This is a genomic window from Caballeronia sp. Lep1P3 (genome assembly GCF_022879595.1).
Lineage (GTDB): Bacteria > Pseudomonadota > Gammaproteobacteria > Burkholderiales > Burkholderiaceae > Caballeronia.
The window spans coordinates 2,385,977-2,443,647 of sequence record NZ_CP084265.1; the positions used below are offsets into that span (position 1 = coordinate 2,385,977).

The 57,671-nt window shown below is 58.9% G+C and carries 51 protein-coding genes (2 of these 51 running past the window's edge); 31 read left to right on the forward strand and 20 right to left on the reverse strand.

Features of this window, described 5'->3' with window-relative positions; genetic code table 11:
- Both LDZ27_RS11240 and LDZ27_RS11245 read left to right on the forward strand, forming a co-directional pair.
- Positions 1-484, forward strand: the final stretch of a protein-coding gene (locus LDZ27_RS11240; RefSeq protein ID WP_244814156.1) for a DUF2779 domain-containing protein. The gene continues 1,088 nt to the left of window position 1, outside the view; the window shows 484 of its 1,572 coding nt (coding positions 1,089-1,572); the start codon falls outside the window, past its left edge; its stop codon occupies positions 482-484.
- 56 nt (positions 485-540) lie between these two features.
- Positions 541-1,029 carry an NUDIX hydrolase gene (locus tag LDZ27_RS11245; protein WP_244814157.1) on the forward strand — a complete coding sequence of 163 codons (489 nt, stop codon included), beginning with the start codon at positions 541-543 and terminating at the stop codon, positions 1,027-1,029.
- A 2,223-nt stretch (positions 1,030-3,252) separates the two neighbouring features.
- Here the strand turns inward: LDZ27_RS11245 and LDZ27_RS11250 are convergent.
- A protein-coding gene (locus LDZ27_RS11250; protein WP_244816128.1) for an IS3 family transposase occupies positions 3,253-4,463 on the reverse strand; the annotation gives its coding sequence in 2 pieces (ribosomal slippage) (positions 3,253-4,157 and positions 4,157-4,463; 1,212 coding nt in all).
- Positions 4,464-4,702: 239 nt separating this feature from the next.
- On the opposite strand from LDZ27_RS11250, the gene LDZ27_RS11255 reads away from it, so the two are divergent.
- From LDZ27_RS11255 to LDZ27_RS11265, 3 genes are all read left to right on the forward strand, one after another.
- A complete protein-coding gene (locus LDZ27_RS11255) occupies positions 4,703-5,278 on the forward strand; it encodes a hypothetical protein (protein WP_244814158.1) in 576 nt (191 codons plus the stop codon).
- Complete coding sequence (locus tag LDZ27_RS11260; RefSeq protein ID WP_244814159.1) at positions 5,275-5,721, forward strand: hypothetical protein; 447 nt, start codon at positions 5,275-5,277, stop codon at positions 5,719-5,721. Before LDZ27_RS11255 ends, LDZ27_RS11260 begins: the two co-directional genes overlap by 4 nt.
- Positions 5,722-5,829: 108 nt before the next feature.
- Positions 5,830-6,273 (forward strand): hypothetical protein, encoded by a 444-nt coding sequence (locus LDZ27_RS11265; RefSeq protein ID WP_244814160.1) that lies wholly within the window; start codon positions 5,830-5,832, stop codon positions 6,271-6,273.
- 238 nt (positions 6,274-6,511) lie between these two features.
- Here the strand turns inward: LDZ27_RS11265 and LDZ27_RS11270 are convergent, their stop codons facing one another.
- Complete coding sequence (locus tag LDZ27_RS11270; protein ID WP_244814161.1) at positions 6,512-7,138, reverse strand: hypothetical protein; 627 nt, start codon at positions 7,136-7,138, stop codon at positions 6,512-6,514.
- A 660-nt stretch (positions 7,139-7,798) separates the two neighbouring features.
- On the opposite strand from LDZ27_RS11270, the gene rmuC reads away from it, so the two are divergent.
- The gene (gene rmuC / locus LDZ27_RS11275) at positions 7,799-10,000 is read left to right on the forward strand and encodes a DNA recombination protein RmuC (RefSeq protein WP_244814162.1); all 2,202 of its coding nucleotides are present in this window, start codon (positions 7,799-7,801) and stop codon (positions 9,998-10,000) included.
- Between the two features lie 205 nt (positions 10,001-10,205).
- The gene (locus tag LDZ27_RS28860) at positions 10,206-10,340 is read left to right on the forward strand and encodes a hypothetical protein (protein ID WP_255751439.1); all 135 of its coding nucleotides are present in this window, start codon (positions 10,206-10,208) and stop codon (positions 10,338-10,340) included.
- 426 nt (positions 10,341-10,766) lie between these two features.
- Here the strand turns inward: LDZ27_RS28860 and LDZ27_RS11280 are convergent, their stop codons facing one another.
- On the reverse strand, positions 10,767-14,228 hold the full coding sequence (locus tag LDZ27_RS11280; protein WP_244814163.1) for a TM0106 family RecB-like putative nuclease: 3,462 nt from the start codon (positions 14,226-14,228) through the stop codon (positions 10,767-10,769).
- Positions 14,229-14,470: 242 nt separating this feature from the next.
- Between LDZ27_RS11280 and LDZ27_RS11285 the strand changes: the two genes are divergently transcribed.
- The 4 genes from LDZ27_RS11285 to LDZ27_RS11300 all read left to right on the forward strand — a co-directional run bounded on the left by LDZ27_RS11285 (position 14,471) and on the right by LDZ27_RS11300 (position 18,089).
- The gene (locus LDZ27_RS11285; protein WP_244814164.1) at positions 14,471-15,136 is read left to right on the forward strand and encodes a hypothetical protein; all 666 of its coding nucleotides are present in this window, start codon (positions 14,471-14,473) and stop codon (positions 15,134-15,136) included.
- Positions 15,137-15,249: 113 nt separating this feature from the next.
- Positions 15,250-16,464 (forward strand): hypothetical protein, encoded by a 1,215-nt coding sequence (locus LDZ27_RS11290; protein WP_244814165.1) that lies wholly within the window; start codon positions 15,250-15,252, stop codon positions 16,462-16,464.
- A gap of 24 nt (positions 16,465-16,488) precedes the next feature.
- Positions 16,489-16,899, forward strand: a complete 411-nt coding sequence (locus LDZ27_RS11295) for a hypothetical protein (RefSeq protein ID WP_244814166.1) — start codon at positions 16,489-16,491, stop codon at positions 16,897-16,899.
- Positions 16,900-17,417: 518 nt separating this feature from the next.
- Positions 17,418-18,089, forward strand: coding sequence for a hypothetical protein (locus LDZ27_RS11300; RefSeq protein WP_244814167.1), 672 nt, complete (start codon positions 17,418-17,420; stop codon positions 18,087-18,089).
- Between the two features lie 2,184 nt (positions 18,090-20,273).
- On the opposite strand, the gene repC is transcribed toward LDZ27_RS11300, so the two are convergent.
- From repC to LDZ27_RS11320, 3 genes are read right to left on the reverse strand one after another with little or no spacing between them, the layout of a single operon-like run.
- Positions 20,274-21,236: a replication protein C, IncQ-type gene (gene repC, locus LDZ27_RS11310; RefSeq protein WP_244814168.1), complete on the reverse strand. Its 963-nt coding sequence runs from the start codon at positions 21,234-21,236 to the stop codon at positions 20,274-20,276.
- Complete coding sequence (locus tag LDZ27_RS11315) at positions 21,233-22,159, reverse strand: helicase RepA family protein (RefSeq protein WP_244814169.1); 927 nt, start codon at positions 22,157-22,159, stop codon at positions 21,233-21,235. The genes repC and LDZ27_RS11315 overlap by 4 nt, the downstream gene beginning before the upstream one ends.
- Positions 22,156-22,347, reverse strand: coding sequence for a hypothetical protein (locus tag LDZ27_RS11320; protein WP_244814170.1), 192 nt, complete (start codon positions 22,345-22,347; stop codon positions 22,156-22,158). Before LDZ27_RS11320 ends, LDZ27_RS11315 begins: the two co-directional genes overlap by 4 nt.
- Before the next feature lie 401 nt (positions 22,348-22,748).
- On the opposite strand from LDZ27_RS11320, the gene LDZ27_RS11325 reads away from it, so the two are divergent.
- Positions 22,749-23,102, forward strand: a complete 354-nt coding sequence (locus LDZ27_RS11325; protein WP_244814171.1) for a hypothetical protein — start codon at positions 22,749-22,751, stop codon at positions 23,100-23,102.
- Positions 23,103-23,213: 111 nt separating this feature from the next.
- Positions 23,214-23,507 carry a restriction endonuclease gene (locus LDZ27_RS11330; RefSeq protein WP_244816129.1) on the forward strand — a complete coding sequence of 98 codons (294 nt, stop codon included), beginning with the start codon at positions 23,214-23,216 and terminating at the stop codon, positions 23,505-23,507.
- Between the two features lie 531 nt (positions 23,508-24,038).
- On the opposite strand, the gene LDZ27_RS11335 is transcribed toward LDZ27_RS11330, so the two are convergent.
- From LDZ27_RS11335 to LDZ27_RS11345, 3 genes are all read right to left on the reverse strand, one after another.
- A complete protein-coding gene (locus LDZ27_RS11335) occupies positions 24,039-25,847 on the reverse strand; it encodes a hypothetical protein (RefSeq protein WP_244814172.1) in 1,809 nt (602 codons plus the stop codon).
- Between the two features lies 1 nt (position 25,848).
- Complete coding sequence (locus tag LDZ27_RS11340; protein WP_244814173.1) at positions 25,849-28,440, reverse strand: hypothetical protein; 2,592 nt, start codon at positions 28,438-28,440, stop codon at positions 25,849-25,851.
- A 293-nt stretch (positions 28,441-28,733) separates the two neighbouring features.
- A complete protein-coding gene (locus LDZ27_RS11345) occupies positions 28,734-29,384 on the reverse strand; it encodes a hypothetical protein (RefSeq protein WP_244814174.1) in 651 nt (216 codons plus the stop codon).
- 889 nt (positions 29,385-30,273) lie between these two features.
- Between LDZ27_RS11345 and LDZ27_RS11350 the strand changes: the two genes are divergently transcribed.
- From LDZ27_RS11350 to LDZ27_RS11390, 9 genes are all read left to right on the forward strand, one after another.
- Positions 30,274-31,551 carry a hypothetical protein gene (locus LDZ27_RS11350; RefSeq protein WP_244814175.1) on the forward strand — a complete coding sequence of 426 codons (1,278 nt, stop codon included), beginning with the start codon at positions 30,274-30,276 and terminating at the stop codon, positions 31,549-31,551.
- 58 nt (positions 31,552-31,609) lie between these two features.
- Positions 31,610-31,939 (forward strand): single-stranded DNA-binding protein, encoded by a 330-nt coding sequence (locus tag LDZ27_RS11355; protein ID WP_029972175.1) that lies wholly within the window; start codon positions 31,610-31,612, stop codon positions 31,937-31,939.
- Positions 31,940-32,243: 304 nt separating this feature from the next.
- On the forward strand, positions 32,244-33,308 hold the full coding sequence (locus tag LDZ27_RS11360) for a hypothetical protein (RefSeq protein WP_244814176.1): 1,065 nt from the start codon (positions 32,244-32,246) through the stop codon (positions 33,306-33,308).
- Positions 33,309-33,915: 607 nt separating this feature from the next.
- Positions 33,916-34,341 (forward strand): hypothetical protein, encoded by a 426-nt coding sequence (locus LDZ27_RS11365; RefSeq protein WP_244814177.1) that lies wholly within the window; start codon positions 33,916-33,918, stop codon positions 34,339-34,341.
- A complete protein-coding gene (locus LDZ27_RS11370) occupies positions 34,316-34,633 on the forward strand; it encodes an ImmA/IrrE family metallo-endopeptidase (RefSeq protein ID WP_244814178.1) in 318 nt (105 codons plus the stop codon). Before LDZ27_RS11365 ends, LDZ27_RS11370 begins: the two co-directional genes overlap by 26 nt.
- A 123-nt stretch (positions 34,634-34,756) precedes the next feature.
- Positions 34,757-35,737, forward strand: coding sequence for a toll/interleukin-1 receptor domain-containing protein (locus LDZ27_RS11375; protein WP_244814179.1), 981 nt, complete (start codon positions 34,757-34,759; stop codon positions 35,735-35,737).
- A gap of 276 nt (positions 35,738-36,013) precedes the next feature.
- Positions 36,014-36,862, forward strand: a complete 849-nt coding sequence (locus tag LDZ27_RS11380) for a hypothetical protein (protein WP_244814180.1) — start codon at positions 36,014-36,016, stop codon at positions 36,860-36,862.
- Between the two features lie 137 nt (positions 36,863-36,999).
- The gene (locus LDZ27_RS11385) at positions 37,000-37,368 is read left to right on the forward strand and encodes a helix-turn-helix domain-containing protein (protein WP_029972166.1); all 369 of its coding nucleotides are present in this window, start codon (positions 37,000-37,002) and stop codon (positions 37,366-37,368) included.
- Positions 37,369-37,913: 545 nt separating this feature from the next.
- A complete protein-coding gene (locus LDZ27_RS11390) occupies positions 37,914-39,758 on the forward strand; it encodes a P-loop NTPase fold protein (protein ID WP_244814181.1) in 1,845 nt (614 codons plus the stop codon).
- Positions 39,759-39,796: 38 nt separating this feature from the next.
- Here the strand turns inward: LDZ27_RS11390 and LDZ27_RS11395 are convergent, their stop codons facing one another.
- The gene (locus LDZ27_RS11395) at positions 39,797-39,949 is read right to left on the reverse strand and encodes a hypothetical protein (protein ID WP_244814182.1); all 153 of its coding nucleotides are present in this window, start codon (positions 39,947-39,949) and stop codon (positions 39,797-39,799) included.
- 177 nt (positions 39,950-40,126) lie between these two features.
- Here LDZ27_RS11395 and LDZ27_RS11400 point away from each other — a divergent pair, with 177 nt between their 5' ends.
- The 3 genes from LDZ27_RS11400 to qatD all read left to right on the forward strand — a co-directional run bounded on the left by LDZ27_RS11400 (position 40,127) and on the right by qatD (position 42,647).
- Entirely contained in the window at positions 40,127-40,642 is a 516-nt protein-coding gene (locus LDZ27_RS11400; RefSeq protein WP_233386162.1) for a hypothetical protein, read from the forward strand.
- 125 nt (positions 40,643-40,767) lie between these two features.
- Positions 40,768-41,901, forward strand: coding sequence for a Qat anti-phage system QueC-like protein QatC (gene qatC / locus LDZ27_RS11405; protein WP_244814183.1), 1,134 nt, complete (start codon positions 40,768-40,770; stop codon positions 41,899-41,901).
- On the forward strand, positions 41,901-42,647 hold the full coding sequence (gene qatD / locus LDZ27_RS11410; protein ID WP_244814184.1) for a Qat anti-phage system TatD family nuclease QatD: 747 nt from the start codon (positions 41,901-41,903) through the stop codon (positions 42,645-42,647). The genes qatC and qatD overlap by 1 nt, the downstream gene beginning before the upstream one ends.
- Positions 42,648-43,345: 698 nt before the next feature.
- Here qatD and LDZ27_RS11415 read toward each other — a convergent pair.
- The 4 genes from LDZ27_RS11415 to arsD all read right to left on the reverse strand — a co-directional run bounded on the left by LDZ27_RS11415 (position 43,346) and on the right by arsD (position 47,949).
- On the reverse strand, positions 43,346-44,041 hold the full coding sequence (locus tag LDZ27_RS11415) for an H-NS histone family protein (protein ID WP_244814185.1): 696 nt from the start codon (positions 44,039-44,041) through the stop codon (positions 43,346-43,348).
- Positions 44,042-44,437: 396 nt separating this feature from the next.
- Positions 44,438-45,700 (reverse strand): putative Na+/H+ antiporter, encoded by a 1,263-nt coding sequence (locus LDZ27_RS11420; RefSeq protein WP_244814186.1) that lies wholly within the window; start codon positions 45,698-45,700, stop codon positions 44,438-44,440.
- Positions 45,701-45,815: 115 nt separating this feature from the next.
- Complete coding sequence (gene arsA, locus LDZ27_RS11425; protein ID WP_244814187.1) at positions 45,816-47,570, reverse strand: arsenical pump-driving ATPase; 1,755 nt, start codon at positions 47,568-47,570, stop codon at positions 45,816-45,818.
- 13 nt (positions 47,571-47,583) lie between these two features.
- Positions 47,584-47,949, reverse strand: coding sequence for an arsenite efflux transporter metallochaperone ArsD (gene arsD / locus LDZ27_RS11430; RefSeq protein WP_244814188.1), 366 nt, complete (start codon positions 47,947-47,949; stop codon positions 47,584-47,586).
- A 268-nt stretch (positions 47,950-48,217) separates the two neighbouring features.
- Between arsD and LDZ27_RS11435 the strand changes: the two genes are divergently transcribed.
- Both LDZ27_RS11435 and LDZ27_RS11440 read left to right on the forward strand, forming a co-directional pair.
- Entirely contained in the window at positions 48,218-48,739 is a 522-nt protein-coding gene (locus LDZ27_RS11435) for a hypothetical protein (protein ID WP_244814189.1), read from the forward strand.
- Positions 48,740-48,805: 66 nt separating this feature from the next.
- The gene (locus LDZ27_RS11440) at positions 48,806-49,153 is read left to right on the forward strand and encodes a carboxymuconolactone decarboxylase family protein (protein WP_244814190.1); all 348 of its coding nucleotides are present in this window, start codon (positions 48,806-48,808) and stop codon (positions 49,151-49,153) included.
- 77 nt (positions 49,154-49,230) lie between these two features.
- On the opposite strand, the gene LDZ27_RS11445 is transcribed toward LDZ27_RS11440, so the two are convergent.
- The 4 genes from LDZ27_RS11445 to LDZ27_RS11460 all read right to left on the reverse strand — a co-directional run bounded on the left by LDZ27_RS11445 (position 49,231) and on the right by LDZ27_RS11460 (position 51,241).
- A complete protein-coding gene (locus LDZ27_RS11445; RefSeq protein WP_244814191.1) occupies positions 49,231-49,752 on the reverse strand; it encodes an aspartate carbamoyltransferase in 522 nt (173 codons plus the stop codon).
- A gap of 288 nt (positions 49,753-50,040) precedes the next feature.
- The gene (locus tag LDZ27_RS11450) at positions 50,041-50,472 is read right to left on the reverse strand and encodes a YeeE/YedE family protein (protein ID WP_244814192.1); all 432 of its coding nucleotides are present in this window, start codon (positions 50,470-50,472) and stop codon (positions 50,041-50,043) included.
- Position 50,473: 1 nt separating this feature from the next.
- Entirely contained in the window at positions 50,474-50,908 is a 435-nt protein-coding gene (locus LDZ27_RS11455) for a YeeE/YedE family protein (RefSeq protein WP_244814193.1), read from the reverse strand.
- A gap of 15 nt (positions 50,909-50,923) precedes the next feature.
- Positions 50,924-51,241 carry a metalloregulator ArsR/SmtB family transcription factor gene (locus LDZ27_RS11460; RefSeq protein WP_244814194.1) on the reverse strand — a complete coding sequence of 106 codons (318 nt, stop codon included), beginning with the start codon at positions 51,239-51,241 and terminating at the stop codon, positions 50,924-50,926.
- An 86-nt stretch (positions 51,242-51,327) separates the two neighbouring features.
- Between LDZ27_RS11460 and LDZ27_RS11465 the strand changes: the two genes are divergently transcribed.
- Positions 51,328-52,188 carry an MBL fold metallo-hydrolase gene (locus LDZ27_RS11465; protein WP_244814195.1) on the forward strand — a complete coding sequence of 287 codons (861 nt, stop codon included), beginning with the start codon at positions 51,328-51,330 and terminating at the stop codon, positions 52,186-52,188.
- Positions 52,189-52,320: 132 nt separating this feature from the next.
- On the opposite strand, the gene LDZ27_RS11470 is transcribed toward LDZ27_RS11465, so the two are convergent.
- Together LDZ27_RS11470 and LDZ27_RS11475 are read right to left on the reverse strand one after the other, a co-directional pair.
- A complete protein-coding gene (locus tag LDZ27_RS11470; protein WP_244814196.1) occupies positions 52,321-53,598 on the reverse strand; it encodes an ATP-binding protein in 1,278 nt (425 codons plus the stop codon).
- Between the two features lie 29 nt (positions 53,599-53,627).
- On the reverse strand, positions 53,628-54,302 hold the full coding sequence (locus LDZ27_RS11475; protein WP_244814197.1) for a response regulator: 675 nt from the start codon (positions 54,300-54,302) through the stop codon (positions 53,628-53,630).
- A gap of 89 nt (positions 54,303-54,391) precedes the next feature.
- On the opposite strand from LDZ27_RS11475, the gene LDZ27_RS11480 reads away from it, so the two are divergent.
- The 3 genes in view from LDZ27_RS11480 to LDZ27_RS11490 are tightly spaced (at most 21 nt apart) and all read left to right on the forward strand, a layout consistent with a single transcriptional unit that may run on beyond the window.
- Positions 54,392-55,756, forward strand: a complete 1,365-nt coding sequence (locus tag LDZ27_RS11480) for a TolC family protein (protein ID WP_244814198.1) — start codon at positions 54,392-54,394, stop codon at positions 55,754-55,756.
- Entirely contained in the window at positions 55,734-56,801 is a 1,068-nt protein-coding gene (locus tag LDZ27_RS11485) for an efflux RND transporter periplasmic adaptor subunit (protein ID WP_244814199.1), read from the forward strand. The genes LDZ27_RS11480 and LDZ27_RS11485 overlap by 23 nt, the downstream gene beginning before the upstream one ends.
- Before the next feature lie 21 nt (positions 56,802-56,822).
- On the forward strand, positions 56,823-57,671 hold the start of the coding sequence (locus tag LDZ27_RS11490) for an efflux RND transporter permease subunit (RefSeq protein WP_244814200.1). It continues 2,187 nt past the right edge of the window; the window shows 849 of its 3,036 coding nt (coding positions 1-849); it begins with the start codon at positions 56,823-56,825; its stop codon lies off the right edge, out of view.

Here is a 57,671-nt window from a genome sequence, read left to right on the forward strand (position 1 = left end):
CCCTATTCTCGTCTACAACGCGAGCTTTGAGTCAAGCCGCATCCGTGAGCTCGCCCAGTTGTTTCCTGAGCACAGCACACGGTTGACCGCGTTGCTCGACCGAATTGTGGACCTGCTGCCACTCGTGCGTAAATATTATTACCATCCCGCGATGAAGGGGTCGTTCTCGATAAAGGCCGTCGTGCCGACGATGTGTGCGGAACTCAACTACGGAGCACTCGATGAAGTTGCCGATGGCGGCGCCGCTCAGCGCGCGTGGTGGGACCTCGCCGACCCGGCATGCAATAACAAGCGAGCGGGAGAAATACGCACGGGCCTACTTCGTTACTGCAAATCCGATACGCTCGCAATGGTCGCTGTCTCGCGATATCTCGCCCGGGGCAACCCCGTCAAGCTGGATGAGTTGGGTCATATCGAGACCACTTCGTCCATCGTGTTAGTGCGCCACGACGCTTGCACGAACACGGTGCGCGAAGCCAGCTAACATTTGTCTATCTCGCACGAGTCAACCAGTCGAAACGACATCAAGGGAACCAGCGCGTGACCATCACTTACCATCCCAAGCCCAACGACGCCGGTCAACCAGCTCTGCTCAAAGCGCCGAGTACACCCACGCCGTTCGCTGCTTGGGAAGACCCCAACTCAGTCGCTTCCGTCGTCCCCGGCGGAAACATGCCGGCCCAGATAAATGGCATTCCGTTCACTGACTGGCCAAGCCCGCCCGAGTCGCCCGAAGCGTGGAACAGCGTGGCCGGACAAGCCGTGATTATCGAGCCACGATTCGATTGCCCCATGGGTGAGGCAGAAGCGGCCGGCGTGGTTGTGTGCGAACCGGACGGACGAATTTGGCTGGTCGCGCCTTCCAACGGCTATGGCGGTTATCACGCAACCTTCCCGAAAGGCCGCATCGAGAAGGGTGTCAGCAGGCAGGCGAACGCAATTCGCGAGGCATTCGAGGAAGCCGGGCTGCAGGTGGCCATTACCGCATTCCTCGCCGACTCCAAGCGGTCGCTGACTCACATGCGGTAACACCTGGCTCGCCGCGTGGGAGGTACTCCCGCTGCAATGGGGTGGGAGTCGCAGGCGGTCCATCTGGTTCCGCGCGGCAAACTGGGCCAACTGCTCAATCACATCAACGACCAGCCGCTGATTGAGGCGCTTGAAAAGACAGGTGACGGCCATCGAGGTCGGGGCCCATCAGGCTCGGCGACCGTCAGTGGTCAACTTGACCGCAACGACACCCGTCTAGCCTGACTTATCCCCACCTTTTGTTTGCAAGGCTGTGGACAACTTGGGTACACGTCGACCAAGTGTCTGACACCGAACAACTATCTTGCCCCGTCGAAGGTGCGAGCACACCCGCCAACATGTGGGCCCATGTAATCTGGTCGACACTTGAGCGCGGGCATAGCTCAACGCACCCACGCCGGGTTCGCCGAGCAGATACGCTAGCCTCGGACGTGATTAAACTTCCCATCGGCGCGCCGCCTGCGAGGTCAGGACAGCGTTCGGTTACGCAGCGGCTTTCAAATCCGCTAATTGCCGCCGTTTGATGCCCAAGTCGCTCCACAACTCCGGGTGGCACGTGAAAACCAGAATCTAATGCCGGCTTCCCTTAAGCGCGGCCCGGTTGGCGGTCTCCGTTTTTTCGATGGCCGCTCGCAGCCGGTCGATTTTCGCCTTGTTGAGCGCAATCTGGCTGTTCAAGTCCGTAGCCACGATGCCGCGTTCGCCAACTCAAGCATGCAGTTCGCTCTCTCCTAAACCCTCTGGGCCGGGGGCTAACGCGGGTCACAGCGACGCAATTCACCGTGTCGGCCGCGCCCGCCACAACTCGCTTATTGAGACATAAAATGTCCTGATGCAAGAATACAATACGATATCAGCAGTCAACATACCGTTCGGACGGTCGGAACCGCCATGCCCACACTGATTGCTGCTGCACGCAACTCAAATATGAGCGACTTATTCTCGTCGCCGCGCACTATCGCCTGACAACCGACGGATACCTCATCGGGTAGGCGTTCGAACAAAACATAAGAACCTGAGAGAACGAGAGGAAACCCAGTACAAAGGGAGTCGGCGCCGTCAGAAGTCCTTACACCGCCCAAAACGTTGACGGCGCAATCGCTCACCTCGAGCGAGCGTTATCGCTGGAAGAAGCTCATGCTTTGTTCGGTCGGACTTACTGGCACATGCGAGTTATACAGATAAGCGCGACACCTGGGTTACCGCACACGCACCGGGCGCGGCTACAGCGCCTGTTGGACCTGCTCGCGGACGTCTCGAAGGCTGTCGCGAATCTTGACCCGGCTAACGACATTCCCCGAGTTGCTAAGGCAACGGTTGTCTAAAAAAAAATACTCGCCGAAATCAGGACTTTCCAGGTTTGCTTGCAAGCCCTTTGCCAGTGCAAGCAAAGGCAGCACGAGCACTCGTTGGGATGCGACGCGTCCTTTCTTTTTCTTGACCGTGTGGGGATTCGAGGAAGTCTTAATGAGCGGTAGAGTTTTTGTCGTGAGCCACGCTTGGCTGGCGGGTCATCTCAAAATAATCGCGTTTGGGAATATGCCATCGCCTACAGATGCCGCACTCGACAACGCGGTGGACCCAGGTTGCCAGGTGCTTTTTCATATTATCGCGGGGCGGCCGGCGGAGGTTTCTCGTCGCACTTGGCATGAATTGCGCTACTGTCCGGGTACCATGGGCTGGCTGCAGTGCTCGGCAGATTTGGCCATCTTCACCTTGCAGCGAATCGCGGTGCAGGCACTGGAAGAAGAGAAGTGCACGGCCCGAGTCCGCACCGGGCGTATAACGAAAGGCATTCATTCAAAACCTCGTTCCGATTCGAGCGTTGTTAGTAACCTTCACGGTATGGAGGTATCAGCCAAGACTCTCCCTACGGTGCGCTCTCACGGCAACGGCCAAGCACTGGCAATACGCGGACTCGGCGAGAGAGAAACTTGCTCTGCATGCCGGAGCGCAGTGCCCCCCGGCGCAGCTCGGTGCGCTGCGTGCGACGCTGCCCTCGTCCGTTTCTAGCTTCGCCGAAAGATAGACGCTATCACTTCTAGGTAACCTTTTCCTCACACCGCCAGGTCTGAGCTTCCGGCTGTAAGTACCTAATTGATTTAGAATTCGACACTTGGGCAGTGGCCCGCCATGCAGGATGGCGAACACCCTCCTGAAGTCCCGCAGCGAGTTGTCAGTCACGTGGAAAGTGGATTTGCCCCTGTACCTCCGGACACCGCCTCACACTTGAGTTGATGAATCGGTCCTGCGCCTGAACTCGCGTGGCGAGCGGTACTTCAGCGCACTATGAGGATGACGCTCGTTGTAGTGCTCAAACGCGACGGCGAGATTGTGCGCGGCAGTTGCCGCGTCGGGCTTCGGCATGAAGGCGACATAGTCACGCTTCATCGTCTTCACGAAGCTTTCCGCCATTCCGTTACTTTGCGGGCTGCAGACCGGCGTGGTCAATGGTTTTAGCCCGATGTACGATGCGAAGCTTCGAGTCTTTTCCGCCGTATAGCCCGAACCATTGTCCGTCAACCACTCGATTTCAGCCGGCGCCTTCAAGGCTTTACCGAATCGGTTCTCGACAGCTGCAAGCATCACGTCACGTACCACATCGCCGCTGTGACCGCCGGTCGTCGCCGCCCAGCTCATCGCTTCACGGTCGCAGCAATCCAAGGCGAACGTCACGCGCAATGGCTCACCGTTGTCGCAGCGAAACTCGAACCCATCAGAGCACCACCGCTGGTTGCTCTTCGCCACCGCGACCTTGCCATCGTGTCGACGCTGCGGCCGTGGTGGCGAAGGTTTGCGTTGTAGCAGCAAGCCGTGAACGCGCATCACCCGATACACGCGTTTGGCGTTCACTGGAGCCATATCCCGGCCCTCCCTTTTACGGCGCAACATACCCCAGACCCGGCGATAGCCGTAGCTCGGCAGGTCAGTAACGGTCTGCCGAATCTCTTCAACCAGGCCGACATCTTCCGTCTTCCTGGCGCTGCGCCCATCCTGCCAGTCGGCTGGACGAGCAAGCCTTGCCGCCACATTTGAGCGCGCTACACCGAGAACGTCGCAGACCTGCTTCACTGCTCGTCCCCCGGCAATGAGGGCGAGCGCGCAATCCATTTTCGCGACTTCGCCACCTCCACCGCCTCACGAAGAATCTCGTTCTCCATGGTTTTCTTTCCCAGCAAGCGTTGCAGTTCCCTGATTTGCTTCAGTGCATCGCTCAACTCGGACGCGGGCACCACTTCTTCGCCGGCGCCAACGGCTGAAAGACTGCCGTCCTGATATAGCTTGCGCCAGTGAAATAACTGGTTCGGATTGACGCCGTGCTGGCGTGCAACCATCGAGACGGACTTACCCGGCTCGAAACTCTCTCGCACCATCGCCAGCTTTTCCTCCGCTGACCATCGCCGCCGGCGCTCCGGCCCCGTCAACACTTCCATCACTTCTTGCTTGGTGTTAGTCAAAAACACAGTCGTATGCCTACCCGCTATTTTAAGTGGGAGACTGTGTCCGGTGATTCAGGGGGCTACTCCAGAAAGGGCCAACCCATGCCTGACGATATTGAATCCGGCCAGACCCACTTCTGGTGGCCTGCATGTTCAAAGCGACCTTTCGTCCTGAAACACGAAATTAAAAAATCGAGCCACCGAATGTCTCAACCCCAGCGCAAACTAGCGTCTTGCCCGCGTTCCCGTCGTTCGCAGGCTTTGAGACGCGACGCGCGCTGCTGCTCGAATTTGCTAAAGCTTACTGGCAGACCCGAGGGTTTCCGCAGTTGCCGCGTAATCAGGCGTACCGGCTCGTCGATTCCTTTATCAAATGGCTCCGGACACGCGCAGGCGGTCGCCCCGCGCTGGCGCAGGCCATCCGCAAGCACGGCCACATCATCGTCAACGGCCCGACCCTGGACATGCTTGGCGAATTGCGCAAGACCGTGCCGACCTGGTCCACGCAGATGACGCGTGCTGAAACTACCGACGCCTACCGCTCGGTTCAGCGAGCTGCGCCAGCCGCGGGGTCTTACTTGCTGGCCGCCTGCCAGATGAGGCCGACGAGCTGGTTGCCGCCACCGACCGGCCTGAGCCCTCACATGCATGATGGCGAGCGGCAGGACAATGAGACCGAGGAGCGTTTCATTCTGGTCTCCTGTTTTCCAACATCGTCATTAGAACTCCGGCGAGGGACAGGTTCGGTCCTCACGAATGGGCACAATAGTGGCAATAACACATTGCACATCAAGGAGGTCCCAGCTTGAACGACACCCCCGCCCTGAGCGCAGAGTTCAGTCGTCTGGCCTTTCGATTGGAGAGCGTCTTTCACGTCGACGCGATGCTCGACGACGGGCGCCTGCCTGCGGATATCAGGAAGGCATTCACGGATGATTTCGACTCGGTGATGCTCGCACTGCGCCGCGATTTCCTCGAAGGACGGGCAGACCAACCCGCCAACGCGGAGCAGTTGCACCAGAAGATTGAATCCTTTATCGAGGACGAGAACGGCGAGCTCGGCTGGCTGGTCAAGGCCCGGCAGCGCGAGTTCGTCGTAGTCGGCAATGGTGAAGTTCACTTTTCATGGGCGCCGGTGCGCACCGCCTGGTTTCACGCACCGAGCTACGAGGCCGCACAACGCGCGGCGCTCGAGTGGGCAGAACAGTATTCGCGAGAAGTCTGGGGCGAGGCGGAGGACGACGAAGCCTGAGCCGCTTGGCCGGTCGCGGTCCCTAATCAGCAATGATGCCAGCGAAGAAGAGACAAAATTTGTCTCGTTTGTGGCCGACAATTCTGTTTATTGACAAGAGGAGACCAGATGACCGGCACGCCCATCCAATGCTTCATCCGTTGCAACGCCCTCTCGGTGCGCCTCGAGCGCATCATGCATCTCGATTCCATGCTCGTTGACTGGCACTTCTTCGACCCGACCCGTTCGGAAATCAAAGCCGAACTGTCCGATGCGCGAGATGCCCTGCTCGTTGGCGGCTTGCAACTGCCCGGCCTTGAAACGGCAAACACCATCGACGACTTCGAGGAAATCCTGCATAACAACGTATTCGACCGGGAGCAGGTGCTCGGCTTCCTCGTCAAGGCGCGCCAGCCGTACTTCCAGGTAGATGGCGAGCGGCTCGGTTATTCCTGGGAAGTGAGTCGCGACCAGTGGTTTTACGCACTCACCTTCGAAGACGCACTCGAGAAGGCCTGTACCTGGGGCCAAGCCTTCCACGACGAGGCTTGGGCTCGGGCACGCGGAGAGTAATAAGCCGCGTCTGTTTAGGCTGCGGCATTCGCGTCCCCGGCGATACCGAACCGCGTCGACGAAGAGCATGACAAGAAGAACGACTAAGCTCGCGGCTAGCGCTACGCCCAGCATCGCGCCGAGAATTTGAACGCAGCCTTTGAAGGACCGCTGTCAGCGCGCAGAACAAGCGTGGCCAGTGCGGCCATGAAGCCTCGCCGCCACTTAAACCGGGCAGCGCTCCGCTCGTCTGGACTGCTTACGCGGCCTTCGCGAGATGTTCCGCGCGGGCGATGACGTCGAAAATCACCGCCTTCGTTCCATGCTTGGCACAAAATGCCTTAATGGCAGCCTGCGCTTTCTCATACTGTGTAGCGGCTCTCCCATGGTCGGCTTCGGATGACTTATAGTCGAAGTCCTTCTTGAGAAGTTCCTCGGCCAACTTGATTACCGGCTCGTTGAGCGTCGCATCGCCTTTTTCGTAGATAGCCTCGGCGAGTTGTTGGCCCAACTCGGGATGCGCGCGGAGCGCCTTAATGGCCAAATTTACGAAGCGCCGAGCGGAATGCACCGAAAGCGCCGGCGCCGAAGGTTCACGTGCCGCGTTCCAATCAGTCATTAGAAGCTTTTCTGCAACAACTCGAAGCTTCCAAACTTTACCCGCACGAATTTCGGCGATGCTGGGATTGCCCGCCTGAATGCTACTGATAAGCTTGCTATGCCACGATTTCAGAACTTCGCTAGGCGACTTCGGGTCTGGCGCGAGGTAACCGGTGCTCACACGCACATCATCGTAAAACACTCCGGTTAGCGTCTGCTCGGTAGTCGGGTCGAAGAACCACCTGGTAGCCGGCTCGATTTGAGCTTCGAATTCGTCGATATTCACTCTCGCCCCTTAATTGTGATAGGTGCTTATTTTAACCTGAGCTCACCGGATTGCGAACGAAAAGAAGAACGGAGAGGCAATCATGGAAAATAGCCATAAACCCGGGCCGGGCAACAGGAAAAAAGGGGCGGCTGAACAGCGGCGCTCAGCGAGCGCCATACACGTGCAAGAACGTCGACGGCGCAATCGCACACCTCGAACGCGTGCTTTCGGTTAAGTGTGACACCGGGGCTCATGCATTCTCAGCGCGTACATCTGCAGCGACTGCTTGACCTTCTCGATAACGCAGATACTACGTCACTCTTTCGAAGACGCCAGCCTGAAAACGGTCCGGCCCGACCGCTCTGCATCTGATTCGGAAGAAGTTCGACTTTCAGCACCTAGAGAAGAGGTAAGCCAGCGAACATCAACGACAAGGTCCAATTGTCGCCTATCCAGCTTACGGAGGTGTCTTCGACATCTCCGATGCGCATTGCATCAACGAATCCCGGCAGATACCGATACCCATTGTTTCCCTGTTTGGCGGCCACGAGGCGGTCCGAAAAAGAAACTCAATTTCCAACGCTGCTTGGAATTCGTTTCTCAGCTACTCTAGCAATATCCGGTTTCAGCAGCATTGCTCGCTGGGGTTTCTCATGTTTCATTTCTAAGGGTATAAAAATGGACCTACTGGTAGGCTCTGCAATTCTGGTAGTTGGATTGATTTTCGGTGGGTTCATATCCTGGATTTGGGCTCGTGGACGTATAGCACTACAAGTCCAGGCGGCTGTTTCCCAGACCCTGGCTGCTTCACAGGTTCAAACCGCGCAGTTGGAAGAGCGCCTGCGAGCGACCACTGACGAGTTGAAATCACTGCGTGACTCTCGTGAGCTTGCAGAACGCGAGTACAGCAGTCTCCGAGCGGAATTCGACAAGAAGAGAGACGAGCAGGCGCGACTCGAAGAGCGCTCGTCGCACGTTCCAGGTCTTCAGGCTGAGATTCAAAGACTCAATGAGCTAGTCCACGGCAAAGAAGAAGAGCTTCGGACCGTCGCAACGAGTGAAGCTCAAAAACAGCAACTGGTGGCATCCTTGACCAGCCGAGTGGCACAAGTTGAAACAGAGACTCGTGAGTTGACTGGACGGCTGGCGTCGCGCACGTCCGCCCTGCAGGAGGCCAACGAGCGGAGAGCGGCATTGGAAGAACAGGCCGCTCGCCTCCCTGCGCTCGAGAGCAGCATTTCCAAGCTTGAAGACCAGGTCCGAAGAGGAGAGGAAGAAGTGCGTCGCGTGTCCACCAGCGAAGCACAAAAGCAACAACTCGCTGAGTCCCTAACGTCGCAGGTAGACCAATTGGGAAGCGAATGCCGTTCCCTCTCGGAGAAACTCAAGGTAACAGTGGCCACACTCCAGGACGCAAACGAGCGCAAGGCTGCTTTGGAAGAGCAAGCTTCCCGTATTCCGGAACTGGAGCACAAACTAGCGTCCGCACAGGAGCATATCGCGAGCGTCAGCGGGCAACTGACGGAGCTTCGTGAATCAAGTGGTCGCCAAAACGGAAAGCTTGCGGCCGAACTCGCTGCTGAGCAAGAGGCTGCCACGTTGGTTCGAAACCAGCTCGCAACTGAGAAGAGCGCACGAATTACGGCTGAGGGGACAATAAGCCAACTGACCAGTGAATTGACACAGCTCCGGACTCAAGCGGACGCAGACCGCGAGAATGCCGAGGAGAAGCTCCACCTTTTAATGCAAGCAAAGCAGGCACTCGGCGACCAGTTTAAATCTCTCGCAACGGAAATCCTGGAAGAGAAGTCGAAGCGATTCGCCGAACAGAATCAAGTTAATTTGGGCCAGTTGCTCGAACCACTCAAGACGCGCCTGACGGAATTCCAAGGCAAGGTTGAGGAGGTCTATGTTCAGGAAGGCAAGGACCGTTCGGCGCTCTCCGAGCAGGTAAAGCAACTCGTAGCAATGAACCAGGTTCTAAGCGAAGACGCGAAAAATCTAACTTCCGCGTTGAAGGGTTCGTCCAAGACGCAAGGTAACTGGGGCGAGTTGATTCTTGAACGCGTTCTCGAGGCATCCGGTCTTCGGAAGGGCGAAGAATACGTCGTCCAAGACAGTCAGACCCGCGAAGATGGCTCTCGTGTGCAGCCGGATGTCGTCATTAACCTGCCCGAAGAAAGAAAGCTCGTCGTCGACTCGAAGGTGTCACTTCTCGCTTACGAAAGGTATGCGTCTTCCGAGTCGGAACAAGAAAGAGCCCTCGCCCTTCGCCAACACGTGGACTCAGTTCGCAACCACATCAAATCTCTTTCTGACAAGAAGTATCACGACCTGTATGGAAAGTCGCTCGACTTCGTTCTCGCCTTCGTACCGATTGAGCCGGCTTTCATGTTGGCAGTAACGAACGACAATGACCTGTTCATGGAGGCGTGGCGTCGCAACGTACTTCTCGTAAGCCCGTCCACGCTGCTCTTCGTCGTTCGTACCGTCGCCCATCTGTGGCGACAGGAAGCACAAAACCGGAATTCCCAGGAAATCGCTCGCCGCGGTGCCGAGCTTTATGACAAGCTCTCTGGCTTTGTCGCCGACTTGGAGTCGGTTGGCAATCGAATCGGCCAAGCTCAACAAGCCTTCGAAGCTGCACGCAGCAAGCTTTCCGGCGGGAGAGGCAATGTCATCCGTCAAGCCGAGATGTTGCGCGACCTGGGAGTAAAACCGTCAAAGTCGTTGCCCCAACCGCTTGTGGAATCGGCCCTTGCAGACGACCGACCTATCCTGGTTCATGGCGTACTGTCAGAAGCAGCCAATGCTATTGAAGTCAGTATGACCTCGACGACAATAAATCCTATCGCCGAATCAGAGGAGCGTGCCGGTTAGCGATTCCGCGCGCACATCTGTGCCCTTGGACCAATAAGCGGGCTTCCAACGGCATAGGCTGCACCGACCGTGGGCCCGCTTGCGGCAGTGGAACCGACATGGGAGAAGCGACCCTGCCAAACTCTTCAAAGCCGCGCCGCCTATCTCACTATGAGGCGTGAGCGACCAGAACTTTCGTGGACGCCCCTGCGCACTTGCAGGCAACATGGCCTTCGTCGATGCGGCCTTTTGCATTGTCGATTTCTTCGCCGCCATCCTCTTGGCCGCAACCGGCAAGCTCTTGCTCACGACAGCGTTCGGTTTAGCACCCGCCGTCTTGACCGCACTCTTTTCGAAGTAACCTTCTTTGCTCGGACCGCCGACTTTTTCGCCGCAACCTTCTTCGCTGCAAGCTTCTTCGCTGCTACGGCCTTCTTCACAGCCGCTTTCTATGGAGTCGGAACCGTCTCGAAGCGCGCTTTAGTCAGATGCGCGGCCTCTTCTAGTGTGAACTGGCCGAACTGGGTGCCAATCTGCCAGTCGGTAGTTTGCAGTATTCTCATTGTTTATGCCTTCTGCATTTTTGTCGGAGTCTGTCGTCTGATTCTGCCCGGCTCACGTGACGGCTTCAGAAGATACCGACCTGAGGCCCTCGACTATTCCTGAACAGGGGACGTTTTGTGCCCCTCTCCGCTCCCGATGCCTCTTAACAACAAGAACGCCGGAAGGCGGCCATGAAAACAGCCACCCGAAATGGGTGGCTTTAGCTCTCTGTGCCGGCCGTCCTTCAAACCACCACCCGGGCGCTGGCGGGCAACTCCCTGCTCGCGATGCGGCAGGAGTAATGCACGAGGGCACACAACGTGTTGACGAGTGCCATCTGCTCCGGCTTCGAGCACGGCACGGTCAGCAGGTCGGGACACGCGACCAAAATAGCGAGCGCCTTCGCCCGCGAGATTCCGACATTCAGGCGATTCTTGCTGAACAGGAACTCGATATCGCGCGGTAGGTAGTCCGCGTTGGACGTCGCCATCGACATGATGACGACGTGCGCTTCCTGTCCCTGGAACTTGTCGACGGTGCCGACGCGAGCGCCGGCCGGCAGTGCGCGTTTGAGCTCATTGACCTGCACGTTGTACGGCGCCACGACCAGGATATCGTCAAGCGTCATCGGAACCATCTGGCCGCCGTCGTCGCGCGTGCCTTGAAGAAGCTCGTTCACTAGACTCACGACCTTCTGCACTTCTTCCTTGCTCGATTGTGCGTTTCCGTCATGCGGAACGGGAATGAAGCGAATGCCTGTCATCGGCGCGACGCTCCGCCCTTCCAACGGTGCATTCACGACACGAGCGGAGGTGCTAGGCGCTGGCTCTAGGCGACTGTCGTACACGGCGTCCGAGATGAATTCGCAGACGTCGGGGTGCATGCGGTAGGTTGCCTTAAGGAAGATGCCCTTGTGCGCCGGGATGGTCGCGATGCCGTCGAGCAGGTAATCAAGTGAAGACTCTCCGGAACGGCCCGGATGCATGCCCTTGCTCGGCTGCGCGAGCTGCATCTGGTCGCCGAGCAGCACGATGTTCTTCGTGCACATACCGACGGCCGCGAGGTTCGCGAGCGCCATCTGCCCTGCTTCGTCGACAAACAGGTAGTCGAGCTGGTCGCGCATCTCCTCCTTGACGAAAAGCCAAGAGGTACCCGCGACCAAGTCCGCCTCGCCGTAAAAAACGTCTTCGTCGTCGCGCACGTCAAGAATGATGGAGCCGCACAGTTCCGATTCACCACCCGTGGACTTCTTCATGCCGGAGAACTCGAACTTTTCGGCGTGCGCGCGCTTTTCCACCGCCTGCAGCAGATTGTTGATGGCGTGATGGCTGTTGGACGTAACGCCAACACGTTTGCCCTGCTTCAGCAGTTCGAGGATGACGTGCGAGCCGGTGAACGTCTTTCCCGCGCCCGGCGGCCCTTGGATAAACAGGCACGTCTCGTCCATGCCCTTGACGACATCAATCACCTGGGAAAGCAGGTCGGCATTCTCGTCAATGAGCGCGGACCCGGGCGCGATTCCCTTGATTCGCGGCGTCTCACGACGCAGCAGCGCATGCACCGCGTTGAAGCGCGTCACGCCATCGCGGAACTCAGTCGCGAAGTTAACAAGCGCCGCGCGATGGTACTTGGTGTCAACGGGTCCGGTCGGTCCGATGGACAAGGTGTCGTCCGGCTCCGCCGTCGCGGTAAACGAAACGCTCAGGTTGTCCATGTCGACCTGCAGGTTGGACAACCCTTTGCCCGTGAGCACATCCATGCAGCGAGAATCACTGCGCAGCTTGGTTTCCTGCGGCGGCGCGCTATAAAAGTAGCGCTTGGAGCGTTTCACCGCTTCCGGCTTGCGCGTGATATCCCGCGTCAAGCCACCGAGGCATTCTGCATCCTCGGTGAGCTCAACGTCCGACATTTCTTTGCGAGCGAATACCGCCCACCACTCCGGCTTAGCTTCTCGCTGGTGAAAAAAGACCATCTGCGCAATGAGCGCGCGGTACTGATGCTCGGGCGTCCAGTCAGATTCATCAGGAGGCAGCGTACTCAGAAGCGACTCGACGAGCAACTGAGCCTGGAGAATTTCTTCTTTGACGGCAGATGCCGCCGCGGCTGCAACTCCGTTCGGGTCGCGGCGATTCGACCATTGAAGCGGCGTCGGCCGAAGCGAAAGTAACCACTGGAGCAGCTTGTACGTCGACACAACGTCGTCTTGGTTGTAGTCCGAGATGTCCTGCAACAGCTTGTCTGCGTCAGCTCTCTTCTCCGGGTCCTCGCGCAGCGCCTTCCAACGCTCGTAAAACACGATGCTCGCGCCGGCGTTGGTGACGTCGCCCGCACGGGCGCCGCGGTAGAACCGCTCGACGTACTTGATAGAGTAGCTCGACTCCGAAACGCGCAACGCCTCGCGCACGACTGCGTACAGGTCGATGAGCTTGCCCTGACGGAGAAGGTTGTCCACGGACGATTCGCGCGTGCCGTGCACCGACATCAGCTTTTTGAGTGCGGTCGGCTCATACGGCGCGTAATGATAAATGTGCGCGTCCGGGTACTTCTTCAGGCGCTCGTCGACGTAGTCCATGAACGCTTCGAACGCGAGCTTCTCTTCGGCTCGGTTGTGCGCCCAGAAAGAAACGAACTTGCCCTCTGGCTGGTCGACTTCCCAGACCCCGAACAGATACTCGAGGCCGCCGCTCTCCAACGGATTGCCTTCCATGTCGAAAAACATATCGCCAGGGCTCGGTTCCGGCAGACGTTCGAATCCGCGAAGTCGGGTGTCTTCCTTGGCTTTCGGGATAAGAATGACTTTCCGCTCTCCGGTTTCGCGGAAGTGGCGCTGGAGTTCTGCTTGCGAGCGCAAACGCGCGAGCGCCTCGTCCGCGATTTTGGGGACAGACGTGCCGGACGGCATCGTTGCAAGCGCTTCGAGCGTCGGCACGCCTGCACTGACAAGCTTGCGCACTTGCACGCGCGTGATGCCCGCGACCTGCGACAGGTGGTCGTCGTCGACACGGCGTTTATCGCAGAGCTCGCTCCAGTGACACTGGGAGCACTTGTCGCACGGGTCAGGATACGTCTCGACCTCGGCAGCGGTCACGCTCGCAGCCTCGTCAATCGTCACGCGCGCGAGGAAGCGCGACAGCGCCATGTCGAAATAGTGGCGATACTCGGCGCAGCGGTAGGTCGTCGTCTTGTTCGAGCCGAGGACGACTGCCATGTGCTCCGGGTAGACGCCTTGCGCCTTGGCGAGCAGGTGCGAGTAAAAGGAAAGCTGCGTGATGAACTTGCCGCGCGACGAAAGCGCGAGCTTAGTGTCGACGGCTTCGTAGCTGAAGGCCCCAAGGTCGGACGGCGTCGCAACCTTTACCAGAAAATCTGCGTAGCCGAGAAGATTCGAGTCGAGGAAGGCGGCCTGGTAGATGACGTCGTAGCCGGCGCGCATCGCCTTAAGCGTCGCGTCCACGCGAGCCTGGATGTCTTTGCCTGCGACCGCGTTGATGTCGATGATGGACTTGCCGGATGCGGTCAGGTCAGCGAGATAAGCTTTCTCGTGTATGAGTCCCCGTTCTTGCACGAGCGCGAGCTGGTCGTCCTTCGGACTGCGCTCAAGCGGCGTATCCATATCGATAAGCGCCAGCGTTGTGCTGTGCTCGCATTCCAGGAAGGACACGAGGTCCGACGCCGAATAGATTCTCACACCGTCAACATGCAGCATCTCTTCTCCTTGTTCTCCGCAGCCTGCTCATGATACGGCCATAAGAGACAGAATATGTCTCCTATTGGCGGTATCGTGGCGCCGTTGGATTGCGGTCAGCCATATTTGACGACCAGATGGTGGGGAACCTGGGGCAAAAAGCGCCCGGCCCTTCAGAAATCCGATAAGTGTGCCGTTATTAACGCGCAGCGCCCGGCTTGCCGAGGCATTCACATCAATTGATATTGAGCGAGGCAGACCCCTTGAGTACGCCCAACACCAATCCGACGGAGCATTCCCTTGTCCTTCGCGGCTATCAAAGCTCCATTGACACGTGCCGCCAGCAATTTCGAATCGTCAACAACGAGAATACGAAGTGGGGTGCCACACCCGGCGCGTTCAGGGGAAACCAGAGCGGACCAGAAGGTTACCCGCGCACGGGCTACGAGATTTACAACGCCTGGGCAGAGGCGGAGCTGAAAAAACTCATCGTCCTTAAACGGGACGGCAAGCTCAGCGGGATGGTGACTTCGCCACAATCCTTCGATGAGTGGCATAAGAACATGCTGGCTTCCCTGCATGAAGCATGGGCGGCTCAGGCGCATCGCGAGTTTCCACTAAAGCGTCGGCAATCGCACAAGCTCGTCAACCTGTTCATCAAATGGCTCCGCATCAAGCCAATCCCGCAGGAATTCCGGAATGCTATCGAGCAGTGGGGGCACACCACGCTTAGCAAACCAACGATGAATCGCATTGGCGGACTGCTGCAGGACGATACGCTCGCCTTCCCACCGGAGGAGCAGTTCGACGACTGGTACCGGATGACCCAACAGCGCCTGCGCGAATTTACACAGGAGAACGGTGGCTCGCCCATGCTGGTCGATATTTACTGTCGTTGGGAGTCTCTCGGTGACCCAGACGAAGACTGAAGTTATTGAGTGATTGAGCGCTGAGCCGAAGTCGCTGCGCAACGCAGTCTGCCGCAACTTATCGCAAGCTCACTGCACGGTATCAGTAACGTCTTCACCACCAGAACAGAGCTATGACTGCATTTCTTTTCGATGAGAAGGCGAGCGGCGTCCTCGCACCGTTCGAGCGCGTTTCGCTGTCGGCGACCACAGGACATAGCGAGCGTTGGCTACAGGAGCGACTCTATGAGTTGCCGCAACTGCTGCCGATGACGGAAATGTTCGGCTACGGCGAGAGTTTCGTGCCGCTTTGTCGCGAACTGCGTCTGCGCTACAGCGCGTCGAACGTCTTTCTGGACCTGCTCGGGGTTTCGGCGAGCGGCAGGCTCGTTCTGGTCGAGTGCAAGCTATGGCGCAACCCGGAAGCGCGACGGGAGGTTGTTGCTCAGCTGTTCGAGTATGCGACCATCCTCGCCGGCCTGACTTATTCCGACCTCGAGGCACAGCTCAAGAAGTCGCGAGGGCTGACTGGCGAGAATCCGATTTTTGCCGCGGCCAAAGCCGTGCATCCGGACCTAGAGGAAGCGCCATTCGTCGACGCGGTGAACCAATCTCTTACGGGTGGCGACTTCCTCCTCGCCATCGCCGGCGACGGCATCCGGAGTGACCTTCACGCTCTGCGGCGCCTGCTAGCCAGCCAGGGCGGATTGCTGTCGCGGCTTGCCTTTGTCGAAATCCGCACGTTCCGGGATGACGCCGGCCGCACGTTGCTCATTCCGGCAGTGTCGGTTCAGACGGAATTGGTGAGACGAGAAGTCCTCGTGCGGGGCGATGGAAGCGCCGTCGAACGCCTGCCGCAATTGGGACCCGTCCGCGCGGACGAAGCTGGAGGTCGTGCGGACTCGACCAGCTCGAGCCGCAACGAGAATCGCGCGTTCTGGGACAGGTTCATCGCGCAAGCCACGTTCGACCATCCTGACCAGCCGCCACCACGGCATGGCGGCAACAATTGGGTTCAGCTTGCCTTGCCCGGACCGGTAGTCGGCCTGACTGCTTATCGCGCCCTGCCGACGACAGCCGGGTTCTCAGTCACCTTCAAAGGAGCCCGAGGGCGAGAGGCACTCCAGACGCTGCTGGACGACCAAGCGGCGCTCGAGCAGGAAATCGGCGAGCCGGTGCGGTTCGACATTGCCGCTGATGCTGACCCGAAGGCAGGAACGATGGTCGTCGACTTCAAGCCGCCGGAAGAATCCGTGCAGCACGACGAGGCACAGATGGCTTGGCTGTTGCGGACTGCAAATGCACTTGTGAACACCCTCCGCCCGAGGTTTGCAAGCTTCGAAAGCTGAAAGTTAAACCATGGGAGACCGAGAATGCCGATGCTTATCAAGCACATCGACGCGATTGCCCGCGAGAAGCAACGCGATGTCCTTTACCTGTCGTTTCCACCGGCTGAAAAGCGGGAGAGCCGAACACACTATGAACAGCTCGATAGCCGAAAACGGATTATCGAGTGGCTCGACGCTCATCACGTGATATGGCTCATGTGCGGCGACGTCGCAAACGAGAATGTTATGCGTTCGTACGCCGGCCAGATTTACGTTGACGTGCCGTATGACACGGAAGACCCGACGTATCACTCTCTCCAAGAGTTACTCGAACACTCCGACGGCTCGATGCGGTTCAAGGATGTGATGTTCTGGGTCGTGTCGCTTCAACTGGCAATGAAGAACGCACATCACGATGAACCAGGCTTCTGGGAAAAGTGGGCCGAAGACTTCTGAGCCGTCGGTCCCACCCTAGCGGCTCTCTGTTCGCCGCGCCAAACGTACTCTGAAAAGAGTTCTTCGCCCGGACGCTGAATGCCCCGCCGCCATCCAAATCAGGGTAGTTGCGAACGAAAAAAGAGCACCGAGGCAATTATGGAGGGCAGCCGAACGTCGGAACGTCGGGCATACGCGGACGGATTGCCATGCATCTCTGATTCGAGTTACCGACTTGTCCGGCAGCAGAATGTCCCTCTGATTATAGGCTCGCGCGGCCGAGGAGCCAACCGCGGCTCCTCGATTCTAGTCAGCGTTCTGCCCTGCATCCTTGTCTTGCCACAGTTGCGCGTCGCCGGCATACGCTCGTTGGGACGCGAAACGTCCCAATCGTGACGGACGATTCAGATGTAGCTGCAACGAAGCAGTTAAAGAATTTCATTAGCTTCGCCGATACTTTCGTTGAAAAGTCCACGGCGTCGGGACGACAGAAACATCCAGCGCCCAGACTGCGAACCTTATCTGCTACCGTGGAAATCATGTACGAATCCGTGCTGCAATACGTCAGGAATCGAATCGAAAAGTTGCCGGAGCAATATACCTGGTCATTCACTGAAGGGGCGCTGCCTTTCGATATCCGGTTGCCTGCGGGCTCATGGTTTGAAAAGAACCTGGCGCTGAAAAAAGCACTTCATTTGGCGTGGCAACTCGGCTCGCGCGACGCGCGCATAGCGTTATGCGACTGGTATATCTCTGTTTGGGGCGGTATCCGGCGGAACAGCGCTGAGAACATCCGCCTTTACGCTACCGGGAGCGAGGAAAATATTTTTGCGCGCGGAGTCCAGGGAATTGCGTCCTGGTCAAAGGCGCTCACCATTCGCGACCCGGGCAGGTTCGCGATTTTTGACTCTCGCACGTCGGTATCGCTGACAGCCATCCAAGTCCTGGCGAACACGCCCGACCCCGTCATATTCCCGCCATTGCCCAGCCAGAACACGCAGGTGAAGGGCGCGAGTGCGCTGGTCAGGACACTTTGCAAGACACGCGCGTTTCAACGCGTGGCGCCCTCAAGCTGCTATGCGGATTACAACAGGCTTTTGATAGACGTTGCAAAAAACGTCGGCCGGGGCATCACAAATCAGATGGTGGAGATGGTCCTGTTCGCTGATGCCGAGTTGCTGGGCGAAAAGTTGATTCGCCACTATCAATGAAATTCCCTTTACGGGCGGCCACGTTCACCAGCATAGATGCAATGGTTGCTTGCCGCAGAAAGTCGACTCTTGCCGTTCAGCGGAAGCAGGAGAGGGGCTTGCGCCCTTCGAGCGGAATCGTGGCGACGCCGCCTCGCTCCCTAGTTGCCTGCGCGCCATTGCAGAGGCCATCGCAGACCTTCGTGCCAGCGCGCGCTTATCGCAGGCAAGTATCGAATCAGGACGGCGCGACGGCACGACGTCTCGCTGTGTTGTGCGTCAATCTCCGATTTGCTTATGGGGCGAACCAGCCGATTCGATAGAGACGCCAAATGTCCCGATGCACAACGACAATACGTCATCGAAAGTCGGCGAATGCTTGGGCGACGACATCCATGCGGACGGGTTAGGACGCGCCACCGTTGCTACCTTAATGCCTGTTTTACAGGGCACACAAGAACCTGAGAGAACAGATGAACAGCAATATCAAAGAGAGGAGCGGCGTCCAGAGCCCGCATACGGCTCAGAACGTTGACGCCGCTATCGCGCATCTCGAACGCATACTGTCGTTAGAAGGCTCCCACTCATTGTTCGGCCAGACCTACTGGCGAGCCCGAGTCATGCAAGTATGCGCAACCCGCGGGCTGATGCACGGGCAGCGGACGCGGTTGCAACGACTGCTTGGCCTTCTTGCGGACGCCGCAAGCACGTCACCGCCCCAAAGCTCGAGCTACAAAAGTCCGGGACAGGATGGTTATATGGCTAGTCTGGACGGTTTGCGTCATTCCGAACAAGTAGGACAGGCGACAACGGTACGCGTGGCGACGCACCTATCACGGGCGAATGTCGCATAGGACGACCGAACGCCGCTTTGCCGCATTTCGCCGTTCGCAATTTGCCTATCGTCGGAATCATCGGATTCGATAGAGACGCCAGATGTCTCAATGCGCGGAGACAATAAGCCATCAGCACTCGGTGAGCTTTTCCGCAACGACATACAGGCGGACCTGGCCATGGACGCGCAGGCAGCGCCATTTCGCTCCCTGATTCCTGCCACGAGCCAAAAGTGCGCAAGCTGGCTTGCCGTCGTCGGAAAAAGTTGACGACCGCGCGACGCACCGACGGTCGCATGTAGCGTTTCGGAAAAAAGCACCAAAGAACCTGAGAGAAACCAGATGACAACCAACCCATAAGGAACAAGGGCGGTCCAAAGTCCGTCCACAGCTCAGAACGTTGACGCCGCAATCGCTCACCTCGAGCATGTCTTATCATCAGAGGGCGCCCATTCACTGTCGGTCAGACCTACTGGCGAGTCAGGGTCATGCAGGTGCGCGCGACACCGAGTTTGATGCATACGCAACGAGCGCGCCTACAACGACTGCTGGACCTTATTGCGGACGCTGCAGGTACGTCACCGCATCAACGTCCCGGCACTAACAACGCATTTGCAGAAAGTATGCCTATGTGATGTTCGTGGTCTTCGTCCGTTCACCAGTCGGACGGCAGTAACTGTAGAGCGGATGCCGACGCCAGTCATTGGACACGCGCACCATACGAGCGCCTGTGAGCCCTCGCGAACTCGCTGCAGGTACGCAACCATTGGTCGAGGCCAGCCAAGCGGACAGTGGTCACGGGAGGCCCCGCGAAAACGGCCGCCGCTGTTTTGTTGGAGCATCTCCATGACTGATTCGCGACCTGGACGGCGTTACCTTCGGGCATCGTACAACTCCCGGGGCATTCGGCTGCATCTTGAAAAATACCGCCGTCACTGCAATGGACAGCGTGACCTGGTCAACATGAAGCGCCGGTCCGACATATCGGGTCGACTACGGCATCGGCCTGAGGCCGTTTCCGAGGAGTTCTTCCCATTACGAGAAAGTTCTTCGACGCCGAAGGCGTCCGGTGCCTAGGGCGGTGCAACGCACCGCATAGAAAGACTGGCGTCGACTGAGGGTCGCGCCAATCTTCCCCTTCGCATAAGACCTTATTCTTTCTTAAGAAAGAATAGAGTGACCTTGTCAAAAACCCGGCAACTCCTTGTGATACGAGGCTCCGCCGATACCACTCCGTTCACGACATGCCCGGCTCGTTCACCAAATGCCGCGTCATTACGTGAACGCGCGACGGGTTTAAAAGGAAGCTCAAAAGGACTGCTGGTGTCGTTCGTCGTTCAGGGCTACCGGCCCAGACAAGCACGGACATTCCTCACACGCACAAGGCAGATATGTCGACGCCGATATTCGGGCTATGGTCGCCGGAGCTCTCTAGGCGTACGGCGGCCTTCCTCCCCTTGTCTGATGCGGCTTTAGCTCGTTTGACGCGTTTCGTCGGCTGCCAGTCTGTTGACCATCGCACGATTCGTACGGTGCCAGGCACCGCGCACACCGGCTTGATGGTCCAACCCTTGACGCCCCCGAGTTGCTGCAATGCGTCGCGAATTTCCTGCCGGCGCCTGCGTACGGTGGCATCGGCCACGGCATCTCCTGACCAAACGTACGCGGCGAGCGTATCCAGCTTGAATTGCATGGTACCCCCAGGCCGCATACGAACCGAGAGGCTACAATGCAATGCCCGTGCGCAGTCCGTCGTGAGTGAGAGACGCTGCCCTAGGGAGACGGGCGAAAACTGGCCGCCAAACAGTACTTCGGCGAGCCGCCAGTTCAACACGACATCAACGCCTGCGTTGTCACTGCGGCGCCAGGCTAGCAATCGCGACGAAATCTGCCTGTCTTTCTCGGCAGACATCCAGACCGTCACCTCGCATAGGCGTTCAAGCTCGCGCCGAATCTGACGGGATGCACTACCGCCGCTCGCTCCCCGTCCAAGCTTGCGGCACAACTCCGCAAAGCTCACATGGAGACTCACAACAGGAGGCCTCCGTGCTTCCTCGTTAGCGTAAAGCATGTCCTCCATCGCCGCAATGCAAGCGTCTTGCCCCTCCGCGCCAATCTGTTCTTGAGCTAGTTCGAGCAATACCAGCAGTAAGGTCTGTTCGGGAATGCCAAGCCTATCTGGACCGCGCCAACGCCACGTGAGACCGGCAAACTCATACGTGACATCGAGCTTCGGCCGTGGGCCGTTCGGCAGGGAGCAGAACACGCCAGCGGTTGCAAGCGCCGTGTCATATCGAACCAGGCGAACTTCAACGAAGGTCCCAGGTCCAGTCATCGCGCCACCCGGGATTCTTTGGGCCGCCGCACCGCGGGAGCCTTCGGCCGCGCACCGACCCACGGCATGAGCGCCCCTGTCTCGCGGACCTTGCGCAGAACGACTGGCTCTAGCGGTTCCATATAGTTCGACTTCGAGAAATCGAATCGAACAAAGTACCGGCGCTCATCCTGCGCAATCCCCAGCTTTTCGGCAAACGACTCCGAGAGTCCCGACAGATTTGCCTGCCACCGCACGCCATCGGTCAGCGCGGAAGAGCCACGAGACGCTGTCGCCTGGTCGCCGGTACCGCTTAACGTCGAGCTGCGGTTGGTATGATGAGCAAGCAGCACTGCGGCGCCGGTCTTTTTGGCAATGCGCTGGAATGCGTCGACAACCGCCGTCATATGACCGCTGTCATTCTCATCGCCATCATGGAAACGTCGCAATGGGTCGGCGATAATCAGCCGGGCATCCCGGCACTGGTCGAGTATCTGCTTGTATCCCGCGCCATCGATTGCGTCAGCGCCAATACACAACAGCCGTCCCTCTCCGCCCAACGGGTACATGAAGAGATTGTCAGTGAGGCGATTGACGATGGCCAGCCGGCTTTCACGGTCATTCGTCTGCAAACCGGCAAACAACTGCTGTGCTGCCCCGTGAAGACGGTGGTGCATCACGGGTCTCGTCTCCTCCGCGAGAAAGGTCACGACTTTGGCTGGCGTCGATGCCGGGCAATTTGTCATCGCGCCGCCCAGCACCGGCTGGCCCGCGGCAATCGCCAACGCAATTTGTGTCAGAAGCATGCTTTTGCCCGTCCCCCCGGGCGCCGCGACGACACCGACCGAACCGGCCAGCAATCCCGGCAAGACATGGTCGAGTGTAGGCGGAGGTGTGGTGAGAGTCAGGCGGATATCGAGCCGCAATTCTTCAAGCTTCATCATCGCGCACCTCCCGCGACATGTTCGGCAAGCCACGCTTCAACGTCGCACTCGCGCCAGCGCAGCAGCCGCGTGCCCGGTATGTGCAACCGCGGCGGCACCGCGATTGGGTTACGGCGGAGGTCCTTCTTGATGGTTTCGGGGCTGCGCCTGAGAAGCGCGGCCAGCTCATCGAGGTCGAGGAGTTTCATGGTTGGTCCCAAAGAAACGGTTTTCTGGGACACGGGAGGGCGTTCAGCGCCGACACGTGCCGTTACGTGCCGTGAGGCGACGTAACGGGGCGTGTAGAGTGGCGGGTTTATATTTCGCACGAACAGAAACTGTGCGGCGTCGCTCAATCTGACGTCGAGCGCCGCGCCCGAAACCACTCGCGTCGTTTCGATGCGCGCGTCTGATTGCGCAAGCAGTTCTTCTGTCTCTGTTGCGGTTGCAACGCGCCGCCGTGGGCAGCATTCGCGCCCGTGCGCACAGCGGCCTTCCTTTGTTGTCGGCGACGCCTCTTCTGCGATGGAGGCAACACGTCCGCGTCAGCCTAAAGGTTTATGGGCGAATGCCGCTAAGACATACTCGACGAACATTCAATGGAGCGCACGTGGCAACAAAATTGACCTCGAAATCGCCGGCCGAGAGGGACGCCATGGCAGAGCTGGAGAAACTGATGAAGAGGCTGCAGAAGGACAACGCGGACTCCGTGAAGGCGGCTGCGTACCTCAGTCACATCAGTACGCCTCTGCACGCACTGATGGCCGCAAGCGCGGACTTCTTCGTGGCGGCAGAGGCTCTAAGGGCGGCCGAAGCAAGCGGCGACAAGACGACAACAAAAAGCGCGAATCGTGAGGTGAATAGGCACAAGCGCAAGCTGGACAAGAGCCGGGATGAGCTGTTACAGATGGTCGAGATGTCAAAGTTTGCTTTCAAGCGCAAACCCAAAACAGCAGCAGCCTGAGGACGCGCGTCGTAAGGTGGCCTGCCGCCCCGAGCCTCGCGGGCCGATGCTGGCAGAGCGGTCGGTCAGAGCGGCGATGAAGGCATCGACGGCATCATCAAGAAAGACCGGCTGGGGTTGGATATCATTCACCTGCGGGCGAAGCGCTGGCAGAATCCGGTTGGACGCCCGCAGGTCCAAGCGTTCGTGGGCAGCCTTGTCGGCAAGGGTGCGGGCAAAGGCGTCATGCTCACCACCTCACGCTTCACCGACGACGCCAGACAGTTCGTCAAGCACCTTCAGCAAAAGGTCGTGCTCATCGACGGCGAAGAACTCACCGGCCTGATTGACTTCAACGTAGGCGTCTCGGCCACGACACAGTACGTCATGAAGAAGATAGACCTCGATTACTTTGGCGAGGAGTAACGGACCGGAACAAACGATTGGAAAAGAGAGCCCGCCAACAGGCGGGCTCTCTTTCGTTACTACTTTCAATCCGCCTGCACGGCGGCTAACGGAATGCAGCGACTGCACGGAGACGTCCGGTTGACCAATGAAAGGGGCGACGGTCGACACCAGACTGCGTATTTTCTAAGCCGCCTACTCGGCGGTTACCACCCGTGCGCTGCGTTCACAAGAAAATAGAGAGACGATTTATATTCGTGCCGATACCTTCTTCGCCTACCCAAACATCTCCCTCTGCAAGACCGTGGACGGACTGTCCTGTCCTCAATCGCAGGCCTCATCGATGCAGCGCTGGCGGCAGTTTGCGTCGGTGTCGCGCACATTGACGGAAGGCGCCACACTGTTGTGACTAGCCTTGAACGCAGCTTGCGCCTGCTGACGCGCTGCCATCGGTGTGAGATTCGCACCCGGTAAGGCGGCCGCCCTGACGGTCCAGCTGGTTCGCTTGCGTGCCATGGGGTATCTTGGAAAGGCAGAGTCCTTCCTAGCCTATCACGCTACCGCCGGGAGCTCCGGAGGGCTGGTCGGCGGCGGGAAAGCCGACTCGTCGACACTGGATGCGAGGAACTCGGCCGCGCGCCGGCGGCCCTCCGGTGTCACCTTGAACGCGAGCACATCACGCTTCTTTTCGTCCTTTTCGAGCAGGCCTGCCTGCGTCAGAAGCAGCATCGCGCAGCGCAGTCGGTCCGTCAGAATGGGCGGCTTGAACGTCGTCTGGCGTTCGAAGTTGAGTTCAAGGCCCTCCTCGCCTGGAACGAGAATGTATCGCTCCCGGGGATTGGTCGGCTCCGCTTCAGCCCGCTCGCGGGCCACCTTGAAGTGCAGATTGACGACGAAATCCCGGGCTATCATGGACAGGAACTCCTGCGCGGGTCGAGCGCCGTATCTGGTCGCCAGCTGGGCGAGCCGCTGCGGTGCAAGGCGGTCTCGGCCGTCGGCCAGCCGATAGGTTTTGTTGCCCTCCCAATTGCGCGCCTCGACCGCGCAATAGGTCAGCGCGACGAGCGCCTGATAAGCGGCTTTGCCTGCTTTGTCCATCTTCTGCTTCGAGGTAGCCCGCAGCTTGTCGAAGAGTGCTGGGAGGCTCATGAGGTCCGGAGCCGCGCCCTCGACGGCCCCGGCTTCGTACAACGTGTCGGCGCTGCCCTGCAGACCGTTCCATCGCTCAAGCCAGGCGTCCAGTGGTTCCTGCACACGTGCCCCGTCAGACGCCAGGGCAGCAACGGCATCAGCCACCTGCTGGATTCGATGCGCTCCCGAACCCATAAGGCCCCGGGTCGTGAATTCGGTCAGACGCAGGAGCGTCTCGAGAGCAAGCTTGAGATACTGCCGGACCTGGAGGCTTGCCCATACGCCGCGTGCCAGCTCAATCTCGTCGATATCGACCTTGGTGCCATCAGGAGCGAGCCCGCTGCCCATGGCATGTCGCAACATGGCCTCGGGAACGAAACCCTTGGGGGCGCCAGCATCATTCTCCGCAGCGATGATGGCTCGCAACGCAAGTGCGATGCCCTGGTGACGCCCCGTCCATTCCGCCGTGAGTTCTTTTGGCTTGGCATCGGGCGACGGGAAATACTGCCCGAGAAATGCTTCCTGCTCCTTCGGATGCGGCATATCAAGATGCAGCAGAGGATACAGTTCGGGCACGCGAGACGGCGCAATATCAAGCGCTTCCGGGTCCTCGAGCCACCTTACCAGTTGCCGCGTGCTTTCCGGGTCGTCACTCTTGGAAATCTCGTGTTCCAGATGCTCAGCAAAGGCGTCGGCGAGGCTGTGACCGGCATCGGTCAGTCTGTAGAAGCCCTTGATGTCGGTGGCGTACGCAAGGAATCCCAGGCCGGTGACGATGCTCGGCCTGTACTGGGGTGCAGTCATCAGGTAGGCGCCGCGCGCCGTGTTGACTTCCCCTGTTGCCTTCTTTTTTTCCGCCTGCGCCTTGCTAAGGATATCCTTGAGCCGCAACGTGACCGGCTCGTCACCTTCGGGCCATTCCCGGTCAGTGCCCGGCAGGCCGCTTCGTTTCGAACGGTTGCACCACACCAGAAGCAGGTCAATCTTCTCCAGAGCGCCCACGGCGAGCTCCCGTCGTTTCTCGGTCTGCTCCTCGGGCATTGCAAGGGCACGCTCGCGTGCCAACCGGACCATCCAGCACAGGGCCGAGTACACCCGGATGGAATCTGCAACGTTATTGATGCCAAAAAACATCGTCCGGTAGAGGGCCATGTTGGCGCTCTGCAGGCCGAGCGGGTCGATGATGGTCGCCGTCTTGGCGCGGGTCGTAAAGACAGGGCTGGCGTGCATGTCACTTGCTCCAGTCGATGTACAGGTCACGCGACACGTTGAATCCTTGAAGCTTCGCGTGACGGATTCCCGCAAAGACCGGCTTCCCGCATGCCGAGTGAATCGTCACCTGGTGCGTCTCGAGCGCTCTCACTTCTCCAATTGCCCCTATCGAGACCCTGCAGTTAGGGCAGCCGGGTTTCCTCGTCAGCGGAAGCTTCTGTGAAATGAGGCCGAAGGACGGTTCGTCATCCTCTGGCGGACTGGCCCTCAGGGTCCGCAGGCGCTCAAGAATGCGCTGATAGCGCGGATTGGGCGGCGAGACTGCCGGGGCAACCCCGAAAACGGAACCGACCATCTGCTCCAGCTCTTCCTGCACCGTGAGGCTCGCGACGATTTGTGCAGCATGCGCGCGCAGTCGCTCACGTGCCTGCGCCGGAACAAACTCGAACGGGTCGTCCTTACGGGTCGTATTCGCGATAGCCGTATGCCAGTCCTCGAGGGTCAACTCTCGATTCGCGAATGACTGCATCATCTCCTTGAGCGCGCCGGTCGCGAGCCTCGGGGAGATGTCCAAGGCACAACATGCGAACGTGCAGAAAACCGAGAGCAATCGCTCCCGGTTGCCATCGTCGTAAGCATAACGGGTGTACTGCTCCAGCCACTCTCGAAGCCCATACGGGTCCGTCGCGACATAGACCGACCCTTCGGCGCTCTGGTCAGGTTCAGATGCTCCACCGGCCGCCATGATATCGACGTAGTCTTCCAAAACTTCGGCGGCGGCTTGCGCCACCACCGCCGATACGATGGGCGCGGTAGCATCTTTTTCGAGTGTCTTGGGGAGCTTTTCAAGCATGGCATCCCATGCCTTCTGCTCTTCCGGTTCTCCCGGTCTGTCCTTGCCGCTTTCCTTTTTCTGCGAATCGACAATGACAAGCTTGCTACGAGGGCCGCCTGCGAGCGCCGAATTCGACAGGATGCGTGCCGTCAGCTTTCTGAACGCGGCTGCCATGGCCTGTTCCGCGGTGATGGGAGGCACGCCAAGCTCCGGCTGGTCCTGGGCACTCCACTCGTTTGCGGCGCGCGGCTCGATGCGCTTCTGTCCGGAGGGCGGCACCTTGGCTGCTTCGCCCTTCTTCGGCCCAGATTTTGTCTCGTCGCCGAGCGTCGTCTTAGGCTCCGGCTTGCGGTGCAGAACGGCCGTCATCCAGTTCAGGATGGGCAGCAGGTCCCGGTCGTCGGGCCGGCCTCCCTGGCGTATGCGCCTGACGGCACGGGACAGCGCCTTTTCCTGCGGATTGGCGTCGAGCTCAACCTCTACGTTCAGCCACCCGGTCACGGTGAAGTCGCCTGCCTGAAGACGCAGACGCCGCGCTCCCTCTTCATCGGCGAGCGTCTGGGCAGGCGTGACAAACGAACCATCTTCTTCAATGAGCACAGCTTCGATAGGCCCACATTCCAGCTCGTCCTCACGCCACACTTCGAAGGTGGCCAGCCGCTCATCCGGACAAGGTGAAACCGTGCCCGTGATGGTGCCGTCGGACTGCCACTGGGCGTCGAGCGCAGCCGCGGCGTGGCCAAGTTCAGGCGACTTGAAGACGCACGCCTCGAACTTCGTGTTCGCGAGGTCGTCGCCTTCCAGCGCCTTCCAGTCGAATGGCGGCTTCTCAAGCTTGCGCACGAGCGAAAGTTCGACGTTCTCAAGACCAAAAAGACTCTGGAGCGTGGCATTGACCGAACCCGTCATCACCATGCATCCGGAGGGCGAACGCACCTCGAACACTTTTGCATGGGGAAATCGGCTCAGCGCCTTGGGGTCCAATAGCGCCGGCACCACGAAGCGCGTCCCCGCGGGGAGGCTATGATGGGGGGCGACCCGAATCACGTACTCGTTGCTCACGAGCTGCGCACCCAGCGAAATTTCCGGCACACCGCACAATCCGGCCAGTTGGCATACGGCCTCGCCCTTCGGGTCAAGGTACGGTCCGTATGCCGTCAATGTGGTCGCGGTAGGAAGGTGTTCAAGAACCAGTTCCGCAAACTGGTTGCCCGCGGGCCCGTTAAGGGTGTGGATGAGCCAGGCGGTTAGGCTCTGGCGGGCGGCAGCAGGTGCGGCGGCTGCGACCTCGCGCCCACGGCGCGCGTAGTACATTAGGCTCGCGGACGCCTTGGCGGACAGTCCCGGAGTCTGCGCAAACAGTTCAGCGAACGCCGCGAAGGCTTCGAACACCAGCGGGTGCTCAAGCGCATTCACGGAGTCGAGCACTTCGAGGTTGGAATTCTGTCCGCGCGTCGTCAGGTTCCCGCTACCGACCACAATGACGTCATCGCCGGAGCCGCGCTCAAGGTAGGCAATCTTCGGGTGGAAGAATCCGCCCGATGCCTGTCGGACTGGGATGACGCGATAGTAAGTCCCGGCATAGAGACTCGACGTCTCGTCCGTGGACTTGCATGCTTCACGAGAGTCGACGAGGAGGTCGACCTTATGGCAGCCAGAGACCCTAAGCAAGGGCAGGCAGAAGGACTCAAACCAGTTGGCGCTGAAGGTAAACGTCGTGAACATCGCGCGGCGCGGCCGCGCCTCGTCGATGATGGCCTGTAGTCTCGTCTGCATGCTCTTCCCCGATGGCCGCTTCGATGCGGCCTTTTTATCGCGCCGCCGTGATTTTAGACTTCGGCAATCAAGGTGTCATCTCTTCCCGCTGCCTCTGAGTCATTAGGCTCTAGTCGATTTACCCCTTAAATTTCGGTACCGCCACCGACAAATTCAATTGGCAAGGAAGGGTTTGGATACCGACAACACGTTGCAGGCCTTCTAACAATGCGAAAACTGGCAGTCTCCGGGAAGAACGTCAAAGATGCAGCAAGTGTGCATCGCGTCGGGATGACCTGCGTTGCACCGCAAAGTCAACCGCGCGCATCGGGCATATATCCACGTACTCTCGCCCACCCTTTTCCCTGAAGCGCCTTGAGCAGGCTGTCGTTACCTGAATCGACAACGTCGCGGACACGCTGCCAACGCTTATAAACAGGCGTGTCGCGGACATTGTCGACAGGCGCGCTTCCGTAGTGTCCGGCTTTCACCGCAGTAATCGCTGACGCCACCGCAGCGACAACCACGTCGAGCGGGTCACGCCGAACCTTCCCTGCTATGGCCAACTTCTCGAGCGCAGCGTCGAGTTCATGAATCGTTGAAGCATAGATGTCGCAGCCGGTCTCGGAGACCTGTCTGCCTGCGTCTGTGAGCAATCGCAGCGCCTCTTCAAGGCGCCAACGCGGGTCACGTTCGCGCTCTTCTCGCGCGCGGCGCTCCTCCTCCGCCAACCGACGCGATTCCTCCGCAGCCTTCCGGGCCGGAAACACGACCTTGTTTTCAACATACGTAGTTTCCTCTGGCGAAAGCTTGGCAGCCAAGTCCCGAGGAATTTCGAGGGCGTTGGCGGGCAGACTGCCCACAAACTCCTGCGTGCTGTAACCGTATTCATTGCCGTCAGCGCCCTTGCGGACATATTGCGAGCGGTACAGGGAGAAGCGGTTGTCGCGTTTCTTTGCGTGCATTTTCGTGTCTCCACGAGAGTAAGGGATGCACGGTATAGAGACCCGCGACAAAGCGATTGGTAACACGGAGTGCGCCTAAAACGTATCCTGCGCGCATAGCAGTCGTGCACGATGGATAACACCGCGTTTGGAAACGCGCGACACCGGGATACGCGACGAGGGAACCCTTAGCATCGGTCAGTGCGTCAACTATAAGACGCCCGGCCCGACGGCACCGGACATGCGCTCTTCGGTGGACGAGCGGACGGACGGCGCGGCGTGCAGCCGCGGGCATCGATGGCGGAGATGGCGCGTATGCGGGACACAGCGGCATTGTGTGCACGGTTATGGGAGAAGAGCTGCTCGCGACCGGGACCGGCAAGGCGGTGCGAACCCCGCCGCCGGCCCAGCGCGTGCCGACATTGTGGGCACGTGCAAGCGCGACAGCGCGCAGCAATGTATTGGCGCGGGGTCCCCGCGCTGCGTCGATGAGTCTGTTGATTGCGCAGCGCGGGGCAGCCGGGAACGCACGGCATGCTGAGAGAAGAGTTGGTGTCGCCGACCATGAAGGACGTCGGGCATCGCAAAAACGGTATGGGCGGCGGCGGGGTTCGCACCGGCGCAGCCGGTCGGAGAGAACAGTCGCTTTGACGGACGTCGCGACGGATACATCGGTGCTGCGCGCCCCAAGCGCGCAAGGCTGGTCGAGGGGAAGAGACAGTTGACCCCTGCCCTCGCCCGGCCGGGCGACGAATCTTTGATTCGACCAACATGAGCCGGCGCACATGGTGGGCAGCTTTATGGAGGGAGGTAGCGAAGCGTCTCTATAGGAAGGACCACCACCATGTGCGCGACGAAACGAGCGATGGGCCGGTGGCCTCGAGAACGCAAACTTCCCGGAGCAACATCAATGCGCCAATCCACCGCGACACCAAACATCACGACCGACGATACTGCCGTCGGCATCTCTGCGGCATCGCCGACAGCAACCACGGATTCTATCGCCGGCAGTACAGCGATACCGCCGCCGGTATCGCACGCGACTCATTCCAGCGACACCGGGGCATCGGTGCCCGCATCCATCGCCGCACATCTTGGCAACACCGAGACACGCGCGGAGGTATCCACGCACGACACCGCGAGCATACGCGTGCCACGCAAAATCGACCGCGGCCTCGTCGCTGTCATTCCGCCGAACCAACTCCGCCTCGCCATTCGCCTTCGCGCGCTATCGTTGGCGAATCGCTTCCGCGTGATTCGGACGATTGACGTCGCAATCGCGTGCTTTCCAGAGCGTCCGTTTAAGGCTGCGTTGACGGCTGCACAGCGCGCCATGCGCGCAATGACAAAAGCGAAGCTGCTGCTTCGTTACCGCACAGACCGCTTCCAACATGTGTACGGCTTGACCGAGGCCGGCGCACAATGGCTCTATGACCACGGCATCGACGCCGCCGCGTCGGTGCGGCGACTCGCCGACATGTCAAATCCGGAGCACTCGCTTTGGATGCATTTCATCACCGTCGCCTGCGAGGTACGAGGCTTGACTGCGCATACGGAATCGGAAGCGCTTCAGCATCTGAATCGCGACCGTGCGTCGGGCGCCTCCGTAAAACAGGGCTTCGTGTCGGTCCTTGCTCGCAACAGGAAGCGCATCCTGCGACCCGATGTGCTTTGCTACGAGCCCGACGGCGTCACATGGTACGAGATTGACCGCAGCAAACGTGGAGCGGACCGGGAGGCGTCGCTCGCCGCGTTGACGCATTGCGTCGGCGGCACGATTGCCACGGGCGAAGTCTTACGCCGCGTTGTCGTACATGCAAAAACTGAACGCATTCTCAAGCGGGGTTTGGCCATCCTGCGCGCGCAAGAAAGCGCGTCGAAAAGGCCGCACGCGCTGACTGACCGCACGTTTCGTGAAATCAATGAAGGCATGTTTGAGGTATGGGCTGAAATAGAGCAGCGTCTGCCGGATGGGCGCATCGGTATCGTCGAGCGCTGCGTCGGTCAAGTCATCATTCAGCTTTTGCCTACATGGCTCCCGAAAGTCAGACTGGATGCCAAAAACAAACAGCCTTTGAGCGGCTGGCTCGGAGAAAACTACCTGCCGTATCGGCGGCCAGAGGCTCTCGGACCGTGGCCACGCCCTGCTTCCCCGCTGCGCAATGCAACTACCGAGGCGACTTTGTAGCGCTCTCTATACGGGGCGATGGGACATCCATCGACAATCGATTGCGAAGGACATAGACATGCAAGCATTTGGAAATGTGGCGACGGCGCCGGCTCGGAAGGAAACCAAGTCGACAGGGAAAGGATATTTCGAGTTCCGGATGTGCGAAAGTCAACGCGGCACCGACACGGACCCGACGTGGTTCACGGTGCGCGTAATGAAGGACGTAGACCCGGGCTTGGCGAAAGGTGACTTCGTCAAGGTAACCGGCAAGCTAAAGGCAGACTTTTACGTCTCACGAGAAGGTAAGCCCACAGGAACGTTGTTGGTCATCGCGTTCGAGGCAGCGAAGATTGCCAAACCCACGGCCGCGCCGGTGGCTACGGCCGAAGCAGCGCAAGAAGCGTAGGCCACGGATTTGATTGCAGCCACCCTCGCGAGGGTGGCTTTTATCTTCGATAGTCGTCCGGTCAAGCAGCGCGCCAGCTTAGCTGTGCACAGGCTCCCCGGCCAGGGGCCGGGTCCATCGCTATCGCCGGGTTTGCGACTTGCCCCCTCTAAAGCGCCCTCAACTCAATCTAAAACGGCGGCTGCGCCAAATATAAACGTAGGGTCGCTATACGCCGGACACATGACGCAAGCCGGACGAACACAGGTGCGATGTCGCACGGCGACCGCGGGACATGTGATTACATTGAATCAAGGACATTACCGTGTATACCCAAGCCGCCGAGAAGCACTTCAATTTCGACCATTTAACGCATGTGACCCTCGCTACAGGTCACACCGGCGCCGCACACTCGGACTCCGTCTCGACTGAAGTGCGCGCGTACTTCGCTCCATTGATTGCCACGGCCCTCGCGAGCGGCGAGCCGGTCGCTGTTCCTCTAGTCGCGCCAAACGCCTTCATGACGATTTGCAAGGAAGATGGTGCGTACCGTACATGCCTCCTCGCCCGCGACGGTGGCGCACTTGTGCCGGTCGTCACATTCGGCATATCACTCGCGCCTCCCCAAGGCGCTCTTCTCTGGCAGAGACTGAACTCGGAGTTGCTTCTTGCGTCCGCGAATAGTGCGCGTCCGCCCAAATCACCGTGGATTGCAGTCCGTCTCGAACTTGCCGCCCTCCGTCACATCGGTGTCGTCGCCGCGGCAGGTGAGTTTGAACGCAGCATTGCGTGGACGCTAGCTACTCACATTGTCCAGACCCAGGCGCAATCCCCTCCCGCGAACGACCTTCACGCGACGGCGACCAGCGGACAGCCGATGGCCGAGCGCCCATCCGTTCCGGCGTCCGATGGCTGTGTCTTCGACTGTCAGAATGGCGGCGGTCCAACGCTCACTGTCTACTTTTCCTCGCCGTCGGACGAGGAAATCTGCGATATCCGGCGAGGAGAAGCCCGGTTCTCCATCGCGAAGCATCGTGACACAATTTTCATCCTCGCGAAGTTTGGCAAACTCGACTGGATGGACGCACCGTTTCACGCCGGCCTGTATCCGGCGGAATCGCGAGGTATGCCGGCGGAATGGCACCCGGGCGCTCGTCTCGGCCTCGCTGTGCGAATCGTCGACCGGAATACCGGTCTGCAACGCGGAGCACGCCTGCTGTCGCTCAGCCCGCACTTCTGGGACACCCTGGCGGCGCAGGTCAACCGGCAAGACGGGTTGCCGATTTCGAGGAGCGAATATGACGTGGCAATCAGCGTGGCGTACGGCGCCTATCCGACTCCCCGAGCGATGCTGAAACACGCTCTGGCGACATCAAAAGCGGGTGACTGATTGACCTGGCGGAGCCGCGGGGAGCCGCATGGCGCGGCTCCTGTGTTTTTTACCCGCTTCTCTGGCATGTTTTAGTTGCTGCCCCTTGTAGGCCGCCCCGTCCGGATACCGCTCCGGCCACTCCTTTGCCAGCAAATCCACAGCTTCCCGCATCCGCACCCGCAGCGCCGTTTCCTCGTCGCTCGCGCCCACGCTTCCCTCCCTCATTGTTTCCAAAACGGTCTGCGCGCAGGCAACCCGGTCTATAGCCCGGCGCAAGCGCACGAAGCCGGCGTCAGGTATCCCCGCGTCTCGAGCCGCAACTCCGACGTCGTTAGTGACGTCGATTATCCAATTACGCCGCAGAGAAATGGAATCAACAAAGGACACGCGCGGGCAAGAGTCAAATTTTTGACAAGGGGACCATCTCATAAAGTTTGGCAGACTCTGACCGTTAACCCGAGACGATAAGGCCAAGCAGTTATTTCCGTAAAAGCAGCCTATATCGCGGACGACCATCTGCCAGCGACACATGCAAAAAGCATAGGTCGCATTGTTCGTCGCCGACAGAATCTCGCCTTCATGCACGGCTGAGCGCAAACAGCCGCGATTGCAACATCGACCGATTATGAACGTACGTCCATCCAAGCAAATCAAAGCCACGGCGCCTGAAGCCGAACCTGTCGAGCCGATGGCCGAGCGCGGACCGCGAGCGGATACACCGCGCCGGGTTCGCGAGCAATACGAAATCCCTGAGGGCGTGATGTATTGCAAGCTGGAAGCAGTTGATGCCCGGTCCGACTACCGAGAAAACACGCAATGTGCGCGCCTGTTCGGAATCTCAAGAGGGCAGTTTGAGCGAAGCCTGAATCCAAACTTCGCCGATGCGAGCTTCGACGTCTATCTCCTTGACATCGAATGGTCCCTTTGGGAGCAGCTTGTCGTACGAGAGCTACGGTACGAAAAGCTTCGCTTCGCTGACGCCAGCCCCGAATGGCTCGAAGTCACGTACCGCGCAAACAGAGGTCTTGACAGCGGTGACGCCTACGCCTAATCACTTTGCCGCGTGCTTCCTCGCTCCAGAAAAGTTGGTTAGACGGGCGTTCCAAGAACGATTTGGCTGCGAAATTCTTCATCTCGACGACCGCGTTGCGTTCGCTATCGCAGGTAACGGCGCTCAGGACCTTCTACGGTCGAAAACCGGCTCGCTCGAGTTCCCGCGTGCAGTGGCAAACGCGCGGAAGTTTGGTCTTGGCAACCACTTCAAGTCGCTCGCTGAGGAGTTCGGCATGTCGCCGACCGCCATGGCGATTCGCATCCACGAACTCGACTTGGTTAACTACTGATGGCGTGCGGCCTAACAACACGTAGGCCGTTCGGCTTCACGCGTTCGCTCAAGCCAAATCGCCATGCTATGGTCACAATGGCATAGCCGCCTACAACACCTAATTTTCTTGTTGGACTACTGCATGGCATCGGTTTTCTTCTCCTACACGCACATCGACGAGTCGCTGCGCGACCAGCTCGAAATACACCTGTCGCTGATGAAGCGCGAGGGCCTGATTTCGGCATGGCACGACAGGCGCATCGTCGCGGGCGACAACCTCGACGACAGTATCGATGAGCAGCTCGAGAAGGCCGACATCATCTTGCTGCTGGTCAGCGCGAACTTCATCGCGTCCGAATACTGCTTTGCGACCGAGATGACGCGTGCCTTGGAACGGCATAAGGCCGGCGATGCGCGCGTCATCCCTGTCATCCTGCGAGCATGTGACTGGCACAGTGCCCCGTTCGGCAAACTGAATGCAGTCCCGACGGACGGTCGGCCAGTCACCTCTTGGGCCAACCAGGACGAGGCTTTTGCCGACATTGCGAAGTCGATTCGTAAAGCCGTGGCCGCGACAGCCTCGTCGGCCGCACCCAAGGTGGGCGCGGCATCGACAGCGAGAAGCTCACCCCCCCGGCCCGTAGCCGTCGAACCTTCCGTGGCCGCGCAGCTGCCGCGGTCGAGCAACCTTCGCGTCAAGCATGAGTTTTCGGACCTCGACAAGGACACGTTCGTTTCAGAGACGTTCGACTTCATCGCCCGCTTCTTCGAGGGTTCGCTCCAGGAGCTGGAGAAGCGGCACGGCCAGTTTCAAGGACGCTTTTCGCGCATCCATGCGCGCCGGTTCACCGCGAGCATCTATAAGGATGGAAAGAGCGTGTCGCAGTGTACCGTCACGCGCGGCGGGGCCTTCGGTGGACACAGCAATCGCGAGATAACCTACTCGAATCAGATTTCCTCGCACGCGAACAGCTACAACGAAGCGCTCGCGCTCACCGAAGATAGCCAGACGCTTTATCTGAAGCCGATGATGAGCATGGCACGAGGCGCTTCCGAGAAGCTGTCTGACACTGGGGCGGCTGAGTATCTGTGGTCGGCGCTTATCGAGCCGATACAACGGTGATTCACCGCGGCCGACCGCACAAATAGCGCGTCGGCCGCTGCTTCGAGACTGACGGCGGCGCAGATTCACCCACCTCCCGACGAAGTTCAGCAGCTCACGGAACAGCTCTTTGGCGCTACTTCTAGTGCTTCGCGAGATGCACCGGGTGACGTGCCGGGAGTGTGATGACAACAACGCTCTTGCACGCCGGGAAATATCCCTTTACGTCCGCGGTCGGCGTATAGCGCGCAGCTACAATACGTCTACAACTTGCGTGAATCGCCCTTGCTATCGCTCATGACCACTCTGACCACGAATTCGCATCTCGCCTTGATGTATGAACAGGCAAGCGCTTTCCTGCAACTTGACCAAGCGGCTCGCGCGCAGTCAGACTGGTTCAAAAGCCTTCGTGACGACAAAGACGTCCGCAGCTTCTTCAAAAAGAAGAAGGTGCTCGAGAAAGGCACAAGTTTGCAGGTCACGGTTATCTCACAGATTGCCCGTGCAATTGTCGACTGTATCGAAGAAGGCGAGCCTGACCTCGCACCAACTGGGGCTGAAGTGCGCGACATCATGAAGAGCGCTACAGACTTGGCAACCAAGCTGACAGCGGCGCCCGCTTCTTGGCTTACTCCGGATGCCCGAACACGCGGCTTCCAAGAGCCGCTGCGTAAGCTCCAGACCATGCCGTCGATTGTGCCGGTCCGGACTGCGGGCCGCTTGCCGATGACACAGCGTCGAACGCTCATTCTTCGGCTCGCCCACGCCATCTGCGAGGCTTGTGACGAAGTCCCTGTTCGACTCATCACCGCGGTTGTCGCGCGCGCGTGGGAAGAAACCTTAGAACGTCAAGTCTACGATGTGCTGACTGCCGCCGAACGCGTCAGCATCCGAGCGCTCGTCGAAGCAAAGCGCAGGAATCAAGCAGACAGCGAGAACACAGCACATCTGGCGATGAGCCGGGCAAGCATCTCGCGAAACCGGACTTCGCCGGCGCCCGACGCCCGAACCGACGCCCAGCGGCTGGCTCAGGCTCTCGACATCGTGGGTGGGTTCGCCGATGAGACCGCGGCCATCGTGCTTCAGGACGCGCTCAGCACCGCGGCCGCCGAACTTGGGATAGAGCCGGATTCGGCCGAGCAGTGAAAAACTGCGGAAATTGGTCCCGTTTTCCGGCCTATTTCCTCCGGATTTTTCGCGACTGAATCTGCTTGGTATTTCGGTAGCAGTGTTTCGAGCCGACTGGCGAACAATACGTCTTGTCATAACTCGCACTGCATCGAATGCAAAAACGCACCAAACCGCAGAACTTCCTGTCCTTCGACCATATCATCGCCAACTGGCCGGACAACACGGCCGAGCATCAGCGCTCCCGCCTGCTCGAGGCGATGCGGCTATTTGCAGGGGTTACGACGTTGGAGGCAATGCGCTTCCTCGACATCGTTGACCCCCGCGCGCGCGTGGTTGAACTCCGGAAAGAGGGTTACAGCATCATCACGTCGTGGGTCAGTCGGCCGTCCGAGTGCGGGCGCTTGCACAATGTCGGGCTCTACACGCTCGCATGCAACGAGAATGCCATCGAAGTCGGCATGAAGGGTAATTCCATGTCCAAGGCGGTCGGTAACCAGATGGTCCTTGCTCTTTGGCACTGACGGGCAAGCGCGGTGATGGAGGCCGAATTACTCAGCGGTTCATCATGCGCCTCGCAGACCATAGCCACCTTGATGACGGCCCTTGCATCAACAGCTCAGTGCGGCCGCTGCGTTGCGACCGCATCAGCTATGGCAAGCTCAATTAGCTGCTCGACCTCTCAGACTACAAGCAGCCAACGCTCTCGCAACACCCCCAGCGACTCCTAATGACTAGCGTATTGCACGTGAGGACCGATGAAGCGATGCTGCATGTAGGGCATTTGGGTGGGCGAAGGCGAGGCCACGTCCATCGTGGCGCTGCACCTAGTCGACCGCGGCGGTCTTTCTTGACGAGTTGCGCACCTAATCGTACGACCTCCTTAGCTCCGATGCATATCGCATTTTATTGAGGTAATCCTACGCCAATTGAACGGCTTCAATTAGCCAGAAATCTGGTATAACCGAGCGCATATGCGATTTACACGTTATCCAGCTTCGAATCCACAACAAGAACGTTTTCACGGGCTTAACGCAAGGTTGAGCTGCGACATCGAGAGGCCAAATCAGTGTGGCATGACAACGAAACTACCGTTGACTATCTAAATTTCGGCATCGTAGCGGATGCCTGCGCAAAGTTGCTCCAACAAGCTCGCGGCGAGCCGATTTCTGTTGGAATTTCCGGTGGATGGGGCGCCGGCAAGAGCTCGCTGGTAAAAATGGTCGGACAGCGTCTTGAAGGGCTCAACAAGCCCGACGAGAACAGCTACGTTTTTGTCACCTTCAATCCTTGGTTATATCAAGATTTCGACAGCGCCCGCAGCGCTCTTTTGCAGTTAGTTGGCGACAAGATTCTCGAAGAAGCCAGTAAACGGGAAGGGTTGCGCGACAAAGCGCTAAGGCTTCTCAAGCGTATAAACGTGCTCCGACTCGTACAACTGGGTGGTGAGGCCGCCGCAACATATCTCACTGGCGTTCCCGTTGGGATGATTGGCCAGGCCATGAAAAGATTTGGCTTGCTCGATAGCGAAAACGGTGAGGAAGGCGATAAAAAAGAAGACGATAAGAAGGACGATGGACTTATCAAAAAGGCGGAGCCGCTTTCGCTGCCGAACGAGATACATGAGTTTCGTGTAGCACTCGAAGCCTTGTTGGATGAGCTAAAAATCACGTTAGTTGTCTTCGTGGACGACCTAGACCGCTGCTTGCCCAAGACTGCCATTTCCACGCTCGAATCCATCCGGCTGCTGCTGTTCATTAAGCGCAGCGCATTCGTTATTGCGGCAGATAACGACTTCATCAAGGGGGCGGTCCGCATTCATTTTGCTGGCACGGAAATCAAGGACGAGGTCGCAACGAACTATTTCGACAAGCTGATTCAGGTTCCTCTGCATGTTCCGCGACTCGGCGTGAATGAAGCAAAAGCATACATCGCGCTCTTACTTCTGCAGAGAGCATGTCAGGACGACAAGTTCTCGGTAGATAAATTTTCAGATGCCCAAGTAGCAACCTCGAAACGGCTAAGAGAAGCATGGCGTGGGGATTCCGTCACTCTTGAATTTCTGGAGGCACAGGCCGTTGGAGACGAAAACATAATCGAACTGATGCGTCTCGCGGACGGGTTAGCACCTTTGCTTACCAGGTCTGTTGCAGTCGACGGAAACCCTCGTCTGATGAAGCGGTTTCTCAACACCGTTTTCCTGCGCTCCAGCCTGGCTGAGCCGCAAGGCATCAAGCTTGACCTTCAGGCTCTCGCAAAATGGCACCTCGTGGAACGTTGTGCTCCAACACTTGCGTCGGCACTCGCGAACCTTGTAACGTCCGAGCACGATGGGCGCGTTGAGAAATTGCGGCTTGCGGAAGAAGCGAGTGCTGACGGCAAGCCGTTGGAAGAGCCCTTTAACACCAGCGAGCCTTTCGTGTCCCAATGGCTCGGGCTTGCTCCTCCCTTAGGCGAGGTAGACCTCCGCCCTCTTCTCCACCTCAGTCGCGATACAGCAACCCGCGACTTCGGTGTGGACGATTTGACAGCGGGAGGACGCGAGCTGCGTGATGCTCTCGTCGAAGCCAAAACGCGGAGCCCGCAACTTGCCGCGGTAATTACCGGGGCGGGTGAAGTACAGGCGGGATTGGCGATGGCGCGTGCGTGGGTGCTCAAGGCCTCGAAGCGTACTTGGAAGAAAGCAGAGGACGTATTGATGCTCATCGAGACTTGCAAAGTCTTCCCCCAGCATTCTGCAAGGGCGAAGGAGTTACTACTCACCGCTCCCGTCGGGCAAATCGGCGCCGGCATTATTCCAGAACTGCAAGCGCAACCTTGGGCGAAGGAAGTGCTAGATATGTGGTCAGCAGACGACGCCCTCGACCAAAAGGTGAAGCGTGCAATTGAACCCATGGATAAAAGGAAAACCTAATGGGGACCTCAACTTCGAGTAAGGGCGGCGGACCCCGCTCACCATTTGACCCAGAATGGCTCGAGGGACCCGCCGCAGTCGGGGGTGGCGGGGACATCGGTGGCGGAGATGGCGACGAAGGCGGAGATGGTGGAGACGGTGCTGATGAAGGAGACATTGGCGGGGACAACAATGGTCAGCCAGTAGGCCAAGGCGCGGATGTGCCCGGAGACCAGCAGCCGCCCATTCTCAATCCGGCAAGACGTCTTGCTGGCGCCCGTGCCGCTTTAGCAGGAGCTTTGCGCGGCGGCGGTTCGGACCAAATCAGGTCCGCTGCGAGGCGCATGGTTGGACGTGGGATGGGTGGCCCAGCCCGCGCGGCACGAACCATGCGTGCAACTGCGCAGGGTGCGGGTGCGTTGGGGCAATTTCTTACCCAAGCACGTGATGGGACAAATCCACACGTTGTAGATTGGGTCGCGCGCGTTCGCGCCGCGAATCTGTCCGCCAACGACCTCATCTTGGAAATTGTGCGTGAGGTCATGCCGAACTCTGGAAGCGTTGATGAAGAGTCAGTTCGCAACGCAGCGACAGAAACGCTCTCACTGCTGTATGAGACCTCCCCCGACGTCGACGTTTTTGGTCTAACTGACCAACAAATCGCTGATGTCATCGGCTTCACAGTCGCGTACGACATCTGCAACCGAATGGACTTGCTGCTCGGACAAACCTACGAAAAGTTGAAGTACACGCCCCAGCAAGTACAAGCGTGTCGTAATGATGTCCGTGAGTACGTTCATGGGCTTGTTCGAGTAGAACTCGACAAACTCGGGCCTCGCCCTGTAGACACACACGGCCTCGCGCGCGATGTCCTGTCGAAAACTCTGGAGGTATTCGGGGAATGAAGATTTTATGTACCAGCCCGGATAGCCTACCGGCAAACCTCGGACCTGACGAACAAGCCTTCTCGTTCTTCCGTTCGAGTAGGCGCGCAGGGGTCGGAAACATCGCGATTGGCTGGAAGCGACTGTTGAAACGCACAGGCTTTGCTCCAGATGCTGCGACGTGGGATTTTGTTCAACTCTGTCTCGCTGTTTGTGCCGCGGACTTAGCTTGCCCTCGAGCGACCAGCGCAGATGGTTGGACTCGAGTCATCGACCTCACGGTCGGCCTGCACGAGCCAGTGCGATGGATAGGCTTTGAAGAGCACGTAGAAAAGATGCTCAAGCTGCTGACAGGCGACTACTGGAAACTCCACTTCGTCGTGGGCGGTGAAGCACCGCCTGCAGGCAAGGTCGAAGCCGCGCCACACGACTGCGTATGTCTTCTCTCGGGCGGTCTAGATAGCTTGGTCGGTGGCATCGACCTTGTGTCGCAGGGTCGCCGGCCCGTGTTCGTTTCGCAACTCGCTCACGACGACTCTGCCAAGCAAATAGAGTACGCTCGACAGCTAGGCGGTCCCAATGCACATTGGCAATGGAGTCATGGCATCAATTTTCCGGGACAACGCGAACCTTCGACGCGAGCTCGGTCGCTTGCCTTTTATGCTTTCGCCGTATTGGCTGCGTCTCGAGTGGGTGGAGAACAAGTTCAGGTGTTCGTGCCAGAGAACGGCTTCATCTGTATCAACCCTCCCCTTGTACCAGGTCGCGTATCAAGCTTAAGCACGAAAACGACGCATCCTCAATTTATCTCGATGATGCAAGAGCTGCTGAACGGGATGGGCCTCAGCATCGTACTTGATTTGCCCTATCGATTCAAAACGAAGGGCGACATGCTCCGAGAGTGCCTCAATCAGGAGCTGCTGGAGAAATTCGCAAGCGGCACGACAAGTTGCGGACGATTTCGAACATACAATCGACGTCACTGCGGGCGATGCGTTCCATGCATGATTCGGAAGGGTGCCTTTCATGCGTGGGGCGCTGGGCGGGATAGAACGGACTACAAACACGAGTCACTTCTGGTAGCGGAGAAATCTAGCGGCCCGGACGACGCTATGGCCGCAGCCCTTGCGGTCCTAACCGTGCAGGAGCGAGGACTCGAGAGATTCCTCGGAGCGACCCTCGCTTTTGCTCCAACGGCATACCGAGAGTCGTATCGGGAGACTATGAGCCGCGGCCTTGCGGAAGTCGAGGCAATTCTCCGTCGGGACGGCGTGCTCTAATGGATTTCCACTGTCACCTAGACCTCTATCCGGGCGCGAGGACCGTTTCCGAAGAGGCGTCACGTCGAAACCAGTTCACCTGGCTCGTGACGACAAGCCCTCGCGCCTTCGAAGCCACGTCGAAGGTACTTGGCCACGTTCCGCGTGTGCTTATCACCCCAGGATTGCATCCAGAACTGGTCGAGCAGCGCGCAGGAGAGCTTCCTCAACTGCTGAAGCAGATGGAGCAAGCGATTGCAGTCGGAGAAGTGGGAATGGATGGCTCGTATCGCTTCAAATCGAGCTTACCGATACAAAGAAAGGTGTTCGAGGCAGTAGTAAGTCGCAGCAGAGAGCTCGGCGGCAGGGCCCTCAGCATCCACTCCAGAGGTGCTGTAAAGGAGGTGTTGCCCATCCTCTTAAAAAATCCCAGATTCGGTACAGCCGTTCTTCATTGGTTCAGTGGGACCTTGGCCGAGGTGGAAATCGCCCATAAAATAGGCTGCTGGTTCAGCTTGGGCCCCGCTGCATTTGCGAGCGCAGCTGGTCGCGCACTTGCAACGAAGCTTCCCCGAGACAGAGTCGTTCCCGAGAGCGATGGGCCATTCGCTACCGAAGGTGGCGCCCCGATTCAACCATGGAGCATGGCGCGGACTGCAGAGCTGCTTGCCGTGAGTTGGGGCTGCTCTGAATCCGAGGCGGTGCAGACTCTAACTCATAACAGCGGGCGTTTGCTCACGGTGATGGGATGGCCGGGCTCTCCGTGAACGCCGGTTGTCGGCTCGTAGGACTCTGCACGGACCGGACCGGTGCTTACATGCAGCTGCCCCTTCCGCAGTGCATCGCGTCCCCACACGGTCGGGGCCTCGTCGCTCACAGACAGTCCGCCAAAATATTTTTTCTGGCAAATCTCCTCGGCTCGCGGCCAGATTTTCGAGCGCGGCCTCCATGCAAATCATCACCCCTCTCCCGCCGTATACATACTGCTGCCAGCTTCGCGGTGCAGCCGCGCGACTGGTCGAACATCAACGGCAGCGGTCGCGGGACAACCGGTACTGTGGGATAGCCTTGAGACACCGGACAGGGTGGCAAAGTTAGCGCCCTGAGGCGAACGGCTGACGGGCGACGCTGGCTCCGCGGGGCATCTAACGATGCTTGGAACGTGTCTGAAGGCCTCGCTCAGGATAAGGCGGGGCTCAACTTCACCAAGGGGCATTCACAAAAACAAAGGATGTTTGCTAGAGGGAAATGCGTTGCAGAATGCCGCTGGGTCCTTGCATGAAACGATGCTTACCAGGCGCGTTATCTTATTTCAATGCACAACGGCACGACCGTCCAGTGCGATGGTGAAAGTCGCCACGAGCAAGCTGTACAAAGGCAGGCCCCGCCGGCCCAGTAAAGCGCGCCAATCACTCCCCAGTAGAGCCGAAGACGATGTCGGCTCTACTGGTGCACGTCACCCTTCTTAAACAGTCGCTGCAGCTTCAGAGCCGGCGTTCGCCTCCGGAGCGGCCGCAGTCGCGCTCTTGCGCGGCGCTGTTTTCGCCGACGCTTTCTTTGCCGACACCTTTGCGCTCGCCGGCTTCTTGGCAGCAGTTTTCTTCGCCGTCGGGGCTTTCTTGGCAGCAGCCTTTTGGACCGGCTTTTTGCCCGCCGCGGCCGCGCCCTTAATCAAAAATTTGCTGCGGTCCTTGACGTTAGCAATCCAAGCCGGCGGGCGTGCACGCCCACTCCACGTCGCGCCGGTCTTGGGGTCGCGATAGAGCGCCGGCTGCGGGCCTCTGACATAGTTTCCAGCCTTCGCTGATTTTTTTGCAGCAGGAGCGGACGACGTTGCGTTACCTGCAACCAAGAACTTCGAGCGGTCCTTAGCGCTGGCAATCCAGCCCGGCGCGCGGCCGTGTCCTGACCAAGTCGCGCCCGTCTTTGGGTCACGGTACTTTGCCGCGGAAGCAGACGACTTGGCTGCGGCCTTAGCGCTGGGCTTGGGCCCGCGTTTTCTTCCGCCAGTGTGCGCATCGATGTCAGCAGTCGTAAGACCATGCTCTGCCATCAGCTTCTTAATCTTTTCGATGACTGCACTCGACTTCTTTGTAGCGAGCGCTTCGGCTTGCGCCTGAAGTTTCTGGATTTTTGCTTGCAAGGATTCGAGTGTCGTCATTGCCGTTTCCGCAGTTGAGATGCTGCACTATGCCATGTTGATGAGGAGGTCTGCTAGTTCGGCGCGGAGCCAGATGAGAGTGCTTTGAGCCATTTGCTACCGCAGCGTTTAGTGCGATTCCTTCTTATAATTGGTCATGGCGACAAGGCGGCGGCTTCTTGCGATGCCACGAATTTCGGAAAAGACTCGCATTTGCACTGACATAAGTCGTTTTCCAGAGCTACATGCTTGCCATCACTTCCGTCGTCCGGATGAGCCGTCTCCAATGATGGGGCCTCGGCGCCGCAGGTACGCAACCAACGGAGAACTTTTGTACGTTCCTGCGTCGTTGTCCGGGCACATCACCTGCGGACATTCGAACGCCGCGACCGCCCGTGTCGCTTTTGTTCGACCTGCCTATAAAACCAGAAAGGCTAGACCTGCGATTATGGTAGGCATGAGCGCGGCGCCGAGCAGTTTCATCGGGCTGACTGCGCCTCCTGAAAACCGGTTTCCAAGTATCGCGAGGCCGGCCGGGTTCGGAGCATTTGCAATCACCGTCAACCCTCCGCCCGTCACCGCTCCTGCCACGAGCAGGTACTTTGCGCTGTCTGATAAGCCAGGTATGAGCGACCCGAGATACGTGATGGCAGCGTTGTCCATAACTGCCGTCAGCCCTGTCGCGCCGAAATACAGTGTGAACGCATCCATGGAACGCACTATCGGCTGAAGCCACCATTGCTGTAGGCCGCCGAGCACAACCAGGCCGCCAAGGAAGAAAGCAACCAGAAGGCTTTCGCGCAGCATGAGAGGCGACTGGTGGCGCTCGTAAGCGTGCGTGTAGCCCAGGAAAAAGAGGAACGCCCCGATGAACACGACAGCGTGATGCGAGTTGATAACGACCAACGCGAGAAACCCGAGATGAACTAGCGTGACGCCAATCGGAACGTGTTGGGACGGTGAGGTTGTACCACCCTCGCTCCCTTGGGACGTCGGCACGCTCCTGGCAATCAGGGCGACGAAAGCCGTAGCATTGAAAACAACTGCAAGCGCTGCTTTCCATCCGAAGGTGGCCGCCATAAATCCGGTGCTCCACCCCCAGGCACTCGCGACCATCAACACCGGCGGTGCTGCATACGCCGTCATGACCCCACCGATGGACACATTCACGAAAAGCAACGCCAGGCCGAAATACTTCACCCGCTCGGAACTTCGCGCGGAGAACAGCGTGTCGCGCAGCAATAGCGCGGCGAGTGTCATTGCCGCAGGTTCGGTGATGATGGACCCCAGGAGGGGAACGGTGGACAGAGAGAACCAGATAACGGCAACCTCGGTGCGCACAGGTAGAAACCGCGCAAGCCGCATCACAATGGTCGTTACCAGTACGAGAATAGGTCGACTCGCGGCGACCACCATAATGACAAAGACGAATAGCGCCTCCGTAAACTCACGATGCTCCAGGTACTCGATGGTCACGTGTGACCCGACGAGCGCCCACATCACCAGACACAGAATCAGCGCCCAGAATCCGAAGACGACCTCCACCTCCGCGAGGAAGTGGAAGACACCCGCATGCCGCGGAAAACGGTGGGAGAGCTTCTCAATGCGTGCTACGGCGAACGTATGAATGAGCGCAAGGGCAAAGATGATGGCGGCAGAAATCTCAACGGAATGGGGCATTGAACAGGTTGCTGGAGACGCTTTCGTGTTGACGACTCCGTCATAATATTACAGACACCCTACGCGCCAATCTATTCGCCTACCCGCGATTCTGTCCGTTACGACCGCTTCATGGTCAATGCCCGCGAGCCAGCTCTTCCAGCCCGTGTAGACCAACGGGCGGAGTTGCCTGCCACGGCAACAGCACAGCCCGCTTTGTATCCTGCTTCACCACACGCTCGATGAACGGCACCTCGTAGCGCCCTCGCTCGGCAAGCGCCGGGTCGTGGGTGCCGCTTGCGAGCAGACTTTGGTCAATGACCCAGGCATACGGTTCAATCTGGGCCCGTCGGAGGTCGGCTTGCAGTCGCTCAGCCTCATGAACAGGTGTCGCCTCTGCGAGCGTCACGATAAGTACGCGCGTGAAATCGGGGTCGCGCAGGCGTGGCAATAGCTCGCGAACCGCTTCTGGCATATCGCCTTGCGTGCGCATGACTTCGCGATGGTAGGCCTCCGCTGAGTCCATCAGCAGAATGGTGTGTCCGGTCGGAGCCGTGTCGAGGATGACGAACGAATCACGGGCTTCATCAACCGTACGCGCGAACGCGCGAAAAATCGCTATCTCTTCGGTGCACGGCGAACGCAGGTCTTCCTCGAGCATCGCCTTCGCCTGGGAATCCAGTTGAGCACCAGCCTTGCCAAGAACCTCATCGCGATAGCGGTTGACCTCCAGTTCCGGGTCAATGCGGCTCACCCTCAGGCCTGGAAGGCATTCCTGGAGCGTCCACGCTATGTGTGCGGCCGGGTCCGTGGTGGATAGGAGCACTGCATGGCCGCGCTGCGCCAGTTCAAGTGCTATTGCCGCAGCTACCGTCGTCTTGCCCACGCCGCCCTTGCCCATCGTCATGACAAGACCGTGCCCCGCCTTCTCAAGGTCGTCAATGAGCGGCAAAAGGCCGCCGGGCAACTTCATGCTTAACGCGGTATCTGTCCTGCGCGCGGCAATCTGCTCCGGGTGCAAATATGCCCTTAACGCTCCCAGTCCAACCAATCCCTTGGGAATGAAGCCCGTTTCGCTTCGCGGCAGTGTTGCGAGACCCGGCGGCATTGCTTTTATGGCGGTAGCCTGCTGCTCCTCCATCGCGCGGGCGATATCATCGCCCGCGGACGCAGATTTGAAAACGCCATTGACAGCGAGCACCAGGTTTCGGATTCCGAGGTCGGCCAGTTCAATACGGGTTCGCTCCGCCTCACGGAATGCAGATGCCTCCGGCCGGGTCACCAGGACCACGGTAGTGCGGTCGTGGCTGGTCAGTGCCGCAACGGCCGCAGCATACAGTTGCCTGTTTTGCTCGAGGCCTGCGAGAGGCCCGAGGCATGAATTGCCGGTTGTGTTCGTCGACAGGAAGTTGCTCCATGCCGAGGGCAGAGTAAGCAAACGCAACGTGTGCCCCGTAGGTGCGGTGTCGAAAATGATGTGGTCGTACGTATTCGCGCTGGCACCGCCGCCCAACAGGTCTGCAAAGGCGTCGAACGCCGCTATCTCGACGGTGCAACCACCGGAAAACTGTTCCTCCATGCTGCGAATTGCCGCATCGGGCAACACGCCTCGATAAGGGCTGACCATACGCTCGCGGTAGGTCGCCGCAGCGAGTTCCGGGTCGATGTTCAGCGCGTGGAGGTTTGGAACCTGCGCGACGGGCGTTGGCTGTCCGGACAGTTGAGTCTCGAGCGCCTCATCGAGATTGGACGCCGGGTCGGTGCTGACAAGCAGCACGGCCTTACCGTTTTCAGCTAACTGCAGCGCTGTTGCGCAGGCGAGCGACGTCTTACCGACGCCGCCCTTGCCAGTGAAAAAGAGATGGCGAGTTGTAACGAGAGGGAGTGTCATATCATTGCGCCGCTCAACATTCGCCGGGCTTGCAGCCGCAGCTTCCAACCTTGATGTGCGGCTTATCAGTGGTGAGAACCTTGAGCCCCAGCTTCTGAATCAGTTGGGCACGTGACGGATATACGCCAATGGAGATGACCCGACCATCCACCGTTACGATGGGCAGGCGGTCCATCCCCGCATGCAGCTCCCGGACCACTTCCGGATTGGCCGCAAAGGCTGCCGCGTCGTGTCCGAGGCCGTGCCGAGCGACTTCGACACCATGTTCAGCAAGCCATCGAACGTCAGCGCCGAACTGAACGAGGGTCGGGTCGACGTTGACGCCGCAGACGCCCGTCGCGCAGCACATGGCCGGCTCAAACACGTCAAGTTTGCTCATCGTTGCTCCCACGAATTCACCTGTCGGGCCAGACTGCAGCCACATCCATTCGTCATGCTCGTCCCTTTGAACGACGAGTCATTGACCTCGGTCAAGTCACAGACGATGGAGCTGCATTTCCCCGCTTGGAGAATCGAATCGCTTGCGGGCCGCCTCCAGCTTCTTCGTTGACCAGTGTCAAGGGAAAGTCGGTGCTGACATGTAGCCTTTGTGTGGACGATGACTGCACACGCGCCGTTGTTGAGTCGCGCGTCCACAGGGAGGAGATATGAAAAAGCTTCTAGTTGCGATGGTTACCGGTATCGCGTTGACATCCCCGGTCCTGCAAGCTGCTTCGAAGGACACCGGCGCGCCGCAAAGCAGTTCAAAAACGCCGCCCGCGGGCGCCGCTGAATTCGACAAGAATCTGACGCAGCTTCAGGAGCGCATGAAGACAATGCAAACGCAGATGGACCAGATTCGCAAAACTCAAGACCCGCAGGAACGCCAGAAGCTACTCGCGCAGCACTGGGCCACAATGCAAAGCGCGATGACAATCATGCACGGGATGTGGGGCCCGGGGATGATGGGACGTGGAATGGGCCCAGGCATGATGGGGGGCGGCGCTGGGCCCGGAATGATGGGAGGCTGGGGCCATATGGGCGGTTACTACTCGCGCCTGACACCCGAGCAACTGCGGCAGCGGCAATACATGACTGACCAATACCTGCAAATGCAGCAGGAGATGATGAATAACATGATGTTGCAGCAGCAATACCGCATGGGGCCACCGCCTGCCGGTGCACAGTAGACATACTGTAGAACCGGATACCGACGACATCCCAGCCTCAAAAGCTCGCCACCTACAGGAGCGAACATGAGCGGAAGTTCCAACTACAAAGACCTGACAGGCGCGGTATCTATCCAGATGCGAGCGATGCGCGCGTCTCAGCCCGAATTGATGACGGCATTCGGACAACTCGCTGCGGCTGGGACAAAAGAAGGGGCACTGGACCGAAAAACGCGGGAGCTGGTGGCGCTAGGGATAGCGATTGCATGTCGTTGCGACGACTGCATCGGCTTTCACGTCCAGACGCTGGTGAAACTAGGCACGACAAAGGCCGAGCTGGAAGACGTGCTCGGCACTGCCGTCTATATGGGCGGCGGCCCGTCGATGATGTATGCCACCCATGCGTTGACTGCCTTCGATGAATTCTCGGCCTGAATAGCAACGCAGTCGAAGTCACACGAGTTTCTTCCGCGCAACCCAACGCCCCGAAAAAAGCGCACACAGTACGCGACTCAGGGCGGCGGCGTCCCCGTGTGATGATGCATATGTCCATCCATCGCGTCAGCGCCGTGGTCCGAAATCTGTGCGTCGAACCATGCGTGAAGTGACGACACTAATTTCGGGTCATCGCTGCGATAACTGAGTTCGCCTCCACCTTCAATGTCCTTGTACGTAATCGATACCTGACCGGGCTTTGCCGCACTGAGTTGCGCCAATCCAGGCATGTCGGTACCGTGAGTACGAGCAGGACCCGAAAAATCACCACGCTGAAACTGCGTCTGGATTTGACGCAGGTGCTTACGAATCAGCCGAATCTGGACGCTGTCGGCCGGGTTTTTCGCAATCACCTGCTGGCTTCCGCCATCGTCCGATTTCGTGAAGATGTGGGTGGTGGCCTTGAGGCTGAACGGCATGACCTCCGCACCTCGCTGCGCGACTTCTGCCTGACGTTCTGGGTCCACCGCGAACGATTCAAACGACGCGGCTAGGCCCGCCATCACGATTAGCGTAGTTAAAAGTATGGTCGGTTTCATCAGATGAGGCTTCCGCGTAGTCAAACTGCGCCTGATTGCGCCATTTCCGTAAGACGGGCCCACAGCTAGAGGAACCACCGGCGATGCGTCAGCCGAATCCCAGGCGACGAACAAAGGGCGGCTAGCGGACTCCGCGATGGCAGGGCCAGCACTCGTCAGCACGTGAACGAGACCGACGACACGTCCCAAGAACGCACCGCATGCAAAATCATGCCTTTCATTCGCCTGCCTGAGAAAGCCACCGCATCTGCGAGGACGGCGGCTCTCGAGTAATAGATGCGTAGCATCTTAGGCCTGCTGCCGAGTCAGTTTCGCGCGCTCGATGATTTCGAACACCACCATGCCGCCGAGCATCGCGCCCACAAAACCCCACGCCTTCGGAAAGCCAGCGCCCATTGCGACCAGTGCGGGTCCCGGGCAAAATCCTGCGAGCCCCCAACCGACGCCGAACACCGCGCTTCCCATTACGAGTCGCAAGGTAACTTGCTTACCGGCTGGAATCTGAATGGACCAACCCAGCAAGGATTTCTTTCGCCGCTTCGCTAACAGGAACGCGACAGAGCCAACGGCTATCGCGCCCCCCATGACAAATGCGAGAGACGGGTCCCATCGTCCAGCGATGTCCAGAAATCCCAGTACCTTCGTCGGATTGGCCATGCCTGACACCATCAGACCGACACCGAACAGAAGCCCGGAAAATAATGCAGTAAGCAGCGCCATCTCAACCTCCGAACAGATGCCTCGTCACAAACACGGTTAGAAAGCCGCTTGCCATGAAGGTTGCCGTCGCAACCACCGAACGGATGGAACCACGCGAGATACCGCAAACGCCGTGACCGCTCGTGCAACCGCTGCCATAACGCGTGCCGATGCCGACAAGGAAGCCCGCCGCAACTACTTCGCCCCACCCAGCCCGAATATCGAGCGCTATTGGATTACCTAGCAAGCCTGCCAGCACAGGCGCCCCGACAAGCCCCGCAAGAAAAGCTACACGCCACCCTGCATCCTTTTGCGGCATGCTCATCAGGCCGCCCAGAATCCCGCTGATACCGGCAATACGCCCATTGAAGAGAACAAGCAGAGCAGCTGCGATGCCAATCATCACCCCTCCGGTCAGTGACAGCCCCGGTGTGAAATTCGCAATATCAATCGACATGGCATCTCCTAATCATCATTGGGCGCAAAACTGGTCGTACAGCACGTTCATGACCGCAATCGCTTCCTTGCTTGCGAGGGAATAAAAGATGCTCTTTCCCTCCCGCCGTGTCGCCACGAGCTCGTTATCGCGAAGCACGCCGAGTTGCTGGGAGAGTGTCGGCTGACGTATGCCCAACTGTTCTTCCAGGTCGCTCACACACAACTCGCCCTGCGACAGTTGGCACATCAACAGTAACCGGTCGCGATTTGCCAGAACCTTAAGCAGCGCGCACGCTCTCTCTGCAGAGGCCTGCATCACCGAAAGGTCGATTGCGACGGACTTCTTCCTCATCTCATCATCCTATAATTTACACACTGACATTATATTGCATTGTAGATTATTTGGGAATAGAATGACTTGCATCTGAGGAGGTGAGGATGCAGCCCATCGTTCAACCGTTCTTCGACCCGGTCACCGGCACGGTGACTTACGTCGTGTTTCAGTCGGGGCATCAGGAATGCGCAGTCATTGACCCGGTCCTTGACTACGACCCCAAGGCTGGACGCACTTCAACGGCAAATGCCGACAGGGTCATCGAGTTCGTCCGCCAGCGCGGCCTGAGCGTGCAGTGGATTCTGGAAACGCACGCGCATGCGGACCACCTGTCAGCAGCGCATTATTTGCGCGGCGAGCTTGGCGGCAGGATTGCGATTGGAGAGCACATTCGCACCGTTCAGGGCGTCTTCAGGAAGCTGTTCAATCTGGAGCCTGAATTCCGCCTTGACGGCTCCCAGTTCGACCATCTGTTTCGCGAAGACGAGGAGTTTCCCATCGGTGCCCTGACAGCAAAGGCACTGTATGTGCCGGGTCATACGCCTGCCGATACGGCCTATCAGATTGGCGATGCCGTCTTCGTCGGCGACACGCTTTTCATGCCAGATGTCGGCACAGCGCGTTGCGACTTCCCCGGTGGCAATGCCCACACACTGTATGGGTCGGTTCGAAAGCTGCTGGACCTGCCCGGAGACACCCGCCTCTTCATGTGCCATGACTATCCCCCCGAAGGCCGGCAACCCGAATGGGAAACCACGGTGCTCGCACAGCGCGCGCATAACATCCATGTGCATGACGGCGTAACAGAAGAGCAGTTCGTCGGTATGCGCGAAGCGCGCGACGCAACACTTGCGATGCCGGTTCTTATCCTTCCGTCTGTGCAGGTGAACATACGGGCCGGGGAATTTCCACCCGCCGAGGAAAACGGCATCCGCTATCTGAAGATTCCGTTGAATGGGTTGTAGAGCGCTTGTGACGAGTGATTGGTTTGGAACTTGCGGTTTGGCGTTGGCATGAGCGCGTTGCGCTCTTGTAGCGAAACGGCGTCGGTTGATTCATGCTGGAGCCAGTGGCTCCTCATGCGAGCAGGTTCGGTCTCACAACCGGGCCTTCTGGTGGAGCGGATGGAAGTAGCGAGCTCGGAACCCGACCTTCGTGTTCGCAAGCACGAGACGCCCACCTGTGCGGCGGGCGATTTCAGAGACGATAGACAGACCGAGTCCGCTTCCCGACTGCGCCGAGTGGTCAAGGCGATAAAACGGTTCCAATACGTGCGCAAGTTCGTCGTCCGGAATGCCCGGACCGGAGTCGGTAACTTCAAACACCACCGCTTCGCCCGACCGGATGACAGAAACATCCACCTTTCCTCCGGTTGGCGTATATCGCACCGCGTTGTCCACAAGATTTCTCAACACGACAGTGAGGGAAGAGACGTCTACAACAGCATCGACCTCCTCAAAGCGGTCGAATCCCAAATCAATATCCTTTTCACGGGCCATGCCAATGGTCGCGTTGATAACGTCGGTCGCCACCGCGCGCAGTGACACCCTCGTTGGCTGCTCCAGCCCCTCCTGTTCGGACCGCGCCAACGTGAGCAGTTGCTCAACCAGCCGATGGGTCCGGCGCAGTCCCGACTGAAAGGCCGTCAGCCGCTCCCGAGCGTCTTGTGACGTGATGGTTGCGCCGAGGTTTTCCGCTTGCAGCGACAATGCTGCTAGCGGTGAGCGCAGTTCATGCGCCGCGCTCGCGACAAATCGGCGTTGAAGACTGATGGCCTCACGCAAACGCGGAATGAGGCGGTTAATGGACCTGACAAAAGGCAACGCTTCGTTGGGTATTCCGTGTTCAGACAACGGCTCAAGCGACACATCAGTTTGCTGGTCAACAACATTCGCCAGCCGGGAAAGTGGACCCAGCTTCGTTCTCACAATCACCACAATGACGCCGCCCAGTCCCGGAAGAAGAATGAGCATGGGTACAAGCGTTCTCATTGCGCCGTCCCGTGCAATTTCATCGCGCAGCACGGAGGGCTCCGCCAACGCTATGCGTTCTCCGCTGCGCAGTGTTCTGATGTTAACGCGCCAACCGTTGCCATTGTCATCCAGGTCATGAAAACCGTCCGTCAACGTGTTGGGTACGATGAGTCCCGACGCCTGCGCAAACCCTGCCCCCCCTCCATTGAGCCGGTCAATGACTACCTTGACGTCTGCATCCTGCGAACTCTCGACAGAAGGTCGAGAACCAGTGAACGCAAGCGCGCCGCTGTCAATGAGAGCAGCTATTTCCTTCAGTTGTCCGTCCTGCAGTTCTCTGGCCTCCTGATAGGCGAACACGAACGACAGCCCGCAGGCAACCACACCCACCGCGACAATCACACAGCCAATCCAGGCCGACAGCTGCCACGTCAGGGAACGTGACTGTTTTCCTTGTCCACCAACCATCCCACACCCCGTACGTTGCGAATCACCGACGCGCCCAGCTTCTTGCGGATACCATGAATCACCACTTCCACGGCATTGCTCTCGACCTGCTCTTCCCACGCATACACCTTTCGCTCAAGTTCGCTTCTCGACAGGACTGTCCCAGGTTTCATCATCAGCGCGCTCAGCAGTGCGAACTCGCGACCGGTCAGGCTGCATTCGGTGTCGCCATACACGGCAAGGTGTGAATTTGAATCCACCGTCAGGTTTCCGCACGTCATTTTTGCGTCACCATGGTCGCCGAGTCTGCGCGTGACCGCCCGAAGACGTGCGAGCAGCTCACCGATTTCAAACGGCTTCACCAGGTAATCGTCGGCGCCGGCGTCGAGCCCGGCAATTCTGTCGTCAAGGCTGTCGCGCGCGGTGAGAATAATGACGGGAGCCTTGCTACCTTTTGCCCTCAATGACCGGAGCACATCAATGCCATCGCGCTTCGGCAGGTTCAGGTCAAGAAGTACCACATCGTGCTCGCGTCCTATCAGCGCACCTGTTGCCGAATCAGCATCGCATACCCAGTCGACCGCGTAGGCGGCATCCTTCAACGCCTGCACGATTGCGCCGCCAATCATTTCGTCGTCTTCTACGAGCAGAATTCTCATACGTCTCACCGGTCGGCAGCAACTTTCTAAGTCAACGCTAAGTCTCGCGAAGTAGTATCTGAAGCGTTTTTTTGCGCCGGATACTCATCGTGACCCATCGTATTTACGATAGTAGGTTGCAAAACCGCATTACCGCAACCGGTCAGCGACATAGGTGTTCGGGTGCGCTCGCGTGGTTCGCCCAGCTGACGCTGACTGTAGCGTTAAGCGGATGCGCCTCCTATGCACCCAGGCCTCTTCCTGAGGCGCCGCAATGGTCTTATGACATAGCGACTACCGGCGCTCAATTGACGGTGGACCAGGTGGTCGAGCGGGCACTTAAGCAAAGCCCCGACATCCGGCACGCTGAGCGCGAACTCGATATCGCCACCGCCAAAGAATATGTGGACGGCCTGTTGCCAGACCCAACACTTAGCTTCAGTACGGACCGTCCCGGTGCCGACGGTTTTGTACCTGCGTTCATGGCCGGGCTCAGCTACGAGGTGTCGGCGCTGGTCGACCGCCCAGCGAAGAAGCGAGCGGCGGCCAAATCCAGTGAGAGGCAACAGCTCGCTTTGGAATGGGCGAAATGGCAGGTCGCGAACCGCGCTTATGCACTGTACGTCACTAACGTGAGCCTCGAGCGTCTCGAAGGTGAGGTCGGGCAGCTTGTGGCGTATCAGAGGGACGGTGCCGAACGATTGCAGAAGGCACTCGCGCGCTCCGACGTAACCCGCGACGCAGTCTTGCTGGCGGAAGTAGCGTACGGGGACACCGTGCAGCAGCTAGGCACGCTACGACAGGAACGTCTCAAGGCCGAGCGGGAACTCACCCGGCTGCTTGGCCTTCCGCCGGGGTCGCATTTGACGCTCGCGGCTCCGCCGGAGCCATCGGAAGTCCCGCAGCACCTCATCGTCGGTGCGCTTTTAAACCTTGGCCAGCGTCGGCCCGATTTGCTAGCGCTGCGCGCGGGGTACGACGAACAGGACGAGCGCTATCGCGCAGCGCTCCTTGCACAGTTTCCGCGGCTTGATGTCGGCGTCACAAGAGGCCGCGACACGTCGGCCATCTATACCTCGGGACTTGCCGTCTCTGTGACCCTGCCGCTGTTCAACGGCAACCGGGGCAATATCGCCGTCGAAAAAGCCACCCGGGAGAGCCTTTATCAGGAATACGGGCAACGGCTCGACGACGCATATACGGCCGTCGACGCCATCAGTTCTGAACTGACTTTGCTAACTGAACGTCTTCACAACTCGCAGTCCACCGAAGCCGCACTCAATGCGTCACTGAAGAAGTTACGTGTTGCCTATGCCGCTCGCGACGTGACCTTCCCGGCATTGGCCGACGCTGAAGTCCGGTTGCTGAGTCAACGCGTTGCGACAACAAAACTCGCGAATACGGTCCTTCAACAGCAAGTCGAACTCTGCACCTTGATTGGCGTGAGCGCGATTGACCACCAACCGCTTCAATAGGCCACCTATGCCGTCTGTCCGCCTGCTGGTCTTCGTTGCAGCTATCGGCATCTGTTGCCCCGCACGTCATCCCGCGTTCGCCGAGGACATCGTGACAATGCCTGCGGTCCAGAAGCGCCTTGCATCCACCTTGTCGGCACCGGCCCGTGTGCAGGCGGCATCGAATACCGTACTTAGCGCGCCTACTGCAGGCGTCGTCTCAAGCTTGCGCGTGATTCCGGGTGAAGAAGTGCGGGCTGGGCAAGTGATTGCACGGCTGACCGGTCCCACCATATCGACTGATGCCGCACGTCTTGCCGCGGACCTGAAGTCGGCCCAGGTTCGAGTGACGGCCGCGGCCCAGGCCGCCGCTATCGAACAACAGAAGCTGGAGGAACAGCTCAGTACTCGCGATGCGGTCATTCGCGCACGCGCCGAACTCGACACCGCGCGTCAACAACTTGCAGCGGCGCAGGCAGCATCCCGCGGCTACACCAGTCTCACGACCATTAGTGTGCCGGTCGCCGGGATGGTGGCGGCCGTTAGCGCTGCCGATGGTCAGTACGTGAATGCCGGGCAGACGCTCACGACCATCGCGCCTACCGCCGGCCTCTACGTAGTCGCCGACCTGTTTGGAAGCAATGCCAGCTCGGTTGTGCCGGGAATGAAGGGCGTTTTTCTGCCCGAAGGCAACAATGCAATTGTTCAAGTGGTTGTCCAGCGTGTATCGCGCAGTCTCACCGCTCCGGGTCAGGTGGAAGTCTGGCTCAAAGCTGGACCAGGCTACACCCTTGACCCGGGGGCGGTTGGCAACGTTTCTCTGGTCTTGTCCGATGACAGGCAGGTGGCTATCCCATCAACTGCGCTCATTCTCGACGCCGGTCAATGGTGGGTACTGGTGCGTGACCGGAGCGGCAGCCGTCGCCGCCAGGTCGTTCCGGGCCTGTCGGACGGCGGTTGGACATCAGTCAGGCAAGGTCTCGTGGCGGGCGAACGCGTCGTGACGCAAGACGCCTATCTTCTCTTTCACCAGGACTTTGCTACGCGTTATCAGCAAGCCGATTGACGGCGCTTTCAAAGAAGAACAATGCTCAACGATATCGTCAAGAGGCCGCTACTCTGGGTCATGCTCTACGCAGGGCTGATTGCGTATGGTGTCTACGCGCTGTTGAACATTCACGCGGAAGTGTTGCCGCAGTTCAATATGCCGCAAGTGAGCGTCGTCGCGCAACTGCCGGGCGCAACGACGCTGGACCTGGAGGGGCTGATTGCCCGACCGCTCGAGGCCGAACTATCGTCGCTCGCGTCATTGAGCGACGTGCGGACAGTCATAGGGCAAGGTTCCGTCAAGATTGAAGCGCGATTCTCGGAGGGGACCACCGCAGCAAGTGCGCTCCAGGACGTCAACGGTGTTATCGGACGCATCAACAGTTCGTTACCCAAAGGTACGACTCTGACGACGGAAATCTCCGGCAATGCCATAAATGAGGTGGCGGACTACGCAATCCAGATTCCTGACGGCGTGGACGCGTCCCAAATCCAGCGTATTGTCGAGTCAAATTTCGCACCACGTGTCCGGGCGGTCGCTGGTGTACAACGCGTGTCGGTCGCCGGACCCGGAGCAGATGCGATATGGGTGCGCCCCGACCTTGCAAGGCTGCAGCGTTTCAACGTCTCTGCGTCGGCGCTCGCAGCATCGCTCGACGCGGCGACAGCGATGGTACCGAGCGGGTATGTCAACCTCGGACATCAGGACGTATTCATGGAAGGCAGAAGTCTGCCGACGAGTACCTCCGACTACGCGCGCATGCTCGTCGGGAGCCCTGGCGCCACGTTGCCTTTAGGCGCTGTTGCAGAGGTCATCCGGTCTGCGCTCCCGTCTCATCACTCCGTGAAACTCGATAACCGGCCGACCATTGCTCTAGTTGTTTTCAAG

Excerpts from the sequence above, each read along its gene's own strand:
- LDZ27_RS11265 (WP_244814160.1), top strand. The coding sequence starts at position 5,830 with ATGACCGGCACGCCCATCCAATGCTTCATCCGTTGCAACGCCCTCTCG.
- rmuC (WP_244814162.1), top strand. The coding sequence starts at position 7,799 with ATGGACCTACTGGTAGGCTCTGCAATTCTGGTAGTTGGATTGATTTTC.
- LDZ27_RS28860 (WP_255751439.1), top strand. The coding sequence starts at position 10,206 with ATGGCCTTCGTCGATGCGGCCTTTTGCATTGTCGATTTCTTCGCCGCC.
- LDZ27_RS11280 (WP_244814163.1), bottom strand. The coding sequence starts at position 14,228 with ATGCTGCATGTTGACGGTGTGAGAATCTATTCGGCGTCGGACCTCGTG.
- LDZ27_RS11290 (WP_244814165.1), top strand. The coding sequence starts at position 15,250 with ATGACTGCATTTCTTTTCGATGAGAAGGCGAGCGGCGTCCTCGCACCG.
- LDZ27_RS11295 (WP_244814166.1), top strand. The coding sequence starts at position 16,489 with ATGCCGATGCTTATCAAGCACATCGACGCGATTGCCCGCGAGAAGCAA.
- LDZ27_RS11300 (WP_244814167.1), top strand. The coding sequence starts at position 17,418 with ATGTACGAATCCGTGCTGCAATACGTCAGGAATCGAATCGAAAAGTTG.
- repC (WP_244814168.1), bottom strand. The coding sequence starts at position 21,236 with ATGACTGGACCTGGGACCTTCGTTGAAGTTCGCCTGGTTCGATATGAC.
- LDZ27_RS11315 (WP_244814169.1), bottom strand. The coding sequence starts at position 22,159 with ATGATGAAGCTTGAAGAATTGCGGCTCGATATCCGCCTGACTCTCACC.
- LDZ27_RS11320 (WP_244814170.1), bottom strand. The coding sequence starts at position 22,347 with ATGAAACTCCTCGACCTCGATGAGCTGGCCGCGCTTCTCAGGCGCAGC.
- LDZ27_RS11335 (WP_244814172.1), bottom strand. The coding sequence starts at position 25,847 with ATGCACGCCAGCCCTGTCTTTACGACCCGCGCCAAGACGGCGACCATC.
- LDZ27_RS11340 (WP_244814173.1), bottom strand. The coding sequence starts at position 28,440 with ATGCAGACGAGACTACAGGCCATCATCGACGAGGCGCGGCCGCGCCGC.
- LDZ27_RS11345 (WP_244814174.1), bottom strand. The coding sequence starts at position 29,384 with ATGCACGCAAAGAAACGCGACAACCGCTTCTCCCTGTACCGCTCGCAA.
- LDZ27_RS11350 (WP_244814175.1), top strand. The coding sequence starts at position 30,274 with ATGCGCCAATCCACCGCGACACCAAACATCACGACCGACGATACTGCC.
- LDZ27_RS11355 (WP_029972175.1), top strand. The coding sequence starts at position 31,610 with ATGCAAGCATTTGGAAATGTGGCGACGGCGCCGGCTCGGAAGGAAACC.
- LDZ27_RS11365 (WP_244814177.1), top strand. The coding sequence starts at position 33,916 with ATGAACGTACGTCCATCCAAGCAAATCAAAGCCACGGCGCCTGAAGCC.
- LDZ27_RS11375 (WP_244814179.1), top strand. The coding sequence starts at position 34,757 with ATGGCATCGGTTTTCTTCTCCTACACGCACATCGACGAGTCGCTGCGC.
- LDZ27_RS11380 (WP_244814180.1), top strand. The coding sequence starts at position 36,014 with ATGACCACTCTGACCACGAATTCGCATCTCGCCTTGATGTATGAACAG.
- LDZ27_RS11385 (WP_029972166.1), top strand. The coding sequence starts at position 37,000 with ATGCAAAAACGCACCAAACCGCAGAACTTCCTGTCCTTCGACCATATC.
- LDZ27_RS11400 (WP_233386162.1), top strand. The coding sequence starts at position 40,127 with ATGCGTGCAACTGCGCAGGGTGCGGGTGCGTTGGGGCAATTTCTTACC.
- qatD (WP_244814184.1), top strand. The coding sequence starts at position 41,901 with ATGGATTTCCACTGTCACCTAGACCTCTATCCGGGCGCGAGGACCGTT.
- LDZ27_RS11415 (WP_244814185.1), bottom strand. The coding sequence starts at position 44,041 with ATGACGACACTCGAATCCTTGCAAGCAAAAATCCAGAAACTTCAGGCG.
- LDZ27_RS11420 (WP_244814186.1), bottom strand. The coding sequence starts at position 45,700 with ATGCCCCATTCCGTTGAGATTTCTGCCGCCATCATCTTTGCCCTTGCG.
- arsA (WP_244814187.1), bottom strand. The coding sequence starts at position 47,570 with ATGACACTCCCTCTCGTTACAACTCGCCATCTCTTTTTCACTGGCAAG.
- arsD (WP_244814188.1), bottom strand. The coding sequence starts at position 47,949 with ATGAGCAAACTTGACGTGTTTGAGCCGGCCATGTGCTGCGCGACGGGC.
- LDZ27_RS11435 (WP_244814189.1), top strand. The coding sequence starts at position 48,218 with ATGAAAAAGCTTCTAGTTGCGATGGTTACCGGTATCGCGTTGACATCC.
- LDZ27_RS11440 (WP_244814190.1), top strand. The coding sequence starts at position 48,806 with ATGAGCGGAAGTTCCAACTACAAAGACCTGACAGGCGCGGTATCTATC.
- LDZ27_RS11445 (WP_244814191.1), bottom strand. The coding sequence starts at position 49,752 with ATGAAACCGACCATACTTTTAACTACGCTAATCGTGATGGCGGGCCTA.
- LDZ27_RS11450 (WP_244814192.1), bottom strand. The coding sequence starts at position 50,472 with ATGGCGCTGCTTACTGCATTATTTTCCGGGCTTCTGTTCGGTGTCGGT.
- LDZ27_RS11455 (WP_244814193.1), bottom strand. The coding sequence starts at position 50,908 with ATGTCGATTGATATTGCGAATTTCACACCGGGGCTGTCACTGACCGGA.
- LDZ27_RS11460 (WP_244814194.1), bottom strand. The coding sequence starts at position 51,241 with ATGAGGAAGAAGTCCGTCGCAATCGACCTTTCGGTGATGCAGGCCTCT.
- LDZ27_RS11465 (WP_244814195.1), top strand. The coding sequence starts at position 51,328 with ATGCAGCCCATCGTTCAACCGTTCTTCGACCCGGTCACCGGCACGGTG.
- LDZ27_RS11475 (WP_244814197.1), bottom strand. The coding sequence starts at position 54,302 with ATGAGAATTCTGCTCGTAGAAGACGACGAAATGATTGGCGGCGCAATC.